This is a genomic window from Actinoallomurus sp. NPDC050550 (assembly GCF_040655075.1).
Taxonomy (GTDB): domain Bacteria; phylum Actinomycetota; class Actinomycetes; order Streptosporangiales; family Streptosporangiaceae; genus Actinoallomurus.
In genome coordinates, this window is record NZ_JBFAJC010000021.1 from 57,213 (window position 1) to 113,527 (window position 56,315).

Genomic DNA, 56,315 nt, shown 5'->3' on the forward strand with positions numbered 1-56,315 from the left:
CCGCGCGAAGTTGCCCTGGTAGGCCCCGTAGATGTCCGCACCCTCGATGGTGATCATCGTCTCGTCGTTGTGCCGCAGGGCCGGCTCGGTGTAGTTCGGGCTACCGGTGATCACGACCTTGCGGGTGCGCCCGGCGTACGTGCCGTCGATCAGCACGTACTTGGAATGGGCGAAGGCGTCGACCTCGTCGCCGTCCCCGTCGAAGTACAGGTAGTGGCTGTTCAGCAGTTGCGGTCCGCCGTCCTGCGCGAGGATCTCGTGCGCCCGCGCGCTGAGGTTCGTGTAGATGACGCGGACGTCGCAGCCCTGGTGGGAGAGCGACCACAGCCGCTCGGCGACGGCCGTACGGCTGAGGTTGAAGGTCGTGACGCGCACCGCGGTGCCCCGGGCGCAGCCGACGTGACCCAAGAGCTCGTACAGGGTGTCGGTCTTCGGCGAGTCGCCCGCACGCGGGAACGTGTACGCCGTGACGCGCCCGCTATGGGCGACCCGGTAGTGGTCCCGCTCGTGACGCCGGGCCGCCAGCGCGGCGAAGTAGCGCCCGTACGCCCGGTAGAGCCGTGCGTCGCTGATCGTGAAGGCGTTGTTCCAGGCGTTCACGCGGTTGCGCGTCGTCAGGTTGGCCGAGGACTGCACCACGACGTCGCGCGCCCGGCCGGTGCGGGAGAACAGGAAGAACTTGTTGTGCATGATCGTGTCGCCGATGCACCCGCCGCGGCAGGCCACCACCCACGATGAGTTCTTGCGGCTGGTGCCCAGGGCGCGTTCGACGCTTCGGTAGGCGTCGTTGTCGCGGGTGCTCGCGTCGACGACGAGCTGCACGCGCGCCCCGCGCTTCTTGGCGTCGATCAGGGTCTGGGCGAACGCTTTGGACGTGAACATGAACACCGCGATCTGGATCAGCGCCCCGCGGGGAGCGCCGGCCGTCAGCTGGTTGACGTGGTGCGCGATGGCGTTCTGCTCCTCCGCCGATCCGGAGGGGACGTTGAACACCGCGGACGGCCGCATCGCGGCCATCGGAACGGTCCCCGCCGGAACGCCGGACATCGCGGCCATCGGAACGGCCCCGTGCGTACCGGATCGATCCGGTACGGCCCGGGCCGGCGGGGAGATGCTTCCGAGGGCGACCGCACCGACGGCGGCCATGGCGGCGATGGGGCGTCCACGCATGTTCGGTTCTCTCTTCGTCGCTGGGGGGCCGACCACCTGACTTCCGGCACACGCCCAGATCTCAGCTGATTTACGATCACGCACTGTAGCGCCTTGGTCACACAAGTCACATGGATTACCGAAGAAAAGCCACGGATGCGGTCCTGTGCGTCAACTGCCGCTGGCCGCACGGCCAAGATCGATCTACTTTCAAGGAAGGAACCTCTGCACGGGGAAGGTCCAATGCCGGATCGGCGTCCTCTGTCCCGACACGACTTCCTCCATCCCTCCCGTTCCGTCACTCCGCTCTCCTCCCGTCCCGCCGGTCCGCGCGACGCCGCCGAACCGCTCGCCCGGCGGTGAAGGTCGTCGAGGTACGGGGCCTGGTGAAGGTGTACGAAGGCCCCGGCAAGCGGCACGTGCGCGCGCTCGACGGCGTCGACCTGGCGACCGGACGGGGCGAGTGCGTCGTCCTGCTCGGCCCGCCCGGCTCCGGTAAGACGACCCTGCTGCGCGCCATCGCCGGTCTCGAGGCCCCGACCGCGGGCGAGGTCCACCTCGGCGGTCACCTCATGAACGGCCTGCCGCCGCGGATCCGCCGGGTCGGCCTGGTGGCCGCCTCGCACGCCCTGTACCCCCACAAGTCCGTGCGCGGCAACATCGAGTTCCCCCTCAAGGCCGAGCGCGTGCCGCGCGGCACGCGCGAGCGCAAGGCCCGCTGGGCCGCCGACCTGCTCGGCATCGCGCACCTGCTGGACCGCCGCCCCGGCCGGCTGTCCGGAGACGAACGCCGCCGGGTGGCCCTGGCCCGCGCCGTGGCCCGGGAACCGGCCGTACTGCTGCTCGACGAGCCGCTGTCCGGTGTGGACGCGCGGTCGCACACCGCCGCCCGCGACGAACTGCGGGCGCTACAGCGGCGTCTCGGCACCACGATGATCTGCGTGACGCACGACCAGGCCGAGGCGATGGGCCTCGGCGACCGCGTCGCCGTGCTGGACGCCGGGCGGTTCCGCCAGGTCGGCACGCCTCAGGACCTGTACGACGAGCCGGTCGACACGTTCGTCGCGACGCTCATCGGCACGCCACCGATGAACCTGGTGCCGCGCGGCGACCGGCTCATCGGCTTCCGGCCCGAGCACCTGCTGCCCGCCGAGGAGGTCCCCCCGGATCGGCGGGTCACCATGCCGCTGCGCGTCGACCGGATCGAGTACCTGTCGGGCGACCGCCACGTGTACGGCACGGTGACGCGGATCGGCCCGGAGACCCGGGTGATCGCACGGCTGCCCGCCACCGTCACCACGCCCCTCGCCGACGGGCAGACCCGGGAGTTCGCCGTGCCCGGTGACCGGGTGCGCTTCTTCGACGCCGAGTACGGGAACCGGACGGCGCCCGTACGGATCGGCGGGTGAGGGGCATGGCCGCCGAAGCCGCACCGGGAGCTCGCCGGGGCGACCTGGCGGACCGGCAGGGTCTGATGACCTGGGTGTTCCTGCTGCCGTCGGTCGCGTACCTCGGGGCGCTCGTCGTCGTGCCGCTCGTCCTCGCGGTGGTGCTGGCGTTCTCCGCGGCGACCGCCGACCGCCCCGCGTACCGCCTCACCGGCGCGCGGTGGTTCACGACCGTGCTGTCCGAGGGCGTGTTCTGGCGGGCGCTGGGCGACACGCTGCTGGTCACCGGCGCCTCGACGATCCTGGTCGTGCTCGGCGGTCAGATCCTGGCCCACGTCCTGCTGGCCCGGTTCCGCGGCCGATGGCTCGTCCGGCTGCTCGTACTGCTGCCGTGGACGACGCCGGCGGCGCTGTCGGCGACCTCCGGGCGGTGGCTGCTCGACTCGGCCGGTTCCCCGGCCGGGTGGCTCCTGCGCGCCGTCGGGATCCCGCCCGGCGCCTCCTGGCATGAACGGCCCGTCGTGGCGATGGGCGCGGTCGTCGCGGTGCAGGCCTGGCGGCTGACGCCGCTCGCCGCGGTCGTCATGGCGGCCGGGCTGGCGGCGATCCCCCGCGACGTCCGGGACGCCGCGCGCGTCGACGGGGCGGGCGCGGTGCGGCGGGCGTTCGACGTGACGATCCCCCTCACCCTGCCGTCCATCGCGGTCGCCGCGCTCCTCACCGCCACACTGGCGTGTGCCGACGTCACCGTCGTGAACGTGCTGACGCACGGCGGCCCGGGATACGCGACCCAGACGCTCGCCACCCTGTCCTACGCCCGCGGAGTCGAAGGCGGCGCACTCGGGCGGGGAGCGGCGATCGCCGTCCTGCTCCTGCCACTGCCACTGGCCGGAGCGGCGAGCCTGCTCCGCGTCGTACGACACCAGAGTGTGGATCGGTGAGCGTCACCGGCGGAGCGGCCACCCGCGTCGTCCGAGACCGGAGGGCGGACCGGTGAGCGTCACCAGCGTGTCGGCCACCCGCGTCGTCCGAGACCGGAGGGCGGACGGATGAGCGTCTCGGGCGGAGCGGCCGCCCGCGTCGTACGACGCTGGGGGGCGGATCGATGAGCGTCACCGAGGGGCTGGCCGCGCGGACGGCGGCGCGGGAACTGGCCCGGCAGCGGCGACGATACAGCGTGCGCCATGTGCTGGCGCGGTCGGCGCTCTACGCGACGGCGGTCGGCGCCGCGCTCCTGTGTGCGGTGCCGTTCCTGTGGAGCGCGGTCACCGCCGTCCGGCGGTCGTCCCCGGATGAGGCGGGTGTCGTGGCGCATGTACGCCTCCTGCTGCGATCCACCCCCTTCCCGGCGTTCGTGGGGAACACACTGGTCGTCGGCGTGCTCGTCACGGTGTTCACGCTGCTGGTCGCGCTCCCGGCGGCGTACGCGCTGACCCGTCCGCGGTGGGGCGGCGCCGTCGGCCGGACGATCGCCGTCCTGGTGCCGGCACCGGCCGTGGTCCTCGTTCTGCCGTTCTCCTGGGCCGCGCACGAACTCGGCCTCGGGCCTTCTCTCGGGGCGCTCGTGCTCGTCCAGCCGACGCTCACCATCCCGGTGGCGGTGCTGCTGTTCGGCGGTTTCCTCCGGGCGGTCCCCGCCGGCATCGAGGACCAGGCACTCGTGGACGGGCACGGCCGCGTCGCCGCGTTCCTGCGGGTCGTGCTTCCCCAGCTCGCACCCGCGATCGCCGCGGTCGCGGTCCTGGCGTTCACTCTGTCGGCCGGGGACTTCGTCTACGCGCGGGCGCTGGCCCCGGTGGACCCGACGGTGGCCACCGGGATCCCCGCCCGGCTCGGTTCCGGGGAGCCGTGGGCGGTGACGCAGACCGGCGTCCTCCTGGTGGCGGTCCCCTTGGCCGCCGCGGTCGATCTCGTCCTGGGGAGGATCATCGCGGCCGCGGCGGGCACGGCTGGTAGGACTATGGCGTAACCGTCGAACCGAGCGAGGAGATTGCCATGGCGGGTCGGCCACCACTGCCCCATGAGTTCCTGCCCGAGGTCCCGTCCTTCACGGTGACCAGCGACGACGTGGCGCACGGCGAGCAGATGTCGAACGCGCACGTCTTCAACGACTGGGGATTCACCGGCGAGAACCTCTCCCCGCACCTGAGCTGGGCGGGGTTCCCTCCGGAGACCAAGAGCTTCGCCGTCACCTGCTACGACCCGGACGCCCCGACCGGCAGCGGGTTCTGGCATTGGGTCCTGTACGACCTGCCCGCGTCGGTGACCGAGCTGCCGACCGGGGCGGGCGGCGGTGACTTCAAGGGGTTGCCCGAGGGCGCCAAGCACGGCCGCAACGACTACGGGAACAAGGAGTTCGGCGGGGCCGCCCCGCCGCCGGGCACGCCGCACCGGTACGTCTTCACCGTGCACGCGCTCGACGTCGAGGAGCTGGGCGTGCCCGAGGACGCGTCGCCCGCCGTCGTCGGCTTCAACATCACCGCCCACACCCTGGCCCGCGCCCAGGTCGCCCCCGAATACGGCCACTGACGGCAGTGGGCCGGCCCCGCTCGTACAGAGCGGTGCCGGCCCGCCGGGTCCGTTCTGGACGTCTACTTTCGGGACCCCGACGGCAGCCTCATCGAGGTCTCGGCGTACCGACCTCCCGGGCGGACGCGTTCGTGGGGCCGCACCACGGGTACGGCCCCACGGTTCGCCCGGGGACGGCTATGGCATCCGGCCGGTCACAGGGACGGGCCGGTGGCGACGACGTCGTGTGCGGTGACGTCCCCGCCCGGGACGATGCCCTCGAATGGGAACCGGTCGCCGAAGGCCGGTCGAAGATCGGTCAGCCAGACGGCCTCCGGGTCGTACTTGGCGAAGAACGGCCGGTTGACGAACTCCGGGTCGCGGCACTGGATGAAGTGCAGGACGAACAGCTTCTCCCCGCCGATCTCGGCGACGCCGTCGACGCACACCTTGCCGGGCGTCGCGGACATCGACGGGCCGCGTACGGTGCGGCAGAGCCCCGAGACGTTCTTGTAGGCGTCGCGGAAGATCTCGTATGCCCGGGCGAGCGGTACGGCGAAGTAGTCCTGCGGTCCGGTGTCACGTTCCACGAACATGTAGTAGGGGATCATGCCCATCCGCAGCTGTCGCCGCCACATGGCCTCCCATGTCAGGGGCATGTCGTTGATCGTGCGGATGAGCGGCGCCTGCGTACGGATGACGGCGCCGGTGTTGATGATGCGCCGGGTCGCCTCCGACACGAGATCGGACTCGAGTTCGCGCGGGTGGGTGAAGTGCGCCATGAACGCGAGGTTCTTGCCCGCGTCGACGACCTTCTCGAACAGGCGGAGCGTGTCGTCCGCGTCGGGGTCGGTGACCCAGCGCTGCGGCCAGTACGCCAGGGCCTTGCTGCCGATCCGGATCGACTCGAGCTGCTCCAGCTCCAGCAGCGGCTCGATGTAGCGGCGGAGCACGGGCTCGCCCATGATCATCGGGTCGCCGCCGGTCATCAGGACGCTGGTGACCTCCGGGTGGGCGAGCAGGTAGCGCTTGAGCTGCTCGACGTCGTCGCCCGCCATCTTCAGGTCGGGCTCGCCGACGAACTGCGCCCACCGGAAGCAGTAGGTGCAGTACGCGTGGCACGTCTGCCCCTGCTTCGGGAAGAACAGCACCGTCTCGGGGTACTTGTGCTGTACCCCGGGCACCGGCTCCTCTTTGAGGGTCGGGATGTTGAGCTGCAGCTGACCCGCCGGGTGCGGGTTGAGCTTCATGCGCACCTCGTGGGCGGCGGCGTCCACCTCGGCTTTAGGTGCTCCCCGGCGCAGCAGGTCGGAGATGCGGGCGACATCCTCCGCGGGGAGCATGTCCTCCTGCGGGAAGACGAGCCGGTACATCGGGTCCTCCGGAGCGGCGGACCAGTCGATCAGCTCGTCGACGACGTAGCTGTTGGTACGGAACGGCAGGACCGTCGCGACCGCCTGGATCGCCAGGCGTTGCTCGGCGGTCAACCCTGCACGAGCGGTGAGCTCGCCGAGGTGCTTTGCCGTAAAGGCGCGGAACCTGCGGCCGGTGGTGTTCACCGCGGCCGGCGCCGCGTCGTTGACCAAGGTCACGTTGACGTTACTCCTCCGAGTCGACGGGAAACGCGCGCGCGACGCCTGTCGCATCGGGTCTCATCGGGACCCGCCGCAGGCGTCCGCTGTCGGGGTTCGCCCTCCTTCACGGTCAGGCCGCGACGCCATCACGCCGCAGCTCGCCACGCTCCCCACCCCTATTGAACCGTTAAGCCCCGTTTCTTACCTATTCGGTACCCGCACTTGGGCTTTTCGATACTCAACAGCCGGCATCGCTGAACGATCAACGTCTGAGCAGCCGCGGAAGTGCCAGAGCGACACGCGGAGCCCAGTTCGTGATCTTGCCCGAGCGCTGCGCCATACTGCCGGGGACGGATCCCACCTGCGACAGCGGTCACCGTGGCCAGCGGTGTCCCTGCCGCCCCACGAGGAGAGGTCGTGGGCAGACACCGCAAGCGCCGCGCATCACCCCGGCTGAGCCGCAGGATCGCGCTGCTCTCAGCCGGTCTGCTCATCCCCGGCACGGGCGGTGCCGTGCTCGCCGCGACCGCCCACCTCGACCAGCACGCCGCTCCCTCGGCCCGGTCCCGTCCCGACTCCCGGTCCGGCGCGGCGATGACGGAGCTCCCCGGCCCGCGCACCCAGGCCACCGCCGCCCGGCCCGCGCCCGCCGCGCCGTCGGCCACCGCGTCGCCGGAGGCGACCGCCTCGCCCGCACCCGCCGCCAAGCTCACGTTCGCCCCGTACGCCGACGTGCTCAGCTGGCCCCCGCTGGACTTCGCCAGGACCGCGGCGCGGACCGGCGTACGGGACTACACCGTCGGCTTCGTCGCGGCCGGCGACGGATGCACCGCGACGTGGGGCGGCACCACGCCGATCGCCGACCCCGTCGTCCACAGGCGACTCTCGAAGATCCCTGGTGAGACCATCGTCTCCTTCGGCGGCCCGCACGCCACCGATCTCGCCCACGGCTGCCCCGACGTCGACGACCTGACCGCGCGGTACCGCTCCGTGCTGGCCGCCACGGACACGCGGCAGATCGATTTCTTCCTGACCGACGCGGCCCTGGCCGACGCCGCGTCGGCCGGGCGCCGCGCCCAGGCGCTCGCCCGGCTCCAGCACGACGACCCGGGCCTCCGCGTGTCCTTCACGCTCCCGCTGCACCGCTCCGGCCTCACGGACACCGCGCTGGCCGCGCTGCGCGGCGCCGCGGCGGCCGGGGCCGACGTCTCGATCGTCGACCTCCTCCCGGCGGGCGGCACCGGACCCGCCCTGATCTCCGCCGCGACCGCCGCCCACGGCCAGCTGCAGCGGCTCTACCACCAGGACGCCGCCACGACGTGGCGCCGGATGGGCATCGCGCCCGTGATCGGCGTGGCGGACACCGGCGTCGGGTTCCAGTCCGCCGACGCCCAGCAGGTCCGCGCCTGGGCGGCCGCCCGCGGGCTGGGCCGCCTGTCGATGTGGTCGATCACCCGGGACATCCCCTGCACCCTGGACACCACGGCCAAGAACGACACCTGCAGCGGGCTGGACGAGGATGCCGGCGTGTTCTCCAGAATCTTCCAGGGATCGTAAGAACACGGCACTACGCGGCTTAAGTCCGCCGCAGGGTAGTCCCCAGCAGCCGGTACCGGATACCTATGCTGGAAGTCGAGCGGGGGATCCGAAGAAGGTGAGAGTGAGCTCGTCCGAGCGTTCACGTGACCAGGGGACGGTGCCGGCGTTCGTGCCGCCCCTCGCTGCCGTCGCGGGCGTCGTCTACAGCTCCTGGATCCTGCAGTTCCTCCTCAACCCGCACCTGGACGCCGTCAACGGGTACGTCAGCGAGCTGTCCGCCAGCGATCAGCCCTACCACGGGCTCTTCTCCGGCGGTGACTTCCTCGCGGGCGCCTTGTCGATCACGGTCGCGGCCGTCGTGCTGCGCCGGCTCCGGCCGCGCGGCTGGGCGCTCGCCGGGTGGCTCGCCCTGCTGCTGTTCGGGATCTTCTCGATCGGCGACTCCCTGTTCGCGATGGACTGCGCGCCCAACTCCGACCCGACCTGCGCGCTGCGCGAGCGGGCCGAGAAGGTCTCCTTCGCCCATGAGTTCCACTCGGTGACGAGCACGCTGGTCGTCACGAGCGGAATCATCAGCCTCATCGCCCTCACCATCGCCGCCCGCCGGTACGGCCGCTGGCCGGTGCTCGCCCGCTGGAGCTGGCCGGTCATGGTCGTGGAGACCACGACCGCGCTGGCCACGCTGCCCCTGATGTACTTCGGCCTGACGCTGGGCGTCATGGAGCGAATCCAGGTGACCGTGATCTCGGTGTGGCTGTTCGTCATCGCCGTCGAGCTCTACACCGGGCGGCGCCGCGCCCGCGCCCGCGCCCGCAGGCGGATCGTCACCCGCCCCATCCGGCGGACCGGAGACACGGCCGTACGGGAGAAGGCCACCAACCCGTGAACGGCCGCCTGCCCGGCGAGATCGTCACCGTCGGCGGAGACCGCCTGCACGTCGTCTCGGACGGAACCGGATCCCGTCCCCTGCTGCTGAGCGCCGGGCTCGGCGGCGCCTGGTTCGACTGGATCCCGGTCGTCCGGCTGCTCCGCGGCGAGCGCCGCACGATCGCCTTTGACCGCCCGGGCCTCGGCGGCAGCCCTCCTGTACGGCGCACCGGCACGCTCCGCGCGGAGGCCGACCGGCTCGCCGCGCTGGCCCGGTGGGCGGGCGCGCCCGTGACCGTGGTCGCGCACTCGTTCGCCGGGTTCCACGCCGAGGCGTTCGCGCGGCTCCACCCGGACCTGGTCGCCGGCATGGTCCTCGTCGACCCGAGCGCGGAGCCCGGGACGCCGAGGTTCGCCGACCCGCTGACCCGCCTCGCACCCCTCGCCCGCCTCGCCGGTACGGTCGCCGGCGTGAGTGGTTTCGCCCGGCTGGCCGGGCCCACCGTCCACGGTGTGGCGATGCGGATGATGAGCGCGCGCGGGAACGTCGCGCCACCGGAGTTCGTCCGCGCCGTCTGCACCCGTGGGCACGTCCTGGGGACCTTCCTCGCCGAGGACACCACGTACCGCCGGATGGCCGCCGACCTGCTCATCCTGCGGCGGCACCGGGCGTTCCCCGACATCCCCCTGTGCGTGATCACCGCGCTCGGCGACGTGCGCGGCACCGGCGAGAAGTGGCGGCGGGCGCACGCCGCCCTGGCCGGGCTCAGCCCACGAGGGCGGCAGGTCGTCCTCCCCGACGTCGGGCACCTGGTGCAGGTCGACCGGCCCGACGTCGTCGCCCAGGCGGTGCGCGACCTGTGAAACCGCTCGTGCTCGTCCTGATCGCGCTGCTCGCGCTGTTCGCGGGCTCGTGCGGCAATCCGGTGCGCAAGGTGTCGGAGAGCTCGCTGCTCAACGCCACCGCCACGGGCACGGCCGACGAACTGCGCGGCATCGGGTACACCGTCCGCTCGCGCATGAACTGCCGGACCCTGTCGGCGGACACTCTGTCGGTCGTCCGGGTGCGGTGCGTCGGCCGTACGGACCGCGGCGAGCCCGTCCGGGTGGACGCCGTCGCCTACCAGGCCGACTCCGCTCACCCACGCCAGGACTACGTGATCACCGTGAGCGGCCGTGAGGTCGTCCGCCGGCCGTGCCTCGGCCAGGGCTGTCAGGATCCCGAATGACGGGCCGAGCCGAAAGACGCGCCGACGCGCCCGCCGAGAGGCGGAACGAGACCCGGTCCGACGGGCCGGCCGGGAGGAAGGCCGACGAACAGGCGGGGAGGCAGACGGACGGGCGGCCGGTCGACGGGCGGGCCGAGGGACGGGTGGACGCCCGCGCCGAGGGTCCGCGGATCGCGGTGGACGCGATGGGCGGCGACCACGGACCGGAGGAGATCGTGGCCGGTGCCGTCGCCGCGGTCCGCGAACACGGCGTCCGGCTCGTGCTCGTGGGGCAGGCCCGCCGCGTCCGGGATCTGCTGCGCGAGCACGACGCGCTGGGCGAGGTCCCGATCGCGCACGCCGAGGACGCCCTGGCCATGGACGAGGGGGCGCTGGCCGGGTGGCGGCGGCCCCGCTCGTCCGTGGCGGTCGCCTGCCACCTGATCCGCCGGGGCCACGCCGCCGCGCTCGTGTCGGCCGGGTCCACCGGCGGGGTCGTCGCGACCTCCCGGCTGCGCCTGCGCGGACAGCCCGGCGTCATGCGCCCGGCGCTCGCGGTGGTGCTGCCCACCCGCCCGCGCCCCACGGTGCTCCTGGACGCCGGCGCCACGGCCGACGCCAAACCGGAGATGCTCGTCCAGTTCGCCACGCTCGGCACCGCGTACGCGCGGATCAGGCTCGGCGTCGAGTCCCCGCGCGTGGGGCTGCTGACGATCGGTGAGGAGGCGGGCAAGGGCAACAAGCTGACCCGGCGCGCGCACGAACTGCTGTCCGGGGACGTGCCGGGCGTCCACTTCACCGGGAACGTCGAAGGCACCGACCTGCTGACCGGCGCGGTGGACGTCGTGGTCACCGACGGGTTCACCGGGAACATCGCGCTCAAGACCGTCGAGGGCGCCGTACGGCTGGCGGTCAGCGAGATGCGCACGGCGATCGGCTCCGGCCGGCTCTCGCGCGTGGCCGCGCTGCTGCAGCGCCGGCAGTTGCGCGGGCTACGCGACCGACTGGACCCGGAAACGACCGGCGGCGGCGTGCTCCTCGGCCTGAACGGCACCGTCGTCATCGCGCACGGCGCCTCGCGGGCCACCGGCGTCGCCGCCGCGTGCGTCCTCGCCCGCGACCTGGCGGCCGGCCGGATCGTCGAGCAGATCGGGGAGGGCCTGGCCGCCGCCCGCCCGCACCGGTTCCCCCGCCGCGGCCACGGCGAACCCGACACCGAGGAGCCCTGAGACGCGTGTTTCGCCACAGTCGTTCTGTCATGCCTTCCTAGAACGAGGTTCTGGAGGGTAAGCAGGACCCATGGATCGCCCCTTTGACATCGTGCTGTTCGGCGCCACCGGGTTCACCGGGGCGCTCACCGCCGAGTACCTCGCCGCGCACGCGACCGGGACGTGGGCCATTGCCGGGCGGAACCCCGCGAAGCTCCGGGCGCTGAGTGACCGGCTCGGGCTCGACCTGCCGCTGCTGCGGGCCGACGTGTCCGACGCCTCCTCCCTGCGGGAGATCGCCTCGTCCGCCCGGGTGGTGATCAGCACTGTCGGCCCGTACGTCACGTACGGTGAACCGCTCGTGGCCGCCTGCGCCGAGGCCGGCACGGACTACGTCGACCTCACCGGGGAGCCGGAGTTCGTCGACCTGATGTACCTCAGGTACCACGCGCGGGCCGCCGAGACCGGGGCGCGGATCGTGCACGCCTGCGGGTTCGACTCGGTGCCGCACGACCTCGGCGTCTACTTCACCGTCCAGCGGCTGCCCGAGGGCGTCCCGTTGCGGGTGCGCGGCTACGTCCAGGCGAGCGGCGTGCCCTCCAGCGGCACGGTCCACTCCGCGATCACGGCGGCGGCGCACTTCCGTACAGCGGCGAAGATCCACCGTGAACGGCGGCAGGCGGAGCCTCCCCTGACGGATCGCCGGGTCCGCGCCGTTCAGGGCCGGCCGCACCGGAACGCCGGACTCGGCGCCTGGGCGCTGCCGCTGCCGACCATCGACCCCGACGTCGTACGGCGCTCGGCGGCGGCCCTGGACCGCTACGGTCCCGACTTCGCCTACGGCCACTTCGGGGCGGTGCGGCACCTGGCGTCCGCCGCCGGTCTGGCCGCCGGAGCGGCGGGCGTCGCGGCGGTCGCCCAGGTCGGCCCCGTACGCGACCGGCTGCTCGAGCGGTTCACGCCCGGGGACGGTCCCTCGCCCGAGAGGCGCGCCAAGAGCTGGTTCAGCGTGCACTTCGCCGGCGAGGGCGGCGGTCGGAAGGTCGTCACGAAGGTGTCCGGCGGGGATCCCGGCTATGAGGAGACCGCGAAGATGCTCGCCGAGTCGGCACTGTGCCTGGCCTTCGACGACCTGCCCGAGACGGCGGGCCAGGTCACCACGGCCCAGGCGATGGGCGACGCGCTCCTCGCCCGGCTCCAGAAGGCCGGCCTGGAGTTCACAGTGGTCGGCTCGACCGGGTGACACGAAGGTAATTCGGATGGGGCTGTGGCCGGTCGCCGATAGGCTTTAAGGACCGTGCAGCCTGAGCTGCCGAAGCCGTACTCACCAAGGATCTTGATGTCCGACCCGCAGCACGTTCTCGCCGCCCGCGTCCAGGCCGCTCTCGGAGCGGCGTTCGGAGAGCCCGACGCCGACCCGGTGATCCGCCCGTCGCAGTTCGCCGACTTCCAGGCGAACGTCGCGCTCCCGCTCGCCAAGAAGCTGGGCCGAAAGCCGCGCGACATCGCGACCGAGATCGTGGCGCACCTCGACGTGTCCGACGTCTGCGAGAAGGTCGAGATCAGCGGGCCGGGGTTCATCAACCTCACGCTCAGCGCCGACTGGATCGCCGGGCGGGCCCTGGCGATGTACGGCGACGAGCGGCTGGCCGTCGAGAAGACCGGCGCGCCGCAGACGACGATCGTGGAGTACTCCTCGCCGAACATCGCCAAGGAGATGCACGTCGGTCACCTGCGGACCACGATCGTCGGCGACGCGATCGCGCGGGTGCTGGAGTTCGCCGGGCACCAGGTGATCCGGGACAACCACGTCGGCGACTGGGGCACCCCGTACGGCATGCTGATCGAGCTTCTGCTCGACGTCGGTGAGGGTTCAGCGGAGGCCAAGCTCCTCGAGACGGACCCGAACGCCTTCTACCAGGCGGCCCGGGAGCGGTTCGGCTCCGAGCCGGAGTTCGCCCAGCGGTCGCGGGAGCGGGTCGTGAAGCTCCAGGCCCACGATCCGGACACCATCCGGCACTGGGAGCGGCTGGTCGAGCTGTCGAAGATCTACCTCCACAAGGTCTACGGCCGGCTCGGCGTCACGCTGACCGACGACGACATCCGGGGCGAGAGCTTCTACGACGACATGCTCGGCGACATCGCCGAGGAGCTGAAGGCCAAGGGCCTGGGAGTGATCAGCGACGGTGCGCTGTGCGTGTTCCCGCCCGGGTTCACCGGCCGGGACGGCGACCCGCTGCCGGTGATCATTCGCAAGAGCGACGGCGGCTACAACTACTCCACCTCCGACCTGGCCACGATCCGGTACCGCGTCGACAAGATCAACGTCGACCGGATGATCTACGTGGTGGGCAGCCAGCAGGCGCTGCACTTCCAGATGGTGTTCGCGGTGGCCCGGATGGCGGGCTGGCTGCCTGACGAGGTGAGCGCCGAGCACGCCCAGATCGGCAGTGTGCTGGGCCCGGACGGGAAGATCTTCCGGACCCGGAGCGGCAAGTCGGTCAAGCTGACCGAGCTGCTGGACGAGGCCGTCGAGCGGGCCGGCGTTGCGTTCGACGAGGTCCCGCACGACGAGCCGTTCGACGAGGAGACCCGGCGGCAGGTCGTCGAGGCGGTCGGCATGGGCGCGGTGAAGTACGCCGACCTGTCGACGGCACGGGGCAGCGAGTACGTCTTCGACTTCGACCGGATGATCTCCTTCCGGGGCAACACCGGCCCGTACCTCCAGTACGCCACGGCGCGGATCCGGTCGATCTTCCGCAAGGGCGGTGTGGCCCCCGAGGAGGCGACCGGGCCGATCGCGCTCGGCCACGAGGCCGAGCGGGCGCTCGCCCTGCACCTGCTGGGCTTCGGCGCCGCCGTCCACCAGACCGGCGAGACCGCCGAGCCGCACCGGCTCTGCGCCTACCTCTTCGAGCTGGCCTCGGCCTACACCACGTTCTACGAGAACTGCCCGGTGCTGAAGGCCCCCGACGAGGCCACGAAGGCGTCCCGGCTGGCCCTGTGCGCGCTGACCCTGCGCACGCTGGTCAGGGGCCTGGAGCTGCTCGGCGTGGCCACGCCGGAGCGCATGTAGTCCCAAGCCCTGTTCGATCACGCTCGCAGCGCGGGAGCGGGTGCCCAACGCACCCGCTCCCGCGCGTTTTCTGCGGAACGCGCGGAGGGCCCCGTACGTCGCATATCCGGCGGATGCAGGGCCGGAGTCTGATCAAGGAGGCGGCGTGAGCGATTGGGCCGACTATCGGCAGGACCGTCAGATCCGCGGCCTGCAAGAAGAGGTCAACGCGGCCTACCAGTACGCGGACCACAGGTCGCGGACGCTGCAGTCGAAGCTGTCGCAGGTCCAGGGCACGCTCGAGCGGCGGATCGACCGGCTCGCCCGGTCGTTCGACGCCTTCGTCGAGCTGTCGGACCTACGTATGGAGCTCGCGGCGTTCGACCGGGAGTCCACCGTCCGCGCCGAGACCCGGCGGCTGCTGCGGGCGATCACCGACCCGCCCCACCTGGACCTGGCGGACTGCCCCGGCTACTGGCTCGGACCGGCCGCCGAGGCACTGCACGCCCTGCTCCGCGGCGACGAGGTGGCCGCCGAGTCGCACGCCGCCGAGGCGACCCGCCGCGACGAGGAGCGGACGACGCTGTTCCTGACGTTGGCCCTCGCGGTGGCGGGCCGAAACGCGCTGGTCACGCCCTGGCTGGCACGGGCCCTGCCGCCCCTCGAAACGACGGTCACCCGCGTGCGGCGGCTGCTGTGGACGGCCTGTGCCGAGGGCGTCTTCGGCGAGACGGGACGGTCCCACATCGAGCAACGGCTGGCCGAGTTCGTCGACGCTCTCCCGGCCAAGGCGGCCGACGCGGAGGGTGCGCGCTGGCGCGAGAAGATCGCCTCTGAGGGGAGCGGCCGGGCGGAGACCTCCTGGCTGCCGAGGGTCCTGCAGTCCGAGACCGCGCTGACCGAGCCGCCCGCGTACGCCGCCCGCCTCGCCCGCCTGCGGACCCGCCTCGAAGAGGCCCTTCCCGCGGCCGAGCCCCCCGCCGAGACGGCGGACGCCGTTCCGGAGGATCTCGGCGCGCTGCTGACCGGGCTCGTCGACGAGGGCAGCCCCGACGAGGCGCCCCTGCTCACTCGGGCCCGCGAGCTGCGGCAGATCATCGAGAACGGCACGGCGACGCCTCCGAAGGCGTGGGACGCCCCGGGAGGGGAGACCCTCGAGTCGCTGCGCGGCGACATGTTCGAGAAGAGCACGTCGGCCCGGCGCCTGCTCGCCCTGCGCGCCGGGCGCCGCTGGATCGCCGCGGCAGCCGAGGATCTGGCGGAGAAGGCGTCCCGCCGGGCCCCGGAGCGCCTGAAGGTCCGGGTCGGCGGCTACTACCTGTCGATCGGACCCGACGGGCCGGACTCGACGGCGGAGATGGAGGCCGGGGTCGACGCCGAGTACGCCACCAACCCCCTCGCCGAGCGGGCCGGTCTGATCCTGGCCGGTGTCGGCGTCGTCCTCCTGGCCGTCACGATCCCCCTCGGGCTCGGTGCCCTCCCGGTCCTGCCCGGGGTGGTGACCGTCGGCGGGGCGGTCCTCTGGCTGGTGCAGCGGCACGCCCGCCGGGTGGCCGCCGAGGCCGCGGTCCGGGAGAAGGCCCGGATCATCCGCGAGGCCGGACAGATCGCCGAGGCAATCCGGGAACATCGCCCCCGGTATGAGACTCTCGCCACGTCCGCCGCGAAAGACCGGGACGCGGTTCTTACCATCGTGGACTAGGGGTATGCCTTCCTCCGAGAAAGGTGGGACGAACACCCCCGGAGGCTTTGCATGGGCAGGGACGTGGCGGCGATCGCCATCACCAAGGAGGACCGGCGGCGTTACCGGGAGAAGGTCCGACGCTGTCTGGAAGCCCTGTCGGCGATGCTGCGCGACTCGCGGTTCGAGGACGACCGGGCCTCCATCGGCATGGAGGTCGAGCTCAACCTCGTCGACGAGACCGGCCGGCCCGCGATGCGCAACGCGGCCGTGCTCGAGTCCATCGCCGATCCCGGCGCCTGGGCGACCGAGCTCGCGCAGTTCAACATCGAGATCAACATGCCGCCCACCTCGCTGACCGGCAAGTCGCTCGCGATGCTCGAACAGAGAATCCGCGACAATCTCAACCACGCCGACGGGCGGGCGCGCGAGGTGGGCGCCCGGCTGGCGATGATCGGCATCCTCCCGACGCTGCGGGAGTCCGACGTCGGTGAGGCGGCCCTGTCGGCGAACCCGCGCTACAAACTCCTCAACGAGCAGGTCCTCGCGGCCCGCGGCGAGAGCCTCCACCTGGAGATCGACGGGGTCGAGCAGCTCAGCACGTCCGCCGACTGCATCGTGCCCGAGGCGGCCTGCACGAGCGTCCAGTTCCACCTGCAGGTCGGTCCGGACGACTTCGCGGCGTCCTGGAACGCCGCCCAGGCCATCGCCGGGATCCAGGTGGCGCTCGGCGCGAACTCACCGTTCCTGTTCGGCCGGGAGCTGTGGCGGGAGACCCGGCTCCCGCTGTTCGAGCAGGCGACCGACACGCGGTCCGAAGAGCTCAAGGTCCAGGGCGTACGGCCCCGCGTCTGGTTCGGCGAACGCTGGATCGACTCGGCCTTCGACCTGTTCGAGGAGAACGCACGCTACTTCTCCGCGCTGCTGCCGATGTGCGAGGACGAGGATCCGCAGGAGGCGCTGGCCCGCGGCGAGATCCCCCAGCTGGCCGAACTCTCGCTGCACAACGGCACGATCTACCGCTGGAACCGCCCGGTGTACGCCGCCGTCGACGGCCGCCCGCACCTGCGCGTGGAGAACCGCATCCTGCCCGCCGGCCCGACCGTCGCCGACACCATGGCCAACGCGGCCTTCTACTACGGCCTCGTACGGGCCCTGGCGGAGGAGGAGCACCCGGTCTGGGAGCGGATGCCGTTCGCCGCGGCCGCCGACAACGCCCGCCGGGGCGCGCGGTACGGCCTCGCCGCCCGAGTCTTCTGGCCCGGGGTCGGCGAGGTGCCGGTCACCGAACTCGTCCTGCGGCACCTGCTCCCGCAGGCCGTCACCGGCCTCGACCGGTGGGGCGTCGACACGATCGTCCGCGACCGGCTGCTCGGCATCGTCGAACGGCGATGCAAGACCGGCCGGAACGGCTCGACGTGGCAGACGGAGACCGTCCGCGCGGTCGACGCCGACCGAGAGGAGGCGCTGCGGCTCATGACGTGCCGCTACATCGACCGCATGCACACCAACGCCCCGGTGCACACCTGGCCCGTGAGAACCTACTGAAGGTAGCCCTCGACCTCGCCCTCCGGCCTGGACTCGGCGGCCTCGGGGTCCTCCCCGGCGTCGCGCCGCGCCCGACGCTGGCGCAGGAGGTCCCAGCACTGGTCGAGCTGCACTTCGAGTGAGCGCAGCCGCTGGTGCTCCTCCGTTGCGGTCAGGTCCCCCTTCTGCAGCCGTTCACGGAGCGTGTGCTCCTCGTCCACAAGCTCGTTGATATGACCGAGAATCTCGTTGTCCTGCATCCCTGGATCACCTCTCGACGACAGTTTGTCAGTTCCGCGTCGCGAGCGGCATTCAGGTGGGGCCTGGGCACACCGGGCTCGATCCCGCCCGGCAGCGATGATCGTCGGTTGTCCATGGGTCTCTCACGTCGGGCCGGCGGCGGCGTCCGGCCCGGCACGCGCCGGAGCCGTCACCGCCTCGGCGAGGGCTCCGGCCGCTCTTGGGTACGTCCGGTGGATCTACGTCCGGCTGCGCGGCGCCCAGAGCACGCCCCAGCCGTCACAGCGGATTGCGGTTCCCGACGAGCCCGTTGAGGAACCCGCCCGCCCGCTCGGGGCCTGGTCCGCCGACGGTAGCGGTCTCCGGTGGCGGCGCCGGCGCCTTGGCGGCGGCCTTCGCGGTGCTCTTCGGTTTCGCCCTCGTCGTGGTCCTGGCCTTCGCGGTCGTCGTCTTCTTCGCGGTGACCTTCTTCGCCGTCGTGCTCTTGGCCGCCGGCTTCCTCGCCGTGGTGGTCTTGGCGGTCGTGGCCTTCCTGGTCGTACTCCGAGGCTGCGCCGCGGCCGGCATCTTCATCGCCGACATCGACTTCGCGGCCGTGGTGAGCGACTCGGCGGCGGTCATCATGGCCTTGGTGGCGGTGTTCATCGCCTTCAGGGCGGTGTTCATCGCCTGGGCCGAGTTGGTGGCCTTGCTCGCCGCCGCCGTCATCTTCGACGCCGCCGACGAGACCTTGGTGGCCGCTGACGACACTTTCGTCGCGGCGGCGGCCGGAGTGACCGAACTCTTGGACGTGGTCTTCTTCGCCGTCGTGCTCTTGGCGGACGGCTTCTTGGCGGCGGCGGTCTTCTTCGCGCCGGTCTTCGCTGTGCGGCTCGTGCTCGCCGTGGAACGGCGGGCGGTCGACCGCGTCGTGGTCTTCGTGGGCACTGATCCATCCCCCCGTGTTGATCAGTTACGGAGGGATGCATTCCACAATTGACGACGATCTACACACCGCCTGGACACCGGACGGCCTTTGTTTCCCCAAATGTGGACAGTCGTGGAAAGCCGGGAGGCGTCCGCCATACCGGCGGACGCCTCCCACGGATCAGCGACCGTACTTAACGATCACGTCGGCCGACACCACGCATGGCCCGCTCTGAGGACACAGGCGCCGCGCGTCTAAACAGGCATGTCAACGACCAACCCCGCACCCGAGGCCGCGTCCGCCAAGCGCTTGTCGTACGTAATGAAGGAGGTGAGGCGTGTCCTGAGCCGTAGTGCGGTGGCGAGGTGGATCGCATCCAGGCTTCGAACGGTAACGGGCCTGATCGTCTGAGCGAGGATGCGGATACTCGGGTCGAGGTCGACCAACTCCACGAGGTCGAGCACCGGATGGAGGCGCACCACCGCCTCAGGCGCATACCGTGCCAGCGCCCGGAACGACTCGATCTCCAGCAAAGCAGAGCTGATCCAACCGACGTCGGCCCGCTCATCAAGCCAGTTACGAAGCGCCTGGGACTCGGCCTCGGCGTGGACGAGCTTCACGACCGCTGCGGAATCGAGATAGATCATCAGCGCTCTTCATCGCGGGCGGCGGAAAGCTCCTCGGCGATGTTGATACCGTCCGGTTCGCCTAGGGGCATCCGGAGGACGGCGCGACGCATCTCCGTCGCACGCTCCCGGCGCATGGCGGCGTCGAGCACCGCCTGACGAATCGCCGCCGAGCGCGAACTGCCGTCATGGGTGAGGACTTCGAGAGCGTGCTCGGTCTCCGAGTCGGTGCGGATGGTTATGGTATCGGCCATGCAGTCAGCGTAAGACAGATTGTCTTACGGTGCAATCTCCCGGACCGAGCAAGTGCTTGGTATAAGGAAGCATGGGACTGCTGGACGGGCTTCGGGTGCTGGATCTGACGATGTGGCGGCCGGGGCCGTACGCCACGCAGCTGCTGGCCCAGCTCGGTGCGGAGGTGCTGAAGGTCGAACCGCCCGGCGGCGAGCCGATGCGGGCGTTCCTCGGCCACTTCGACCTGCTCAATCGACACAAGCGCAGCGTTGTCATCGACCTCAAGGCCGACGCCGCGCGGTGCCTGGAGCTGGCCGCGGAGGCGGACGTCTTCGTCGAGGGCTACCGGCCCGGCGTCGCCGATCGGCTCGGCGTGGGCTATGAGGCGGTACGCGCGGTGAACCCGCGCGTCGTCTACTGCTCGATCTCCGGGTACGGCGCGAGCGGCCCGCTCGCCTCGCTGCCGGGGCATGACGTCAACTATCGCGCGTACACGGGCACCGCCCCGCCGGACGACGGCGGGCACGAGTTCCCCGTCGCGGACATGGCCGCGGCGACGATGGCCGCCTTCTCGATCCTGGCTGCGTGTCACAAGGGTCGGGGCGAGCGCATCGATCTCGGCATGGCCGACGTTCTGGCGAACTGGATGGGCACCCTCCCGGTGCCCGGTGGTTCCGGGTCCGGGCGGGCGGGCAGGCCGGTGCCGGGATACGGCGTCTACCCGGCCCGGGACGGCGGGAGGATCGGCCTCGGGGTCGTGTCGGAGGATCGGCTGTGGGCGGCCACCTGCCAGGCCCTGGGGCTCGACCACCACGCCGGCCTGAGCTTCCCCGAGCGACTGGCCCGGGCGGAGGAGCTCGACCGGGACCTCGCCGAGCGGATCGCCGCGCTGCCCCGGGACACCGCGATCACCCGGCTGACGGCCGCCGGCGCGCCGGTCGCGCCCGTCCTGTCCCCGGCCGAGACGCGGGCCGTCGACCACTTTCAGCAGCGCGGCGTCCTCGACGGCAGTCCCGTACGGACGCTGCACGATCCGCCGCTGCCGCCCGGCCGGGCACCGGACCTCGACAACGCCGACGGCTGGTCGCGTACGGATCCGGGCCGGCACGACACCACGCCCGGCCGCTCGTACGGGCGTTCGCCGGAGGAATAAACAGTCCGTTTTGTCCCGGCTGGATGGCATCCTTGGGGCGTGCAGAATCAGCAGGGGGTCAGCGCCGTTCTGGCCGGGCGGGCCGATGAGCTCGCCTTCCTCGGCAGGGCCCTGCGTGAAGTGCCGGCCGCCCTGCTCGTCGGCGGCGAGGCGGGCGTCGGCAAGAGCCGGCTCATCCGGGAGTTCCTGGACGCGCGCCCCGGCGTGCGGACGTTCGTCGGCGGCTGCCTCCAGATCAGCGCCGAGGGCCTGCCGTTCGCTCCGTTCAGCGCCGTGCTGCGCCGGATGGTCCGGGAGATCGGCGTGGAGGGCATCGCCGCGCTGCTGCCCGGCGGGACACCGGCCGGGCTGGCCCGGCTGCTCCCGGAGTTCGGCGAGCCGGACACCGAGACCGGCACGGCGGAGGCGCGCACCCGCCTGTTCGACCATGTGCTGCTGCTCTTCGAACGGCTGACCGCGGACGAGCAGGCCGTCCTGGTCATCGAGGACGTGCACTGGGCGGAACGGTCCACCCGCGACCTGCTCAGCTACCTGATCCGCAACATCCCGTCCGGGCTCCTGGTGATCGTCACCTACCGGTCCGACGAACTGCACCGCGACCATCCGCTCCGCCCGCTGCTCGCCGAGCTGAACCGCGCCGACTGGGTCCGGCGGCTCGACCTGGACCGCCTGCCCCGCCGTGCCGTCGCCGAGCAGGCCCGCGACATCCTCGGCCGCGACCTCGACCAGCGAACCCTCGACGCCGTGTACGAGAGGAGCGAGGGCAACCCGCTGTTCGTCGAGGCCCTGCTGGACTGCAACGACCAGATCAACGGCGAACTGCCCGAGTCGCTGCGCGACCTCATCCTCGGCAGCGTACGGAAGCTGCCGGAGGAGACCCAGGACATCCTGCGCGTCACCAGCGCGGGCGGCGACCGCGTCGAGCACGCACTGCTCGCCGCGGTGACGGGCCTGGACGACGGCGCGCTGTCCCGGGTGCTGCGGCCCGCCGTGGCCGCGAACGTCCTGGTCGTGGACGGTGAGGCGTACGGTTTCCGGCACGCGCTGATGCGCGAGGCCGTCCACGGCGACCTGCTGCCCGGCGAGCACACCCGCACCCACACGCGGTTCGCCGAGGCGCTGGAGAAGAATCCGTCGCTGGTCCCGATGGGCCGCGCGGCTGCCGAACTCGCCCACCACTGGTACTCCGCGCACGACGCCACCTGGGCGCTGTTCAGCGCCTGGAAGGCCGCGCAGGTCGCCAAGGAGGCGACCGCGTACACCGAGTGCCTGCGCATGCTCGACCGCGTCCTCGAGCTGTGGGACAAGGTGCCGGACGCGGCGGAGCGGCTCGGGGTCGATCACACCGGGGTCCTGGAGATGGCGGTCGACGCCTCCGACCTGGCGGGCGAGACCGAACGCGGCGTCGCCTTCGCGAAGGTGGCGCTGAAGGAGATCGACGATCCGATCCGGGCCGCCGGCGTCCTGGAGCACCGCGGCCGGCTCAGGATCCGCCTCGGCCATCCGAAGGCGCTCGACGACCTGCGGGAGGCGGCGCGGCTGGTGCCCGCCGACCCGCCCAGCGTGGTGCGGGCACGGGTGCTGTCGACCCTCGCCCAGCATCTCTACCTGCTGCCGACCGGCTTGGAGGAGGGGCGGGCGCTCGCCGTCGACGCCCTCACCACCGCCCGCGCGGTCGGCGACGCGACGGTCGAGGCGCACGCGCTGACGACGATCGCCGGCTGTGACTTCTCCGAAGACGACGGCGAACGCCACCTCGCCGAGCTGGCCAAGGCCGAGGCGGTGTACCTGCGGGGTGGGTCGGACGACTCGGCGATGCTGCGCATCGCCACGAACGAGTCCCACGTACTCGAGGGTCTCGGCGAGCACGAGCGCGCCGTCGAGGTCGCGCGGCGCGGCGTCGCGTTCGCCGGCAAGAGCGGCGTCGCCCGTACCTCCGGGGCGTTTCTGAGCATCAACCTGGCCGAACCGCTGGTGTCGCTGGGCCGCTGGGACGAGGCCCTCGAAGTGACCGAACACGCCCTGGAGCTGTCTCCGCCGCCCCTGACCCGGGTCTCGCTGCAGTACATCATCGGCGTGATCGCGGTGGCGCGCGGCGACCTCGACGCCGCCGCCCGCGCCGTGAGCACCCTGGACGCGGTGCTCGCCCCGACCTTCTCCCGCACCCAGGAGCTGTTCCCCGCCGAGGGACTGCGGATCGATCTACGGGTCGCCGAGGGCGACCTGTCCGGAGCCCTCGACGCCGTCGAACACGTGCTGGCGGATCTGCAGCCGTCGGTCAGCGCACGCTACGGCCTGCCGTTGCTGTGCGCCGCCGCGCGGGCGTGCGCGGAGGCGGGCGGCGAGCACGCCGCCAGGCTGCTGACCCGGATCCGGGCGGCCACCGAGAAGGCCCCCGAGGGTGGCCGGGTCCAGCAGGCGTACGCGCTGCTCTTCGAGGCCGAGGTGGCCCGCGCCGAAGGCGTGCTCGACCGGGAGACGTGGGCGGCCGCCGCGGACGCGTTCGAGGCTCTCAAGCAGCCCTATCCCCTGGCGTACACGCTGCTGCGGACCGCCGAGGCCAACGACCCGCACGACACCGGGGCCCGGGACGACACGGCCGCGCGGCTGCGGCAGGCCGCCGAGATCGCCGAGGGCCTCGGCGCCCGGCCGCTCCTCGAACGGATCGAGGCGCACGCCCGGCGGTCCAGAATCGCCCTCGGCGGACGGACCGGCACGTCCACGCTCGGGCTGACCCCGCGCGAACTGGAGGTGCTCCGGCTCGTCGCGGAGGGCCGCAGCAACCGTGAGATCGCCGGCCGGCTGTTCATCTCCGCGAAGACGGCCAGCGTCCACGTGTCCAACATCCTGGCGAAACTGCAGGTCGGCAGCCGCGGCGAGGCCGCGGCCGCCGCCCACCGGCTCGGCCTCGTCTAGGGCGTGTCCGGTGGATCTTGTTCGCGCAGCCGGACGGAGATCCACCGGACGCGCCCTAAGACCCTACGCAGGGCTTAGCCTCGGGAAGCGCCTGGTAGGCGGGCCGGGAAGCCTCGGATAGGACATTCACCCGATGTGCCGGATCCCGTCTTAGACCGAGTCTTAATGGTGTCAGCCACTCACACAGGAGGACACCATGCACCCCGACATCTCGTATGCGCTGATCACCGAGCGTACGCGGGAGTGGCGGGAGACGGCGCGGGAACACCGGCTCCTTCACCTCCCCCGCGGGCGGCGCCTGTCCCTTCGGACACCGCGGCCGCGCGCCACTTCGGCCTGAGACCCCGACATGCGTGGCATTCTGGACGGCGTGCGCGCACGTGAGGTGAGCCCCGCGTTCGTGGGCCGACAAGCGGAGCTCTCCGTCCTGGCCGACGCCCTGCGACGGGCGACGGCCGGGACGCCCGGCGCCGTACTGATCGGCGGCGAAGCGGGCGGCGGCAAGACCCGGCTGGTCGGGGAGTTCGCCGACCGGATCGCCGGTGAGGCACTGATCCTCACCGGCGCCTGCCTGCAGCTCAGCACCGTCGGCTTTCCGTACGCCCCGTTCACCGCCGCGCTCCGCCAACTCGTCCGCGAGGTGGGCGCGGCGGAGATCGCCGCGCTGATGCCGCACGACGGCGCACGCGACCTGGCCCGGCTGCTTCCCGAGTTCGGCGAACCGGCAGCCGACCCGGATCCGGACAGCGCCCGGGTACGGCTGTTCGAGCAGATGCTCGTCCTCTTGGAACGGCTCGCCGAACGCCGCCCCCTGGCACTGATCATCGAGGACGCCCACTGGGCCGACCGGTCCACCCGCGACCTGCTGATCTTCCTGCTGCGCAGCCTGCGAAACTCCGCCGTCCTACTGATCATCACCTTCCGCTCCGACGAACTGCACCGGTCCCATCCCATGCGCCCCGTGATCGCGGAGCTGGAGCGCATCGAGGGCGTGGTCCGGCTCGACCTCCCCCGGTTGACGCGCACGGAGACCGCCGGCCAGCTCGCCGGCATCCTCGGCGGCGAACCCGACCCGAGGGTCGTCGACGCGGTGTACGAGCGCAGCTCCGGCATCCCGCTGCTCGTCGAGGCGACCGCCGACTCTCCCAACTGCGGGATGCCGGAGTCGCTCCGCGACCTCGTCCTCACGGGCATGCGTCTGCTGCCCGAGGAGGCACAGGATCTGCTGCATCTGGCCGCCGTCGCCGGCGTACGGTTCGGGCACGCGCTGCTCGCCGCCGTCTCCGGGCTCGACGACGCGGCGATGTCGTCCCTGCTGCGCCCCGCCGTGGACGGGAACATCCTGGTCATCGACGACCAGGCGTACGCCTTCCGGCACGCGCTCATCTGGGAGGCGATCCATGACGAACTGCTTCCCGGCGAGCACTCCCGCTTCCACCAGCGGTACGCCGAGGCGCTGGAGGCCGACCCGTCGCTGAGCGCCGGCGGGCGCTTCGCCGTCGAGGTCGCCATGCACTGGCACGGCGCACACGATCACGAGCGCGCCCTGCAGGCCGCCTGGCAGGCGGCCCGCGAATCGGAGGCCGCGTTCGCGTACGCCGAGCAGTTGCAGATGCTCGAGCGGGTACTCGAGCTGTGGGATCGGGTGCCGGACGCGGCGACCCGGATCGGCGTGGACCACGTCGGCGTGCTCCGGCGCGCCGCCCAAGCGGCCGGCGCCTCCGGCGAACCCGACCGCGGCCTCGCGTTCGTCCGTGCCGCCCTCGCCGAGGTCGACGAGGAGCACGACCCCGAGCAGGTCGCGCTGATCCTCCGGCGACGGGCACGGCTGAAGTTCGACCGGGGGCAGGCGGGCGCCCTCGACGACCTTCGGCGAGCCGTGCGCCTGCTGCCGGAGGACTCGCCGGAGCGGGCTGCGGTGCTGGCCCCCATGGGCCGCATCCTGGTCCTGTTGGGCGATGACGACGAGGCACGGCCGGTCATCGAGGAGTCCCTCGCGCTCGCCGACCGCGTCGGTGACGACTGTGCCGCGGCCGACGCGCTGAACAACCTCGCGATCGCGGAGGCGATCCACGGCCGCTTCGCCGAGGCGCTGGCCGCGCTGGAGCAGGCCGCTGCGCGGGCGGCTCGCGCGCACGACGACGACAACCAGCTCCGCTCGCACGTCAACACCGTCGACGTCCTCTTCATCATGGGAGAGTACGAGGCTGCCATCGCCGCAGGGCGGCAGACGCTGACGCTGGCCGAATCGCTCGGCCAGGCCCGTACGAAGGGGGTCGTCGCGGCCCACAACACGTCCGACGCGCAAGTCGCGCTCGGCCGCTGGGACGAGGCGCTGGAGACCATCGAGCTCGCCGAGAAAGTGTCCCCCAGCCTGGGACGGCTCTCTCAGCTGCTCCTGTGCCGCGCCGCGATCGCCATCGCCCGCGGCCACGGCGACGCGGCGGCCACGGCGATGGAGACACTCACCGCGCTCTCCGCCGCGGACGACCCCTATCCGCAGCAGCTCCTCCCCATCGCGCGGCTGAGCATCGAGTGGCGTCTCGCCGAGGGCGATGGCCCGGGCGCCGTCGCGGCCACCGTACGCGCCGTCACGGACCACGACATGGGCCGGGAGGCCCGGTACATCTGGCCGATCCTGGTCACGGGCATGCGGGCCTGCGTCATGGAAGGTGACCGGGCGCTCGCCGACCGGCTCCGGGCGATCGCCGCCGCGAAGCCGGCGTACGGCCCGGTGATGGCGGCCTGGCGCGCGACGTTCGACGCGGAGTCCGCCCGGGCCGACGGCGCCGCGGACCGTACGGCATGGGAGGCCGCGGCGACCGCGTGGGGCGAGCTCGGCTCCCCATACCCCCAGGCCCACGCACTGCTCCGGACCGCCGAGGCCGCCATCGCCGACGGAGACCGCGACGCCGCGACCCGGATGCTCTGCGACGCCGCCGACATCGCCGACCGGCTCAAGGCACGGCCGCTCCGCGCGGACATCGACCAGGTCGCCCGCCGCGCCCGGCTCCGCCTGGACCGCGGGCCCGGCGGTCAGGCACCGCTCGGGCTGACGCCCCGCGAGCAGGAGGTGCTGCGCCTGCTGGCGGAGGGGCTCAGCAACCGGGAGATCGCCGCGAAACTGTTCATCTCCGCCAAGACCGCCAGCGTCCACGTCTCCAACATCCTCACGAAACTGGACGCCTCAAGCCGCACCGAGGCCGCCGCCACCGCCCACCGCCTCCGCCTCACCGGCTGAGACGAGGCGCGGCCCGCCGGGTGATAAGAGAAACCCCTGGTCATCGACCAGGGGTTTCTCTTATCCAGCAGGTCAGCTCTTGACGACGGCGACTTCGATGCACGCGCCCTGTTGTTCAGAGCGCTGGGACTTGCGCCAGTCGAGGACACGCAAAACATCGGGCTGGGTCATGAGCACCGTCTCTCGTCCAATGGGTCATGAACCGGCCATTCGGCCGATCAGCGCGATCGTATCTTCAGTCGACAAGGCGTCAGCATTCAGACGGCGGAACACACGCCGGTACTGGGTGACACCCTCACTCTCGATCAGAAGCTCACCGCCGATGGTCTCGATATAGACCGCGTCCGGATCCTGGCCTGGGAAGCTGATGATTGTGAACCGGCCTCCCGTAGCCGGATGCGGGCCAGCGTCAAACGGGATCACTTGCAGGGTGATGTTCGGTCTAGCCGCCATCTCCACCAGGTGTTTCAACTGCGCACGCATCACCTCTGAGCCGCCGACCGTACGATGCAGCGCAGCCTCGTCGATCACCGCGAACAGCCGGACCGGATCGTCTCCCTCGAGGATGCGCTGCCGTTCAGCACGGATCTTTACTCGCCTTTCGATCTCATCGATGTCGAGTTCAGCAGGCCCCGCCTGGTTCAGTGCGCGCGCGTAGTCCTCCGTCTGTAGGAGACCCGGGATGACGGCCAGCTCAAACGTCAGCAGTTCCTCGGCGTCGCCCTCGAACGCGATGTAGGTCGAATAAGCCTCTGACAGCATCTTCCGGTACGGGTGCCACCAGTCCTTCTGACCACCCTCCCGCGCGAGCTCCATGAGGTACGCGCGGAGCCGTTCATCCGCCACACCGTACCGATCAAGCAGGTCGCGGACATCGCGCCAGCGCGGCCGGTTCCATTCGCCGCGTTCGATCCAGTGAACCTTGTCGATCGAGCAGCCGAGCGCCTCGGCGGCCTCGGGCACGGTGACGCCGGCGGCTTCACGAAGCTCCTTCAACCGCTTCGACAGCTCGCGTCGACGCAGGGTGGGGCTGGTCCGAGGCATGAGGCCGATCGTAGGGGACGGCTTTATGGGCGTCAGGGAAGTAGACATTAGAAGCATATCGTTCAGATTGTATTCTTCAACTTGAAGAAACTTAGCGGCAGGTTCATGCTGGGGAATCACTTCAACCGGCCCCGGGCCCCTCCGGCTCGGCACTAACTACAGGGAGTGATCGCCCTGTGACACCCGATCCGGCGGTCATCACCGACGCCATATCCCCCGCCGCGTCGCCCCGGCCCTCATGGCTCGCACTGCGCGCCCGACCCGAATGCGTCGCCAAGGCCCGTTCGTTCGCCTCTACCGCCGTCTTCGGCTACCCGTTCGACGCCTACGAGATCGGCCTGATCGCCAGCGAGGTCGTCACCAACGCGATCCGGGCCGCGAACGCACTTCGCACCTGGCCGGACGACCTCTGGCCGATCGGTATCGAGATGACCGTCACCGCCCGATGGGTGCACCTTGCAGTCACCGACCCTGACCACCGGCCCATGCCAGCAAGCAACGAAGGCGGGCAACTCGCCGAAAACGGCCGTGGCCTTTCCATCGTCGACCACCTCGCCGCCGCACGATGGGTGAGTTACGTGGAGCGCGGCAAGACGGTGCATGTCGTCATCGCCGCACCCGGCGTCGAGCTGACGACCGCCGAACTCGCCGAGCTCAAGCGCTCAGCATGAGCGCGACGGCCACGCAGAGCTCCGCCTGAACAGAGGAAAGCTCGCCTTGGTGTTCAGCACCTGCCTGGGCGTCCCCGTTCCAGTCCGTCCCGCCACGAGGGAAAATTGCCTCGTGGCGGGACGGCTCGGAACGCACTACCGGCTCAGATCGGCTCGGGCAGGTCGCCGAGGTGCACGGTTACGCGTTCGCGCAGCAGCAGGTAGTCCTGCCAGCGGCGGGGCAGCGGGCCTGGAGGGCGCTCGACGACGCGGGCCGCGCTGACGGTCTGGCCCTGCTGGAACTGCTCGCGGGTCAGGTCGAGCTCGATGCCGCTGGGCAGCCGATTCCACCAGTGGTAACCGTGCTGGACTCCGTCGAGGTACACCTCGCCGACCATGAGGTCGCCGCCGAAGACGTCGTTGACGATCAGAGACGTGACGTCGCAGTGGCCTCGAGCCGGGTTGTCAGGCCGCCAGTCGTCCAGGTCGTCGGGCGAACAGGTGTCGGCGGCCCAGCTCATGCGCAGAGCCTTGTCGAGTTCCAGCAGATTCCAGGGAGTCATCCCCGCAGCGTCGCAACACCCACTGACAGAGCGCCCGTCAGCCGTCCTGGCGGGTCCGTTGCAGGGTGAAGGTGTCGACCGGGGTGGTCTGGCCGTACAGACCGGTGACGGCGTAGTAGGTCACGGCCATCGTCGTACGGCCGCCTGGCCGGGTGCCCGGGTCGACGGAGAAGGCGACGAAGCCGTACGGGTTCACGCGGTCGCGGACCGCCGACCACGGTGCCGGTTCCGTGACGTAGACCGGGGTCTTCTTGCCGTTGGCGCCGGCCGGGCCCACGCCGGTGATCACATTGCACTGGGGCTTGTCGAAGAGCACGTCCGTCGACGGGATCGAGGTACCGCCGCCACCGATGATCATGTGGACGGTTCCCTTGCCGGTGTCGACGACGTCGGTACGGGTCTCCGCCGGGTCGGGTGTCATGGTGTCGTTGGAGTCGTGGCCGCGGATCGGGTGGGACCGCTCGTAGTGGTGTTCGTGACCGCAGACGACGACGTCGACGCCGTACTTGTCGAACAGCGGTAGCCATTCCTGACGGATGCCGAGATCGGCGCCGTTGCCGGGATGGTCGGCGGTGGAGATGGCGACCTGGTGCATCACGACGACGATCCAGTCGATGTCCTTGTTCGCGCGGGTGCGCGCGAGTTCGGCCTCCAGCCAGCGCCGCTGGGCACCGCCGGAGTAGCCGCGGACGTAGGAGTTGCCGGCGTCCTGGTACACGATGTCGTCGTTGGCCAGGCTCACCACGCGGACGGACCCGACGGTGAACGCGTACCAGAGCCCGTTGGTCTCCGCGTCGCCGCCGTTGCCGGGCAACGCGAAGTAGGTCTGGTAGGCGGCGAATCCGATCGGCCCGTTGCCGAGTTCGTTCTCGTGGTTGCCGGCTGCGGGCATCCAGGGCCGGAACCGCGCGGACCGGGTCGTCATGTCGAACCAGTCCGACCAGGTACGGAGGCGGTCGGTGGCCAGGTTCGCGTAGCAGAGGTCACCGTTCATGAGGTGGAAGAGCGGCGCGACGCGTTCGACGGCGGTGGTCACGTCGCCCGCGTACGGCGAGCCGAGGTTGTCGTTGAGATATATCTGCTTCTCGGTGATCTTCGGCGGTTTCGGGCCGTTCAGCTTCCCGACGGTGGGGGTGCCCTGGTCGCCGAAGCTGGTGAAGGTGAACGGCGCCCTGCCGCGGGGACCGGTCCGGAACGACCCGGGCTCCGGGGTCGCCCCGTCGTGAACCGCGGCGTACACGTAGTCGGTGTCGGGGCGCAGCCGGCTCAGGCTCGCGTGATGCGCGTAGATGGTCTGCCCGGACTGGCCGTCCTTGTAGAACGACGTCTCGGCCGCCACCTCACGGCCGAAGCCATCGGCCGGTGTGCCGAGCAGAACCTTCGGCCGCCGGACGGGCACCGATGTCTGCCAGGACACGACGACCTCTCTGGCGGCGTCCTCGCCGAACTGCAGGTGCAGGCCGCTGACAGGCGGCATGCCCGACCCTGCGGGCCGGCTCCACAGCATCGGTGAGGCGGCCGCCGGCCGGACGCCCGTGACGGCGACGAGGCCCGCCGCCGCGCCGGTACCCGCCGCTCCCAGTAGGCCACGTCGGCTCACCCCACCCGGGAGGCCCCTGGCCGTGCTCTGCTCGCCGTTGTCCGCGGTGTGCCCGCCGCCCGTCGATGTCGTCGTCATGGGGACAACTCTTCAGATCGGCGCGGTCCGCCCGGTACCGGCGGACGGCGAACAGTGCGCCACTGACCGCTACTGGCGCGACGACCTGGCGGTTAACCCGGACAACCATTTCGGCGGTCGGCTCAGGTCTCCTCCGGCCAGGGGAGATGGCGTACGACGGAGTCGTTCAGCCGCTCGAGGTAGGCCGCCAGGTGCTCCAGGTCCGCTCCCGACCAGTCCGACAGCGCTTCACCGAGGAGCTCCGCTCGCCGCGCGCCGGCCAACCGTAGATGGCGATGTCCGTCCTCGGTCAGCGCGACCCGGCGGATCCGCCGATCCAGGTCGTCGCGGACCCGGGCCACCAGGCCGTCCGCCGCCAGCCGGTCGACGACGCGCACCGCGCGTGCGCGATCGACCAGGAGCATGGCGGCGACATCGGACACGCTGGGCGGCGGCGGAGAACTGACCTCGATGAACCGCAGGACGCGGTACCCGGTCGGAGACACAGCATCGGGCAGTCCACCCAGGAAGCGGTCCCGGATCACCGGGCCGTACAGCCCGAAGCGGCCATGTCGCAGAACCTGCACCGCGGAGTCCAGCCTGCGCACGAGCTCCGCTCGCTCATCCATGACGCCAGTGTCCTCGACCGCGAGGTTGCATCCGGTACCTGGGTACAGGCTTACCGTCGACGCATGGAGATGAACCAGGAGACGCCGGTCGCCGATCCGGGCTGGGTGCCGCAGGCGTGCACGCTGCCGACGGCCGAGCAGCCGCTGCGGGTGGCCGAGTTCGATGAGCTGTTCGCCGAGGTGGTGACCGGGCTGGAGGAGGTCGGGCCGGCCCGGATCCGGATGCGGTTGCGCCCTGAGACGTCGGTCGCCGCCCGCACCGCCGAGCTCGCGGTACGGGAGACCGCGTGCTGCTCGTTCTTCACCTTCACGCTGACCGCCACCGGCGCCGGTCTCGCCCTGGACATCACCGTCGGCGACGAGCATGCCGGGGTGCTGCGGGCGCTGGCGGCCCGTGCGCGAAGCCACCTGGCGGGGAGCCGGGCATGACCGACGCGGTCGGGATGCGCAGCGGGCAGCTCGCGGCGGCCGCCGGAGTCAACCCGCAGACGCTGCGGTACTACGAGCGGCGCGGGCTGCTGCCCGAGCCGCGGCGCACGGCCGGCGGGCACCGGCTGTACCCGCCGCAGGCGGTCACGCTGCTGCATGTGATCAAGGCTGCGCAGCGACTGGGATTCACCCTGGAGGAGGTCGCCGAACTGCTCCAGGCCCGTGGCCACCGCCGCCACGCAGCCGGGCTGTCCGAACGGGCGCGCGCCAAGCTCGCCGAGGTGGAGGCCAGGATCGCCGACCTCACCGTCATCGCCGACACCCTACGGACGGCACTCGCCGCCGGGTGCGACGACCTGATCACCTGCGCCGGCGAACCGCGCTGCCCGCTGCCACTGCCGTGATCGCCGATTGCGGCCGCCGTTCGTGGCCCCGAAGTCTCGATGGCCGCGAATGGTGTATAGGGTGACAGACGTCACATTCGCGGCCATACCGCTCATGCAGCGACGGGGGGATCCGCACATGGCCAAGATCCTGTTTGTGGTGACCGGAGCGAGTTACTGGACGCTCAGGGACGGCACCCGGCATCCGACCGGCTACTGGGCGGAGGAGTTCACCGCCCCGTACAGCGCGCTCACCGAGGCCGGCCACGAGATCGTGGTCGCCACCCCCGGTGGCGTGGTGCCGCACGTCGACGTCATGAGCCTGCGGCCCTCGATGGCCGGTGGTGAGCAGGTCGCTTTGGAAGAGGAGCAGATCCTGCGATCCGCCGAGGAGTTGCGGCGGCCGATCGAGCTGGCGGACGTCCGCTTGGAAGACTTCGACGCGGTCTACTACCCCGGGGGCCATGGCCCCATGGAAGACCTGTGGAGCGACGCCGACTCGGGCCGGCTGCTGACCGCGGCTCTCGCCTCGGGCAAGCCCCTGGCCATCGTCTGCCACGCGCCGGCCGCGATGCTGGCCACCCGGCGGAAGGGAGTTTCACCCTTCGCCGGCTACCAGGTCACCGCCTACACCAACGACGAAGAGGAAGCGGTCGGACTGGCTTCCAAGGCCAGGTGGCTGCTCGAGGACGAGCTGGTCGGCATGGGCGTCGACTTCACCCGCGGCGGGATCTGGAAGCCATACACGGTCGTGGACCGCAACCTGTACACCGGACAGAACCCGGCCTCCGCCGCGCCTCTGGCGCGGGAACTGCTCAAGGTCCTCAATTAGCGCGATGTCCCCGCCCCTCAGGGACACCTCCGGCCCTGAGGAGCGAGGACGGCGCAGGGCGTCGGGATCCGGCCGCCGCCGTACGGCGTCGGGTCACTCCGGGACGCGGGCGACGCAGAAGACGGTCTGGCCGAACGGCGGGCGGACGAACCGCTCGATGAGGCGGGTGGTCGGCACGACCGTACGGTCGTAGATCTTGACGAGCTTCGGGTCGGGGTAGCCGGCGCCACCCCGGCGAACCGCGGCCCACCAGGCGATGCCGCCGAGGAAGTTGATCGGCTTGAGCATGTCGATGCCGAGCCCGGCGCCGGTGACCGTCGCGGCCAGGGTCTTCGGCGTGTAGCGGGTCACGTGGCCGACCTTGCGGTCGAAGTCGCCGTACAGCTGCATGTAGCCGGGCACCCAGATGACGATGCGGCCGCCGGGCTCGACCACCGCGGCCAGGTCCTTCAGCGCCTGCACGTCGTCCTTGATGTGCTCCAGGACGTTCATCATGACGACGGTGTCGACCTTGCGCTTGATCTTGATCTCGGCGGGCAGCGCGAGGTCGAGCACCTCGACGTCGTCGTTGCCCTGGTAGCGCTTGTTCAGCTGCTCGACGCAGTAGGGGTCGTTGTCGCTCACGACGAGGTAGTCGAGGCGGCCCGCGAACTGCTCGGAGAAGTGGCCGAGGCCGGAGCCGACCTCCAGCAGCGACTTACCGACGTGCGGAGCCACCGTGTCGTACTCGTACTGGCGGTAGTTCTTCGCCTCATCGCCGCCGAGGTGGTTCTCCAGCTGCCCCTCTCCGGCGGCGGGCTGATCATCACCTTCGAAGGTCTCGGTCGCCGGCTTGCCGCTGCCGAGCAGGCCGAGGAGGGAGCGTGCGATGGAATTCTTCTGCTCTGCTGGCATGCGATCACTCGCTGAAAGTCGACGACAGGCCCAGGTGGGTGAGAAGTCTATCCACAGCCGGTGCTCATGCGGCCACCGTGCACGAACGCGCGTGCGTGGAGTCGTGCCCCGCCCCGGGACCATGGTGGCCGGAAGGCCAAACCCTTCGACAGCCGTGGCCATGAGCACATCGAGGTCGGACCATGGCCCGGGGCGGGAATCTGTGGGGGGCCGCCGCCCATGCCACATAGGTTCACGATAATCCGGATTGACCGCAAGATGGCTGTTTTCAGATGGTGAGTGCTCGGCTGATCCGGGCGGCGGCGGCCCGGAGACGCGGGGCGCAGGCCTCGATCTTCGCCAGTCTCGCCGGGCTGCAGGAGACCGCGAGGGCCCCGACCGTCTTTCCGGACGCGTCGGTCACCGGGACGGCGGCGCACCCGGTGCCGAGGAGGTACTCCTCTCTGTCGACGGCGAGCGGGGAGCCCAGCCGGCGCTCGAGCTCGCCGCGATGGGTGATCGTGTGGGGCGTCAGGTCGATCAGCGGATGCCGGGCGAGATGGTCCCGCCGGGCCCGCGTGTCGAGCTGGGCCAGCACGCACTTGCCGATCGCGGTGGCGTGCGCCGTCTGGGCCAGGCCGATCGACAGGTCGACCCGGGGCGTCCGCGGGCCGTCCGCGATGTCGACGACGCGGAACTCCCCCTCCTCGTAGAGGCTGAGGTACGCCGCCACGCCGAGCTCGTCACGGAGGGAGGTCAACTCTTCCCGGATCCGTACGAGGCGGTCCTGAGTGCGCCGGTCTTCCTGGAGCGAGTCGACCCGGTCGCCGAGGAGGTATGCCCCGTCGCTCGTCCGTACGACGTATCCCTCATGAACGAGTGTGCGCAGCAGGTGATACGTCGTGGCCAGCGGCAGGCCGGCCTGACGGGCGAGCTGTTTCGCCGGTGCGCCGCCGGGGTGCGACGCCACCGCCTCCAGGAGATGCAGCGCGCGCTGCACGGAGACGATGAGGGTTGGCCTCCGTGTCTCATTCATCACGGACAGCGAACCCCGGCTCGCGTGCCAGGGTCAAGCGCTTTGTGCAATCTGCCCGCCTTGGACCGCTCCTGGCCATCTCCCACGGTTCTCCCAGACTCCTCCACCGGGTTCTTCAAGACCTTCTCCTTCACTGGATGAGGGGCAACCTGAGAGGAGGCCGAAGTTGAACAAGAAGATCATTGGCGGTGTCTCCGCGTTCGCCATCGCGGTCGTCGGTACGGGCGTCTACCTGGCCGTTCCCGCGTCGGCGGGCGCGTCCGGACACCCCGGTGTCAAGGCGGCCGACGGCGCGAAGGGGCATCCGATGCGCGGCGTCCGCGGTTTCCGTGGCATCCGTGGCGTCCACGGGCAGGCGACCGTCCGTACGAAGAAGGGGTTCGCCCAGGTCGACTGGCAGCGGGGGCGGCTGACCGCGACGAGCGGCGGGACGCTCAGCGTCCGCAGTGCCGACGGCGTGACCTGGCAGTGGAAGACCGACGACAAGACCCGGGTCCGCAAGGACAAGGCCAAGTCCACCGTGTCGCAGCTGGCCACGGGAGACTTCGTCTTCGTCGCGGGCCTGGACGCCGGCGGCGCCCGTACGGCGAAACGGGTCGTCGTCCCGAACAAGGTGCCGGCCCAGGAGACCGCGTCGCCGACTCCCTCCCACAGCTGACCGGCCGCCCCGCCCGGGGCCGGTTGGTCGCCCTCACGGGCCCCGGGTCGGGAACGGCGCGATGATGGAGCCGATGGACAACCCACGAGTGCTCGTCGTCGACGACGAGCCGAACATCCGGGACCTGGTGGAGGTCGCCCTGCGCTTCCACGGATTCGCCGTCGTGACGGCGGCCACGGGAGCCGAGGCGCTGCGTCGCGTGCACGACGACCGCCCGGGACTCATCGTGCTCGACATCATGCTGCCCGACCTGGACGGCTTCGAGGTCTGCCGCCGCCTGCGGGGCGACGGCGACGAGACGCCGATCATCTTCCTGACGGCCCGCGACACGCCTTCGGACACGGTGACGGGGCTGACGCTCGGCGGCGACGACTACGTGACCAAGCCGTTCGCGGTGGACGCGCTCATCGCCCGCGTACGCGCGGTACTGCGCCGCGCCCGGCCGCGCGGCTCCGCCGACGAGGTGCTCCGCGTGGGCGACCTCGAGGTCGACATCTCCCACTGGACGGTACGCCGGGCCGGCGCCGAGATCGAGCTGTCACCGACGGAGTTCCGGCTGCTCACGTTCTTCATGCGCAACCCGGGCCGGGTGCTGACCCGGGCGCAGCTACTGGAGAACGTCTGGGGCTGGGACCACTCGGCGGGCTCGCCGGTCGTGGAGACCTACATCAGCTACCTGCGCCGCAAGCTCGGGCCCGACCTGATCCACACGCAGCGGGGCGTCGGATACGCCCTGCGGCCCCCGGCATGAGATCGCTCAACTCGCGGCTCGTCGCCGGGCTGCTCGCCGTCACGGCGGTGGGGCTGATGCTCATGGGCCTGGCCAGCGCGGTCGCACTGCGGACGTACCTGCTGCACCGCGTGAACAACCAGCTGGAGGCGGTACGGCGGAGCCCCAAGCTGGCCGTGACCGTGGACAACGGCGTCTCCGGCCGCTACGTCGTGCTCCACGTGACCCCGACGGGCCGGGTCTGGGCGGCGGGGAACGGTTATCCCGACCCGAACCGTGCGCTGGAGCGCGCCCGGCTGCTGGGCCAGGGCCGGCTGGTCGCCGAGGGGCGGCGAGGCAGGCCGTTCCGGTTCGGGGGGATGCGCGCGATCGCCCGCGCGGGGCCGCGCGGGGGCGCCACCGTCATCGTGGACCCGCTCACCGACGTCCACGCGACCGTGGCGGGTCTCGTCGTCGCCGAGTCGGCCACGGGGCTGGTCATCCTCGGTCTGGTCGCGCTGCTCGGCCGCGGACTGGTCCGGCGGGGGCTCGCGCCGTTGTCCCGGATGGCGGCCACGGCTCACGGCATCGCGGGCGGCGGCGATCTGCGCGCCCGGATGGAGGAGTCGCCGTCGGAGGTGGGCCGGCTGGCCGGCGCGATCAACGTCATGCTCGGCCGGATCGAGCAGGCGTTCCTCGCACGGCTGCGCTCGGAGGCGAAGGTGCGGGAGTTCGCCGCCGAGGCCTCGCATGAGCTGCGCACGCCGCTGACGACCATCCGGGGCTACTCCGACCTGTACGAGCAGGGCGCGGTCAGCGCCGAGGAGGCGATGCGGCGGATCTCCGGGGAGGCGGTGCGCATGGGCCGTCTCGTCGACGAGTTGCTGGAGCTCGCACGCCTGGACAAGGGTTCGGCGCTGTCCCCGGAGCCGGTCGACCTGGCGTCGCTGGCGCGGGAGGCGGCGGCGGACGCGACGGCCGTTGAGCCGGACCGGCCGGTGCGGCTGGAGGTGCCGGACTCGCTGGTCGCCGTGGCCGACGAGGCGCGAATCCGCCAGGTCCTGGCGAACCTGCTGGCCAACGTGCGGGCGCACACCCCACCCCGCACCCCGGCGACCGTACGGCTGGCGCGGACGCACTCCGCGGTCGTCCTCGAGGTCGCCGACGAAGGGCCGGGGATGACCCCGGAGGAGGCCGCGCGGGCCTTCGACCGGTTCCACCACGCCCAGGGCAGCGACGGCAGCGGCCTGGGGCTGGCGATCGTCGCGGCGATCGCGGCGGCGCACGGCGGGCAGGCCGCGCTGCGTTCGACGCCGGGCGTGGGCACGGTCGTCCGCGTCGAACTCCCACGCGTCGCCCCGAATAGCGGAGCTACTGGCGGGTAAAACCAAGGAGTAACTTCCTACGGAGGTGAATCCTCATGGCGCACGTGGACGAACGCACCGCCCGCCGCGTCGCCGAAGAGGCACGCGAAACGGCGTGGCGGCTGCCGAGCTTCGGCAAGCAGCTCTTTCTCGGCGACTTCCGGCTCGACCTCATCCACCCCCACCCCCGGGTGGACGAGGAGGAGCGGGGCAAGGGCGAGGAGTTCCTGGCGCGGCTCCGGGAGTTCTGCGAGACGAAGGTGGACGCCCGGATCATCGAGCGTGAGGCCCGCATCCCCGACGACGTGATCAAAGGGCTGAAGGCCCTCGGCGCCTTCGGGATGAAGATCCCTGAGCAGTACGGCGGCCTGGGCCTGAGCCAGGTCTACTACAACAAGGCGCTCATGCTCGCCGGGTCCGCGCACTCCGCGATCGGCGCGATGCTGTCGGCCCACCAGTCCATCGGCGTTCCCCAGCCGGTCAAGCTCTTCGGCACCGACCAGCAGAAGCGGACGTTCCTGCCACGCTGCGTCAACGAGATCAGCGCGTTCCTGCTCACCGAGCCCGACGTCGGCTCCGACCCGGCCCGGCTGCGCACCACCGCCGTCCCGGACGGAGACGACTACGTCATCGACGGCGTCAAGCTGTGGACCACCAACGGCGTCGTCGCGGACCTGCTCGTCGTCATGGCGCGGGTGCCGAAGTCCGAGGGCCACCGGGGCGGCATCACGGCGTTCGTCGTCGACGCGACCACCGAGGGGATCACCGTCGAGAACCGCAACGCCTTCATGGGCCTGCGCGGCATCGAGAACGGCGTCACCCGCCTCCACCAGGTCCGTGTGCCCGCCGCGAACCGCATCGGCGAGGAGGGCCAGGGCCTGAAGATCGCGCTGACCACGCTCAACACCGGGCGCTTGTCGCTGCCGGCCATGTGCGCGGGGGCGGCCAAGTGGTGCACGAAGATCGCCCGTGAGTGGTCGAAGGAGCGCGTCCAGTGGGGCCGCCCGGTCGGCGAGCACGAGGCCGTCGCCACCAAGATCTCCTTCATCGCCGCGACGGCGTACGCGCTGGAGGCGATGGTCGACCTGTCCAGCACCCTCGCCGACAACGAGCGCAACGACATCCGCATCGAGGCGGCGCTGGCCAAGCTGTGGACCTCGGAGATGGCCTGCCGCGTCGCCGACGAGTTGGTGCAGATCCGCGGCGGGCGCGGCTACGAGACCGCCGAGTCCCTGGCCGCGCGCGGCGAGCGGGGCGTACCCGCCGAGCAGCTCCTGCGCGACCTGCGCATCAACCGCATCTTCGAGGGCTCCTCGGAGATCATGCGGCTCCTCATCGCCCGTGAGGCGGTCGACACGCACCTGTCGGTGGCCGGCGACATCATCGACCCCGACGCCGACATGAAGGCGAAGGCCAAGGCGGTCGGCCGCGCGGGCGGCTTCTACTCCACCTGGTTCCCCACGCTTCTCGCCGGCGCGGGACAGCGCCCCGGATCGTACGCCGAGTTCGGCCCGCTGGCTCGGCACCTGCGCTACGTCGAACGCTCCGCGCGAAAGCTGGCCCGCTCGGTGTTCTACGCCGCGGGGCGCTGGCAGGGTGGCCTCGAACGCAAGCAGGGCTTCCTCGGCCGCATGGTCGACATCGGCGCCGAGCTCTTCGCGATGAGCGCCGTCTGCGTCCGGGCGAGGGCCGACGACCGGCCCGAGGCGTACGAGCTGGCGGACGCGTTCTGCGAACAGGCGCGGGTGCGGATCGGCGAGCTGTTCGACCGGCTCTGGCACAACACCGACGCCCTCGACGGGAAGGTCGCCAGGCAGGTGCTGGACGGCCGCCACACCTGGCTGGAGGAGGGCGTGCTCGACCCGTCGATCCCCGGCCCGTGGATCGCCGAGGCCGAGCCCGGCCCGACCGAACGCGAGAACGTCCACCGCACCGTCGCCTGACGAACGACGAGATCCCCGGGGGCCACCGCGCGTAGAGTGCGGCGGCCACCGGGGATCGATCATGTCGGGCGGCGGGAAAGGCCTCCGGGCCTTCGTCGGAGTACCGGTGACAGCTCCCGCTCACCGGAAGGTGCCCACTATGGACGTCAGAACGTGAAGGGCGCGCGGATCGCCGAGCCGACCGCACACATGCCCGACGCCTTCGCCGCGCTCTACGACGAGCATTTCCCCGCCATCCACAACTACGTCGCGAGCCGCCTGGGCCGGGACGTCGCCGACGACATCGCCGCCGACACGTTCCTTATCGCCCTGCGGAAACGCGGCGGGTACGACCCGGCGAAGGGCGCCGTACGGCCCTGGTTGTTCGGCATCGCGACGCGGCTCGTCGCGCAGCACCGGCGGCAGGAGATGCGCCGGTACCGCGCCCTGGCCAAGCTCGGCCCCGAAGAGGTCGCCGACAGCCACGAGAACCGCGTCATCAACTGGGTCCGCGCCGAGGGCCTGCAGCCGCGCCTGGCCAAGGCGCTCGCCGCGCTACCGCGGGGGCAGCGCGACGTCCTGCTGCTCAGTGCCGTCTCCGGGCTCTCCCACGAGGAGATCTCCGAGGCGCTCGAAATCTCGTACGGAACGGTCGGCTCGCGGCTGAGCCGGGCCCGCCAGAAGGTGCGCTCCGTGCTCGGGGAGGACAACGATGGATGACCAGCGCATGATCCGGACCTTCCTGGCGGAGGCTCCGCCGTCGGCGGAGGTGATCGCCGAGGGGCGGCGGCGCGTCCTCGCCCAGGCGAAGCCCCGCTCACAGCCTCGGGGCACGGCCTTCCGGCTGGGGCTGGGCGGGCTGGGCGTGACGGCGACGGCCGCCGCGACCGCGGTCGCCCTCACGATGAGCGGCGGCTCCCCCGCCTCCCGGACCACACCGACGACGGAGCTCACCGCGCAGCAGGTGCTGCTCGCCGCCGCGCAGAAGGCCGCGTCCGAACCGGTCGGGCGCTACTGGCACTCCCACGTGATCACCGGCCAGGCGTACCACGTCGCGACGGGCGACTACGTGATCACCGGCGTCCGGCACGAGATCGACCAGTGGATCGCCCGGACGGATCGGGACGACGATGTCTTCCGCAGCCGGTTCGCCGGGGCGATCCCGCAGACGCCCGCCGACCGGGCCGCCTGGCAGCGCGCGGGCTCGCCGACGACCTGGCGCGTGCTCTCCAACGGCCAGTACATCGCGCAGACCGCGACCCCGGACAAGTGGGATCTCGTACGAACGACGCCGTCGGAGCGGAAGAGCTACGAGACGATGGTGGCCCAGGCAAGGAAGAAGTGCGCCGCCAAGCCGCGGACGTGCCCGCCGAACCCGGACCTGCCCCAGGCCGAGCGCGAAGCGCTCGCGGACGACCCGTCGGCGCTGCGGGCGCGCCTGCTCAGCCCCGGCGGCGTAGGAGAGCCGGGCGGCGTGCTCGGCAACGCCTTGCACTTCCTGGCGGAACCCGGCTCGCCGAAACTGCGCGCCGCCGTCTTCCGGGTGCTCGCCGGCATGCCGGGCATCCGCAACAAGGGTTTGACCAAGGACGTGCGCGGACGGACCGCCACGGCGCTGGCGACGCGGAGCTCCGACGGGCGGGGCACGTTCGACGTCGAGCTGCTGCTGCGGCCCGGCACGTATCAGGTGCTCGGCACGGAGACCGTGCTCGTGTCCGGTCGAGGCGCCGAGACCCAGGGCATGAAGCCGGGGACCGTCTTCACGCAGGAGCTGTTCCTGGAGATGGGCTGGGCGAACACCGCCCTCCGCTGACCGAGCCCCGATCCCCGGCGGTCGGCATCGCGGTTCTCGCGGCGGCGACCGCCGGGGATCAGCGCTTCAGGAATCCCGTTAGCTCCTCGAAGGATCCAGGAAGCCCGTCAGCTCCTTGAGGACGGCCTCGGGGCGCTCCTCGGCGAGGAAGTGGCCGCAGTCCTCGATCATCCGGCCCGTGACGTTGTCGGCGTAGTCGCGCCAGACCGCGACGACGTCGATCGTCCGCAGGAAGCTGTGCTCGGCCCACAGGGCCAGCATCGGCATCGGGATCCGCCGGCCGGCGTCGGCCTCGTCGTGCTCGGCGTCCTCCTGGAACGCCCGGTAGTCGTCGAACCCGGCGCGCAGCGCGCCCGGCCGCGAGAACGCCCGGACGTACTCCGCGATGTCCTCCTCCGGGAGCGGCACGTGCGACCAGCCGTCGATGAGGTACCGCACGTACGCCCCGGGGTTCGCCCCGGCGAGCAGTTCGGGCAGGTCGGGCTGCAGGTGGAAGAGCCAGTGCCAGGTGCGGCGAGCCAGATCCGCGTCCATCCGCCGCCACATCTCGCGCGTCGGGATGATGTCCATGACGACGAGCCGCTCGATGTCCCCGGGGTGGTCGAGCGCCCAGCGGTGCGCCACGCGGGCGCCCCGGTCGTGGCCGATGACCGTGGCCGACTCGTGCCCGAGGGCGCGGATGAGCCGATGCAGGTCCTCGGCGCGGGTGCGCTTGTCATGGCCGTCTGTCGGCAGGTCGCTACGCCCGTAGCCGCGCAGGTCGGGAACCACGACCGTGTACGCCTCGCTGAGCGGCCCGACGAGGTGCCGCCAGCAGTGCCCGGTCTGCGGCCAGCCGTGCAGCAGGACGAGAAGCGGTCCGTCACCCGTCCGCCGGTAGTGCAGGCGGATGCCGTTCACCGTCGCAATCGTCATCTCTAACCCCCTTATACGGTTATGGCGATTCTAACCATATGATGCGGTTATGGGGGATTGGCTCTGGTACGGCGGACGGCCGAGCGTCGACCTGGTCAACACGGTCCGCGATCGCAAACTCGGCGGGCGTGAGACGCTGCGCACCCCGGCCGACCTCGAGGCGTGGCTGCGTACGGCGGACCTGCCCGGCGTTCCCGGCGAGGACGACCTGCGGGCCGCCCGCCGCCTGCGCGAGGCGATCGACCTCCTGGCTTTCCCCACCGCGAGCCCAGCGGACCGCGGCGCCGTCGCGGAGGCCGGCGACGGCCTTCCCCGCACCGCCCGGGAGGCGGCCGACGTGATCAACGCGGCGGTCGCGGCGGCGCCGCCGGTCCCCCGCCTGGCGCTGGACACCGCGGAACGTCCCGTCGCCGCGCCGCGCGATGAGTCGACGGCGGCGGCACTGGCCGTGCTGGCGGTCGACGCCGTCGAACTGCTCACCGGCGACGACCTGCTGCGGGTATGCGCCGCGCACGACTGCGGGATCCGCTTCGTCGACGGCTCTCCGGCCCGCAGCCGGCAGTGGTGCTCGATGCGCCGGTGCGGCAACCGCACCAAGGCACGACGGCACTACGACCGCACCCGGACCTGAGATCGCACGGATCCGCGACGGAGTGTCACCGCCGACCGCCATAATCGCAGGATGATCGACAGCGAGGACCGCGACCTGCTGCGGAGCTTCATCCGTGAAGCCCTGGCGACCGGCGACGACGATTTCGACACCATCGTCGAGGAGTGCGTCGAGTACCTCGACACCGCGCCCGACTCCGACGCGGTCGCCGAGGCGGCCACCGAGATCGCCAAGGAAGAGTTCGCGGCCTACCTCGCCGACCAGGAGACCTGGCCGGACGTCCTCGACTCCGACCGGCTGCTCCGGGCGTTCCAGGACCTCGAGGCCGCCGGCATCGTGGCACGGGCGGACTTCACCTGCTGCCAGAACTGCGGCGTCACCGAGATCGGCGACGAGGTGCCCGAGGGCGCCGAGATGCGCGGCTACACCTTCTGCCACCGCCAGGACATCGAGGCCGCCGTCGAGGGACACGGGCTCTACCTGTCGTACGGCGGCTTCGATGGAGACGTCGCCACCGCGACGCGGATCGGCGAGGAGGTCGTCGCGACGCTGGACCGGCACGGCCTGGCTTCCACGTGGAACGGCGATCACACCAAGCGGATCGACGTCCCCATCACCTGGCGACGACGGCGCTTCGGCGAGCTCGCCGCCTGGCCCGGAGGCCCCGAGCCGGAGACCGCCGGCCCCCTCAAGGTGACCTACTGCGACTACGCCCGGAGGCGGGCGCAGGACGACGCGGTCCCGATGTCGCTCGCGGAGTCCCGCGGCGTACTGCTCGATCTGAGGCCCCGCAAGGGCAACTTCGCCACGTTCGAGGGCCGGTCCGGCGCGATCGTGCAGATGATGTGGGAGGACGGGCCCCGGCTGTGGCTGGAGAGCCCGGACTCCACCGCGCAGTGCTCGCGGGGCCGCCACGTGACGCCGTCCGAGGCGGACGAGCTGATCGGCGTCCTCGCTGAGGAGGACCGGGTGGACCTGGCCCGGCTCGGCGATCTGGAGGTCAGGCCCTGGCCGGTCCAGTGAGCCGTCAGATCGGAGGGATCCGCTCGCGTCGCATCCGTGGGACCACCGGGCGTTTCTCCAGCTGAAAGACGCGGTCCCAGGCCGCGTCGAGCTGCGCCTCCAACTCCCGGATGCGCTTCTCCAGGCCGATGACGTGCCGGATGCCGATCAGCGTGACGCCCTCATCGGCGAGCTCGATGACGCGCCGGATCCGGCCGATCTCGTACGCCGAATAACGACGATGGCCGCCGGGGGTACGCCGGGGGCACACGACGCCGTACCGATCGAGACGATGCAGGAACCTCCGGCGCGTCTCCAGCATCGCGGCGGCCTGCCCGACGGAGTACAGCGGCCGGTGTTCTTCTTCAGTGAGGACCATGACGCGCCCATGGTGGAGCATGGAGGGCCCGCCGCACGGACGGCACACGCCCACGTTGTGGGCTTCTTTACGAACAGGGCCCAGGTGCCGGGACCTTCCGTGCCGGCGAATCACGCGGCCGGGCGGGGGCGTTCCCGCCCGGCGTGCCACCGACGTTCACCTGCCGCGGCGCCTTCGGTCGATCATCGACGCGCATCCGTGAACGAGTGAGACGGCCGCCTGCGGAGGCCGCTCCGTCGACTACGCGGCTCCGGGATTCGGACCAGGTTTCGCCTTCTCGTTCTCCCACTCTATCCCGATCTTTATGTGGGCTTGGGCCGATGATGTGGCGACAACAATGGCTGCGCCTGACGTTACCGTAAGACCCACCTCCATCGATACCTTGCTCGGCGGATTAGCGAGGGCCGCGGTCTCCTTATCGATCTCATTGGCAACTGCCCGCACGATATGCAAGCCGTTCTCCAGAGCCGCCTCCGCGCGAGTGCTGATACCTTCCCGGACCCGACTTGCAGGCACCGGCCCATCATAGTCACCGGAATCGTTGACCGCGAATGGAATTGTAATCCCATCCGAGATTCGAACTTCCACATATTTTTGCGACATATATTCCTCTAGCAATCCGTTAGCCGACCGGGCAAACTCGCCCCCGCCAAGCACTGGCCGGCGCGTTGGCCAGGTCACGATCAAGCGAATTGGGATACCAGGTGCGACATATTTCCCGCAGCCACTGCCAGGGATCGGTGGAGTCTATGACATAACCCTCGTCCTCGGTCCCCCCGTCGAGACGCGCGGGCAGCGAGTCGGGTACGACGTCGACTTTCGAGTCATTGATTCCGAACCAACCAGGCACACCGAGGAGCCGGTTCCGATCCCAAAGCTTCATCTGAACAGGGTGACCCGTACTTTCATCGGCTACAGCGAGCTCCAGTTTATTCGGGTCTTCCCGGAATCTGACGTTCGTTACCTGCGTACCTTGTGGCGTGTACAAACGCCCCACTCTTCGGTGCGATCCCAGATTCCAGATATCGACGTAGTTGGACTGTAGCAGCGCCAGGAAGTGCCCGCTATCGTCAACTGCCGGCGGAATATCCCAGGACGCAAGGTGACCGCCGACGGAGAATTCGGATCCGGGGACGGTAGCGCCATCAGAAATACGCACACGCCGCACCTGGTCACCATCGTGAGCGATGAGTTCATTCGAGCGAGGGCGAAATATGATGAATCCCTGCGACTCTGATTCATGCTTTGCAGGAACTGTAATAGGACCCGTCAATCTGCGGAAATCCCGAGTATCCCAGATGCTCACCTTGGCATCGGTCTCGTCCCAGTGCGCCACCAGCAAACGACTTCCCGCGAAATCAACGGTGGTCGGCGCCTCCATGTCGATTCGCCCCAGCGGCAGCAAGCCCGGGAGTCTCCATAGCTGAATCGGTGTCGAGTCGCCGCTGACGAGGGCGAGCAATCGACCATTCGGATCGACCTTCAAGTGCAACTCCTCGACAGCCTTCGACCCGACCACGCTAGTGCCCGTGCCGGTGCGGCGCCGAGTCTTGACGTCCCATGCTTCTATATGACGGTCAGCGAAAAGCAGAATCAGGCAGGTTCCCACAAGCTCAGCGCGGGAGGCATCACTCAAGGCCGACTGGAGTGGGTCTGGGCGCGCCACACGCACCAGAAGCATGGAGTCCTCGCCCGCAAAAAGGATGCGTTGCGATCCGGACGGTTCAGGGGTGATCCTCACGGGGGAGAATCCGTCTGGCGTGGAAAATGACAGAAACCGTTCACCGGATTTCCCCGCCGCGGTGCTGACCAGTTGAAGTGCTGAGCTTGTAGCGGCGGCATACTCACCGTCCGTACTGAATGTGGCGCTCACGTGATTGCAGTCCACCACTCCGCGCGCCCTATAGCTGCCGTAGACATGCCCACTGATCAGACCACTCAGTCGCATAACCGGCGACCCATCGGATCTCTTACAGGAAATCATCCGCGGTTCTTTGGCATCAGCGTTCAGTAGTTCTATCCCATTAGGGACATCAAAGGATTTGACTCCTCGCCGATCAACCAACATGGGCTTGGCGTCACGCCAAGCCAGCACGGCACCGGACGAGAGGACCTTCGACGCAACGATCGCACCCGGCGGCAACTGTCCGCTCGAATTGAGTTCGCTTGGAAATTGGATTTCGCGTCGTGCTGCGCCTGCGCGAGCCGTATCCACCAAGCGCAACGCACGGTCTCCACTGTTGCCGTACCCGACCCAACGACCGGTCGCATCCGTGATCAAAATATCGCCGCCGAATGGAAGTTTCCGCACGGGGCGACCGCTATGCGCGTCCCAGACCGTGCTCGGGCCATTCGCGTATGAGGTAATGAGCTGAGAATTACCCAACCAGGCGATGGAGGTATGTGCACCATGAGGCGCGGGGATGTCTACCTTTACCGGGCGCGAGCGCGTCAAGTCCCACGCTTCCAGCCGGCCGTCGGAGGCCTGCAAGACCACACCAGACGCATCGGAGTTGATGGGTTCAGCCGCGAGGTAACGGTAACTGCCCGGAAGAATCGCATCTGCGAACCGGAGCCGATCCGCCCACCTGTACAACTGGGAGCGGGTCGTGAGGTCGTCGTGGGTCCGAAAGCCTCGAATGGCGAGCGACAGGGACTGCAGCGGCCGAGTATCTCCCAACTGATCAGACCTGGCACGCAAAGCCTGAGCCGCATCAATGGCATTCTGGTCGGACTGTTGACCACGATATTTCACGACTACGGCGAATATGGATGCACCGAGTGCTGCGACGAGTACGACCGCGAGATATCGATATGCCCATCGAATCGTGTTGAAGGTCACACTGGCTCGGATGAACGCGTGCTGATGCTGCGTCATCTCGTCCCGGTGCGCGCGACCTTGGATGCGCGCATCGCGCAAAGCAGCGCCCCGCAGGAGCCTGGCATTCCCCGGTTGCAGATGCCATCGCTGCACCTGTCGGTCCAATTCGTCCTGCCAGGACCGGAAATCCCTATCCTCTGCAACCCATTCATGCAACCTGGGCCAATGGCGCACTAGGGCTTCATGCGCGAGCTCGGCTGTAACCCGATCATCCGTCAACGTGCCGAGCGTCACCAACCTGCTTTCGGCCAACTCCCGGGCCAGCTCCGCAGCGGTCTCGAGTTGCTCCAGCGAGACCATTCGCCGCACGAATCGATCGGGGTCGACCGGGCTGACCATCTGGCACAACAGCCAACGTAGCCGCGCCGCACGGGCATCGTCGACGAGGTAACGCTGGCATATCTGCTCGGCGTAAAGAGCCAACGCCCCTACGACTCCGCCCAGTTCGCGATATACGGCGTGGGTGAGCCGCCCTCGTTCCTGCCGCTCCCACAGCAAGGTCAGAGTAAACTCGATCAAAGGTAGTGGGTTTCGCTCTTCGCCAACGTCCCGGAGAAGCGTATCGACCAACCCACGTTCATATACCGGCATCCCGGGCGCCGCGAGCGGACCTTCGATCATGGTCCGCAACTCCGGGCCGCTGGGTGCGGTGAGAACCTCGATATTGCCGGCGATTCGGTGGCCGACTCGCGGGCTGGAGAGGATCCCGTCCAACGATTCCGAACTGATCGTCACAAGCACGTCGACTCGCGGCTCGCGCCGATGGGAGCGCTGCGCATCGAGAAGTGCGGTCAGAAGCATCTCGGAATCGTTCGGATATTGGGCCAGCGCCTCATCGAACTGGTCGACGACGATCACCAAGCGGCGTAGGTCACGCGTGATTAGAATGCGATTTAGCGCATCGTCGAGGCTTCCCTTTTGTAGTTGATCGGCCAGCTCTTCCATTTTGGTCAGCGTTCTCTCATCGGGATGCAGCTGATCGAGGAGAGCTCCCGCAAGGGCACGCCATGGGCTACTGCCGGCGGCCGGCCGGAACACCACCGCCCCAGCGCCTGCACTGATAAGAACAGGAAGGATCCCCGCGAGGACCAACGATGACTTGCCGCATCCCGACGGACCGGAAATCAATCGAAATCCGTCGCGGTCCAGTTTATCGGCCACACCTCTGATGCGCTCATCTCGGCCGAAGAAGTAATCCGCGTCCATCTGCCGAAAGGGCTGCAGGCTCCGAAACGGGCTCGGCTGGGCGGCGATGTCACCCAACTGCTGCCAAGAATCATGGAGCGCGTCCCCGGACAAGGCGTATGCGATGCGACGCTCCGGCCTATTTTCAACGTCTATTATCATACCAATGACCGCACGCGAATCGAGGTCGACCAGGGGGCTGCCACTGAATCCGCGCTGCATCGGCACGCCGTAATCTCGATCGTCCTCGATCTGAAGTACGCCATCGGCGATCGGCCCGCGTACGACGCCTTCGGACCAGACGCCTCTATCCCGGTTTTCGGTCACACCGAAAGCACGTACCTGATGTCCGGTTACGTCATCTGCAGTGACCACCCGGAGTGCCTTGGATCCGTCAGGAACGGACTCAACAGACAAACCAGCAATATCGACCTCATCGTCGGCGAGATGCACGACGGTTGCGACCCGCTCCTCCCCCGGCGCCACCAGGGGGAAGTCGATCGTCACCTCGTCTCCCAAACGCACGGGCGCCCCGCCCGTAGCCGCACCGACCACGTGTGCGCACGTCAGGACACGCCCCGGGCCTACGAGGAAGCCGATTCCGACCGGCGCGGCATCCTTGGCCGAGGAGGACTTGGCGAAGAGACGGACGATGGCCTGGTCAACCAGTTCGCCCACAGTCCCCCGTCCCCCAACGAGCAAGATCGCCGCTGCCCCGATAAGGCAGATTACCGCTTTTATCGGCGAAGCCGACATCAACGGTCGAAGCGCCGACCCTACGAATGCGACGAGTCGAGGACCTCACGTCACATGGCCGGTTTTCACACCGTCGGCATGACCCTGGAAGAGCGCATGAACAAGCGCGGAGCGGTCGAATTGATAAGCGGCGACGGCACACGGCCACGGCCACCCGCCGCAGGTCGCGGGTGGCGAATCCGCCGTGCCGCGTCGCCGAGCACACGACTCAATGAGCGTAGGGCGGGGTGCCGCACCCCGCCCTACCGGTGGATGGCCGCCCGAGCGGCGTGAGTCAGAGGCGCTCGATGATGGTGGCGTTGGCCTGGCCGCCGCCCTCGCACATCGTCTGCAGGCCGTAGCGGCCGCCGGTGCGCTCCAGCTCGTGCAGGAGCTTGGTCATCAGGATGCTGCCCGTCGCGCCGAGCGGGTGGCCGAGGGCGATCGCGCCGCCGTTCGGGTTGGTCTTCTCCAGCGAGGCGCCCGTCTCGCGGGCCCAGGCGAGCGGGACCGGCGCGAACGCCTCGTTGACCTCGAACACGTCGATGTCGTCGATCGACAGCCCGCCCTTCCGCAGGGCCTTCTCGGTGGCCGGGATCGGCCCGGTCAGCATGTACACCGGGTCGGAGCCCTCGACGACGAGCGTGTGGATGCGCGCCCGCGGGGTCAGCCCGTGCTCGCGGACGGCCTCCTCCGAGGCGATCAGCAGCGCGCCGGCGCCGACGGAGATCTGCGAGGCGATGGCCGCGGTCAGCTCCCAACCCTCGCGCAGCGGCTGCAGACCCGCCATCTTCTCCAGCGAGGTGTCCGGGCGGGCGCCCTCGTCCTTGGTCACGCCGGCGATCGGCGCGGTCTCCCGGTCGAAGTGACCGTTCTCGATGGCGTGGACCGCGCGCCGGTGGCTCTCCAGGGCGAACGCCTCGAGGTCACCGCGCTTGAAACCCCACTTCTCGCACATCAGCTGCGCGCCGCGGAACTGGGAGATCTCCTGGTCGCCGTACCGCGCGGACCAGCCCTCGCCGTACGGGAACGGCATGCCCTTCTCGAGGGCCATGGCGACGCTGGAGCCCATGGGGACCATGCCCATGTTCTCCACGCCGGAGGCGACGACGAGGTCCTGGGTGCCGGAAAGGACGCCCTGAGCGGCGAAGTGGATCGCCTGCTGGGACGATCCGCACTGGCGGTCGATGGTGACGCCGGGCACCCGCTCGGGCAGCCCGGCGGACAGCCACGCCGTACGGGCGATGTCGAGCGACTGCGGGCCGACCTGCATGACGCAGCCCATGATGACGTCGTCGACCGCCTCGGGGTCGACGCCTGTGCGCTCGACCAGTTCCTTGAGCACGTGCGCGCCCAGGTCGGCCGGGTGCACGGCGGCCAGCGCGCCCTTCTTGGTGCCTACGGGGGTACGGACCGCTCCGACGATGTACGCCTCGGCCACGACGCCTCCAAGTCTCTTCTCGGGGTTCCGTCCCAATCAGAACCGAACCAAATTCGGTCAGTACGAGGTTACCTCGCTCCGGCGACTCGTCCATATGACGGAGCTCTCAGGAATCTAGGGTTGGACGCATGGAACACCCCCGTTGGGACGCCTGCGAGCTCACCGTGGGACAGGTGGCCGCGCGCAGCGGCGTCGCCGTCTCGGCACTGCACTTCTACGAGGCCAAGGGCCTGATCCGCAGCCGTCGCACGGCGGGCAACCAGCGCCGCTACGCCCGGGACGTCCTGCGGCGCGTGGCGTTCATCCGGGTCTCGCAGCGCGTCGGCATCCCGCTGAAACAGATCCGGGAGGCTCTCGGCCGGCTTCCGGAGGAACGCACCCCCACCCGCAAGGACTGGGAGCTGCTGTCCGCCACGTGGCGGACCGAGCTCGACGCGCGCATCGAGCAGTTGCAGCGCCTGCGTGACGACCTGACCGACTGCATCGGCTGCGGCTGTCTGTCGCTGAGCCGGTGCCGCCTGTCCAACCCGTTCGACCAGCTGGGCGAGGAGGGCTCCGGCCCCCGGCGCCTGCTCGCCGAGAAGGCCTCTGCCGGGCGTTCCGGGGAGCCGGCGGCGGCCCGGTCCGGGGCCTCCTCGGATACGGACGCCTGCGACGGCGATCAGTGCGGCTGACCAGGGCCACCCGTCGCTGAGCCGGGCGGCGGCGCCTGCCGCTCGTACGCCGTGACGACGGCCTCGACCAGCCCCGGGAAGCGGGCCTCGAGGTCGTCCCGCCGCAGTGTCGTCCAGCGGCGGTTGCCGTCCTCCCGCTGACGGATGACGCCCGCCTCGCGGAGCACGCGGAAGTGGTGCGTGAGCGTCGAAGGCGCGACGTCCACGGGGAACGTGCCGCACGCCCGTTCCGGGTCGGCGCGCAGCGTCTGAACGATCGTCATTCGCGTGGGATCCGACAGCGCGTGCAGGACGTCCAGCACGTCCAGCTCGTCGGCCTCCGGGTGAGTCAGCACACGGCGTTGCGATCGGGGCATCGGGACGACCTCTCTTTCGACAACCATCGTACAACCGTGGTACGACTTTCGTCGTACGACGAACATCGAAACTCGAACGAGGAGACGTCATGCGTGCTCTCGTCATGACCGCGCCGTCACAGGGCCCCGACCGTACGGAGGTCCGGGACGTGGAGGCGCCGTGCCCCGGCACCGGGGAGGTGACCATCGACGTCGCCCACGCGGGGATCAACTTCATCGACGTCATGGCCCGCCGCGGCGACGCCGGCTACGCGTCCTGGCCCTTCGCACCGGGCAAGGAGGTGGCCGGGACCGTACGGGAGGTCGGCGCGGGCGTCACGGGCCTGACCTCCGGGCAGCGGGTGGCCGCGTTCCTGCCGGGAGCCGGCGGGCTGGCGGAGGTCGCCCTCGCACCGGCCGCGCTCACCGTCCCGGTCCCCGACGAAGTGCCGTCGGCCGTCGCGGCGGCGGCCCCGCTGATGCTCGCGACCGCCCTGCTGCTGCTCACGGACGCCGCCCGGTTCAGCCCCGGCGAGACCGTGCTGGTGCACTCGGCCAGCGGAGGCGTCGGCGGCGCGGTGGCGCAGCTCGTCCCGGTGTTGGGCGGCGGACGGCTCGTCGGCACCGTGGGCCGCGCCGACAAGATCCCCACGGCCCTGAAGAGCGGCTACGACGCCGCCGTCCCCCGCGATGGCGACCTTGCCGAGGCAGTGCGCGCGGCCGCCGACGGCGGCGTCGACGTCATCCTGGACCCGCTCGGCACCGCCCTGCTGGACGCCGACGTGGAGGTGATCAATCCAGGCGGACGCGTCGTGCTGTTCGGCAACGCGGGCGGCGGGCAGGCCGCCGCGCTCCCCGGCCTCGACCGGCTGCGCGCGGGGAACATCGCCATCAGCGGGTTCAGCATCAGCGCCCTGGCGGTCACGGCGCCCGAACGCGTGGCGGTGGCGCTGCGCCGCGTCCTCGACCTCATCGCCGAAGGGCGGCTGGACGTCCCGGTCACCGAGCTCGGTTCGCTGTCCGAGGTCCCCGCCGCCCACCAGCTGCTCGCCGACGGGCGCGGCACCGGCAAGTACGTGGCACGCATCGGCCCGGCGGAATCCTGACAGGAGATGTCAGCCGGGACGGGCGATCATCGGTACGGCCGCCGACCGCGGCCGATCGACCACACTCGCCGAGGACGCCGTGCACCCCCACAACGACGCCCGGATCCGGCGGGCCGAGCGCCTGCTGATCCCCGCCACCTTCATCACCTCGCTGGGCAACAACATCCAGCTGATCGCCGCTGCGCTGCTGCTCGTCCGGGCCGAGCGGACGATGCTGGCGGTCGGCTGGCTGTTCATCGCGGTCGCCGCTCCCCAGGCGGTGCTGTCCCCCTTCTTCGGCCGCCTCGCCGACCGGTTCGACCGCCGTACGCTCTGGGTCTGCTGCGATCTGGCCGGTGCGCTCGCCGCTCTGGCCCTGCCGGTCGGGCTGGCGGCCGGTGCGCCGACGAACGCCGTCGTCTACGCCGCCAACCTGGCGCTGGCAGTGGTCGCCACCCTGTTCGTGCCGGTCAGCGCGGGCCTGATCAAGGAGCGGGTCCGGCCCACCGAGCTGCGCCGGTTCAACGCGAACTACGAGATCGCGATGCAGGCCGGCATGCTGCTGTCGGCGTCGGTCGGCGGCTTCGCCGTCCAGTGGTTCGGGGCCGTACCGCTCTTCGCGTTCAACGCCGGGACGTTCGTCGCGTCGGCGCTGTGCGTGTTCGCGGTCGGCCGCCGGCCCGCGCACCCGGCCCCCGCGCCGGTGACCGGCCCGCACGACGCGCCCGCCGGGGCGGACCGGCGCGTGGCCACCGGCTGGCTCATCCTCCTGTACGCGCAGGGCAGTGTCGTCGTGACGGTCTTCAACGCGCTCCTGCCCGTCCTCGTCGTCGGCGAGCTGCACCGCGGCAGTGCGATCCTCGGCCTGGTCGACGCCCTGGGCGGTACCGGCTTCCTGCTCGCGGCGGCGGCGTATCGCCTGGTCGGTCGCAGGTTCCGCGACCTGCGCATCGCCCTGACCGGGTTCCTGCTGTGCAACGGCATGCTGGTCCTGCAGCCGCGGTACGGCGTCGCCGGGCTGATGCCGTTGGTGCTCGTCGGCGCGTGCGGGTTCGGGCAGGCGCGCATCGCGTCGCGGGCACTGCTGCTCGCCTCGGCCCCTGAGCACCGGATCGGGCGGGTCTTCGGCGTCGCCAACGCCTGCGCCCTCGCCGGCACCGTCGGCGTCATGCTCGTCGTGGCGACGATCACCGACCACTCGGACACCCGGTACGGCTTCGCGACACTCGCGGCCATCAGCCTTCTCGCCGCCGCCCTCCCCGCCGTCGCCCTCGCCCGAGGATCCCGTCGGGCGCGCACACCGGAGCCGGCGACCGTGGCCGGCGACGGTCCCGACCCCGGTTCGGGCGATCTGCAGCGAGCGGTTGTCTCGTGAAGCCGACCATGGCCGCTTGGCAGGCGAGGGCCGGTGGACGCGAAGGATCAGATCGATTGCCTCTTCGGCCGCTCGCCGGCGGACCGCAGGTCGGCCTGGGTATCCCCGATGTCGGTGATGAGGCTCGCCAGATCGTCGGAGTCGATGCCGGCCGCCTTCTGCGCCTCTTCCAGGGCGGCCAGGAACAGACGCTGCCTATCGCCGAAGTGACCGTGCACGTTCTGGTCGCCGACGCCGGCCGCGGCGGCGATGGTGTGGTCAGTGGGAGGCCGGTCCGGGGATACGGACGCCGGCGGAGCGGAGCTTGGTCTCGAGAAGCGCGACCAGCCGGGCCGTGGCCGATCCCTGCTCTTCGCCGTGGTGGGCGATCAGCTGGTACCGGGTCGCGGCCTCGGTACGGGCTTGCAGGCCGGTCACGATCTTCAGCTGTGCGGGGTTGGCGAGGCAGTGGTCGGCGAAGGCGGTGGCGAGCTCGTCGATGCGCGGATCGTCCGGTTCCCAGGCCGCGGCTTCGACGCCACGCTTGAACAAGGCGACGAACCGTGGGTCGTCGAGGGCGTGCTCGATATGGGTGAGGTAGTCGTCGAAGCCTTCGGGGACCAGGGCCTTGGCCAGCACCCAGCCCTCCCTGGTGGCCGCCACCTCGTCTGTGGGGAAGCCGAGGCCGGGCATCCGCTCCAGCAGCGCCACAGCCCGGTCGGGCAGCAGCGCCCGGTCGCCATCGGCGAGCCGGTGCAGTGTGTCACGCCGCGCGATCAACTCCTCGATCCGTTCGGTGAGTTGCCGCTCGACGTCGGCGAGCGCGGCGGCGAACCGCGCGGCGTCGGCGTCGAGCAGGGGCCCGATCTCGGCCAGCGGCACCCCGGCGGCGGCCAGCGTCCGGGCCTGCACCAGTCGCAGCAACTCGGCCGATCCGTACCGCCGGTAACCGGAGCTGTCGCGTTCCGGCTCCTCGACCAGGCCGAGCTTGTGGTAGTGCCGCACCGTCTTCACCGTGACGCCGACGAATGCCGCCGCCTGCCCGATCGTGACTCCGTTCCTCACCTGCTCAGCCTGCCCGATCGTGACTCATCTGCTCAGCCTGCCTTGTGCTCGAGCTCGGCGGCTACGCAAGCCACGGCCGAGCATCTGGACGGGCCACGCCGAGCTCGCCCGGCTCGGCGTGGCCCCGGTTCGCGTTCTCCCTGATGTACGACCGGAGGGAATCGACCCCCAAGGCGTACGGGCCACAGGTGTCAGTCCGTCGACTGAGCCGGATCGACCTGTCCGCCGCAGAACACCTCGTTGACGAGCCGTTGCTGGGCGCTCTGGAAAGCTGTTGCGATGGACAGGTCGGCGTCGTCCACACAGTTCAGCGCGGCGGTCAGGGTCTTGCTGCCGTCGGGGGTGCTGTACATCAGCGTCGCGTAGCCGGCCATGCCGCCGTTGTGGGTGATGACGGTGCCACCGTTCGGGCCCATGTCCTGCACGAACACCCCCAGGCCGTAGCCCATCTTCGGGATGCCCGTCGGATGCGGCGTGCACATCTCGGCCAGCAGCTCGGCCGGCAGGAGCCTGCCGCTCATCAGCGCGGAGATGAACGTGGCCAGATCCTCGGTGGTCGAGATCATGTCACCACCGGTGGAGACCCACGAGGGGTTGTGGCGAGTGATGTCGATCGTCTTGGTCTGGCCGGCGTCCTCGTACCGGTAGTAGGCGTGGGCGTGCGGCGCGGGGATCTCCGCCGAGGCGTCCGGCGCCACCGTGCCCGACAGGCCGAGCGGCCCCAGGATCAGCCGCCGCATCTCCTCGGCGAGTGAGCGGCCGGTGACCTTCTCGATCAGCAGCCGGGCCAGCACGTAGTTGGTGTTGGAATAGCTCCAGCCCGTCCCCGGCTCGAACCGCGCCGGCTTGGACAACGCCGGCCGTACCAGCTCCTCCGGCCGGTAGGCCCTGAACCGGTTGTCCACCCACTCTTTGCCCGTGATGCCGTAGGGGTTGGGGATCCCCGGCACGACCGTCCCGTCGTCGTGGACCTCGCCGCTGAAGTTGAACACCCCGCTGGTGTGCTGCAACAGCATCCGCACCGTGATCCGCTCGTCCAGCCCGAACTCGGGCAGGTAGCCGGCCGCCGGC

53 protein-coding genes (2 of these 53 cut by a window edge) are annotated in these 56,315 nt (G+C 70.6%); 32 read left to right on the forward strand and 21 right to left on the reverse strand.

What is annotated here, in order from left to right; translation table 11 throughout:
* A protein-coding gene (locus AB0I04_RS27305; protein ID WP_360890117.1) for a phosphatidylserine/phosphatidylglycerophosphate/cardiolipin synthase family protein crosses the window boundary here: on the reverse strand, positions 1–1,170 show its 5' portion. It extends 84 nt beyond the left edge of the window; only the first 1,170 of its 1,254 coding nucleotides appear in the window; it begins with the start codon at positions 1,168–1,170; its stop codon lies beyond the left edge, outside the window.
* Positions 1,171–1,508: 338 nt separating this feature from the next.
* On the opposite strand from AB0I04_RS27305, the gene AB0I04_RS27310 reads away from it, so the two are divergent.
* The 4 genes from AB0I04_RS27310 (at position 1,509) to AB0I04_RS27325 (ending at position 5,066) form a co-directional block, all read left to right on the forward strand.
* The gene (locus tag AB0I04_RS27310; RefSeq protein ID WP_360890120.1) at positions 1,509–2,558 is read left to right on the forward strand and encodes an ABC transporter ATP-binding protein; all 1,050 of its coding nucleotides are present in this window, start codon (positions 1,509–1,511) and stop codon (positions 2,556–2,558) included.
* A gap of 5 nt (positions 2,559–2,563) precedes the next feature.
* Entirely contained in the window at positions 2,564–3,478 is a 915-nt protein-coding gene (locus AB0I04_RS27315; RefSeq protein WP_360890123.1) for a sugar ABC transporter permease, read from the forward strand.
* 164 nt (positions 3,479–3,642) lie between these two features.
* Positions 3,643–4,506 carry an ABC transporter permease subunit gene (locus AB0I04_RS27320; protein WP_360890126.1) on the forward strand — a complete coding sequence of 288 codons (864 nt, stop codon included), beginning with the start codon at positions 3,643–3,645 and terminating at the stop codon, positions 4,504–4,506.
* 26 nt (positions 4,507–4,532) lie between these two features.
* On the forward strand, positions 4,533–5,066 hold the full coding sequence (locus tag AB0I04_RS27325; RefSeq protein ID WP_360890129.1) for a YbhB/YbcL family Raf kinase inhibitor-like protein: 534 nt from the start codon (positions 4,533–4,535) through the stop codon (positions 5,064–5,066).
* A 194-nt stretch (positions 5,067–5,260) separates the two neighbouring features.
* Here the strand turns inward: AB0I04_RS27325 and AB0I04_RS27330 are convergent, their stop codons facing one another.
* Positions 5,261–6,637 (reverse strand): lysine 2,3-aminomutase, encoded by a 1,377-nt coding sequence (locus AB0I04_RS27330; RefSeq protein WP_360890131.1) that lies wholly within the window; start codon positions 6,635–6,637, stop codon positions 5,261–5,263.
* A gap of 399 nt (positions 6,638–7,036) precedes the next feature.
* On the opposite strand from AB0I04_RS27330, the gene AB0I04_RS27335 reads away from it, so the two are divergent.
* From AB0I04_RS27335 to AB0I04_RS27375, 9 genes are all read left to right on the forward strand, one after another.
* A complete protein-coding gene (locus tag AB0I04_RS27335; RefSeq protein WP_360890134.1) occupies positions 7,037–8,176 on the forward strand; it encodes a hypothetical protein in 1,140 nt (379 codons plus the stop codon).
* A 103-nt stretch (positions 8,177–8,279) separates the two neighbouring features.
* Complete coding sequence (locus AB0I04_RS27340; protein WP_360890137.1) at positions 8,280–9,044, forward strand: DUF998 domain-containing protein; 765 nt, start codon at positions 8,280–8,282, stop codon at positions 9,042–9,044.
* Positions 9,041–9,889, forward strand: a complete 849-nt coding sequence (locus AB0I04_RS27345; RefSeq protein ID WP_360890140.1) for an alpha/beta hydrolase — start codon at positions 9,041–9,043, stop codon at positions 9,887–9,889. The genes AB0I04_RS27340 and AB0I04_RS27345 overlap by 4 nt, the downstream gene beginning before the upstream one ends.
* The gene (locus AB0I04_RS27350; RefSeq protein ID WP_360890143.1) at positions 9,886–10,254 is read left to right on the forward strand and encodes a hypothetical protein; all 369 of its coding nucleotides are present in this window, start codon (positions 9,886–9,888) and stop codon (positions 10,252–10,254) included. Before AB0I04_RS27345 ends, AB0I04_RS27350 begins: the two co-directional genes overlap by 4 nt.
* Before the next feature lie 185 nt (positions 10,255–10,439).
* A complete protein-coding gene (gene plsX / locus AB0I04_RS27355) occupies positions 10,440–11,462 on the forward strand; it encodes a phosphate acyltransferase PlsX (RefSeq protein WP_360890413.1) in 1,023 nt (340 codons plus the stop codon).
* Positions 11,463–11,532: 70 nt separating this feature from the next.
* The gene (locus tag AB0I04_RS27360; RefSeq protein ID WP_360890146.1) at positions 11,533–12,684 is read left to right on the forward strand and encodes a saccharopine dehydrogenase NADP-binding domain-containing protein; all 1,152 of its coding nucleotides are present in this window, start codon (positions 11,533–11,535) and stop codon (positions 12,682–12,684) included.
* Between the two features lie 96 nt (positions 12,685–12,780).
* Entirely contained in the window at positions 12,781–14,517 is a 1,737-nt protein-coding gene (argS, locus tag AB0I04_RS27365) for an arginine--tRNA ligase (RefSeq protein WP_360890149.1), read from the forward strand.
* A gap of 145 nt (positions 14,518–14,662) precedes the next feature.
* Positions 14,663–16,198, forward strand: coding sequence for a hypothetical protein (locus AB0I04_RS27370; protein ID WP_360890152.1), 1,536 nt, complete (start codon positions 14,663–14,665; stop codon positions 16,196–16,198).
* A 51-nt stretch (positions 16,199–16,249) separates the two neighbouring features.
* A complete protein-coding gene (locus AB0I04_RS27375; protein ID WP_360890155.1) occupies positions 16,250–17,725 on the forward strand; it encodes a glutamate--cysteine ligase in 1,476 nt (491 codons plus the stop codon).
* Here AB0I04_RS27375 and AB0I04_RS27380 read toward each other — a convergent pair.
* Positions 17,719–17,964 (reverse strand): DUF2630 family protein, encoded by a 246-nt coding sequence (locus AB0I04_RS27380; RefSeq protein ID WP_360890158.1) that lies wholly within the window; start codon positions 17,962–17,964, stop codon positions 17,719–17,721. The two genes, AB0I04_RS27375 and AB0I04_RS27380, sit on opposite strands and share 7 nt — an antisense overlap.
* 440 nt (positions 17,965–18,404) lie before the next feature.
* Between AB0I04_RS27380 and AB0I04_RS27385 the strand changes: the two genes are divergently transcribed.
* Entirely contained in the window at positions 18,405–18,923 is a 519-nt protein-coding gene (locus AB0I04_RS27385) for a hypothetical protein (RefSeq protein WP_360890161.1), read from the forward strand.
* A gap of 182 nt (positions 18,924–19,105) precedes the next feature.
* Here the strand turns inward: AB0I04_RS27385 and AB0I04_RS27390 are convergent, their stop codons facing one another.
* Together AB0I04_RS27390 and AB0I04_RS27395 are read right to left on the reverse strand one after the other, a co-directional pair.
* On the reverse strand, positions 19,106–19,498 hold the full coding sequence (locus tag AB0I04_RS27390) for a type II toxin-antitoxin system VapC family toxin (protein WP_360890164.1): 393 nt from the start codon (positions 19,496–19,498) through the stop codon (positions 19,106–19,108).
* Positions 19,498–19,731, reverse strand: a complete 234-nt coding sequence (locus tag AB0I04_RS27395) for a hypothetical protein (RefSeq protein ID WP_360890167.1) — start codon at positions 19,729–19,731, stop codon at positions 19,498–19,500. The genes AB0I04_RS27390 and AB0I04_RS27395 overlap by 1 nt, the downstream gene beginning before the upstream one ends.
* A gap of 71 nt (positions 19,732–19,802) precedes the next feature.
* On the opposite strand from AB0I04_RS27395, the gene AB0I04_RS27400 reads away from it, so the two are divergent.
* The 3 genes from AB0I04_RS27400 (at position 19,803) to AB0I04_RS27410 (ending at position 27,021) form a co-directional block, all read left to right on the forward strand.
* Complete coding sequence (locus tag AB0I04_RS27400) at positions 19,803–20,864, forward strand: CoA transferase (RefSeq protein WP_360890170.1); 1,062 nt, start codon at positions 19,803–19,805, stop codon at positions 20,862–20,864.
* 39 nt (positions 20,865–20,903) lie between these two features.
* A complete protein-coding gene (locus AB0I04_RS27405) occupies positions 20,904–23,780 on the forward strand; it encodes an AAA family ATPase (protein ID WP_360890173.1) in 2,877 nt (958 codons plus the stop codon).
* 370 nt (positions 23,781–24,150) lie between these two features.
* Positions 24,151–27,021, forward strand: coding sequence for an AAA family ATPase (locus AB0I04_RS27410; RefSeq protein ID WP_360890176.1), 2,871 nt, complete (start codon positions 24,151–24,153; stop codon positions 27,019–27,021).
* Positions 27,022–27,093: 72 nt separating this feature from the next.
* Here AB0I04_RS27410 and AB0I04_RS27415 read toward each other — a convergent pair whose 3' ends face one another.
* Together AB0I04_RS27415 and AB0I04_RS27420 are read right to left on the reverse strand one after the other, a co-directional pair.
* Positions 27,094–27,192: a DUF397 domain-containing protein gene (locus tag AB0I04_RS27415; RefSeq protein WP_360890416.1), complete on the reverse strand. Its 99-nt coding sequence runs from the start codon at positions 27,190–27,192 to the stop codon at positions 27,094–27,096.
* Between the two features lie 24 nt (positions 27,193–27,216).
* Positions 27,217–28,065, reverse strand: a complete 849-nt coding sequence (locus AB0I04_RS27420) for a helix-turn-helix transcriptional regulator (RefSeq protein ID WP_360890179.1) — start codon at positions 28,063–28,065, stop codon at positions 27,217–27,219.
* A gap of 176 nt (positions 28,066–28,241) precedes the next feature.
* Between AB0I04_RS27420 and AB0I04_RS27425 the strand changes: the two genes are divergently transcribed.
* Positions 28,242–28,736, forward strand: a complete 495-nt coding sequence (locus AB0I04_RS27425) for an ATP-binding protein (protein ID WP_360890182.1) — start codon at positions 28,242–28,244, stop codon at positions 28,734–28,736.
* 143 nt (positions 28,737–28,879) lie between these two features.
* On the opposite strand, the gene AB0I04_RS27430 is transcribed toward AB0I04_RS27425, so the two are convergent.
* The 3 genes from AB0I04_RS27430 to AB0I04_RS27440 all read right to left on the reverse strand — a co-directional run bounded on the left by AB0I04_RS27430 (position 28,880) and on the right by AB0I04_RS27440 (position 31,564).
* Positions 28,880–29,278, reverse strand: coding sequence for a hypothetical protein (locus AB0I04_RS27430; RefSeq protein ID WP_360890185.1), 399 nt, complete (start codon positions 29,276–29,278; stop codon positions 28,880–28,882).
* A gap of 37 nt (positions 29,279–29,315) precedes the next feature.
* Positions 29,316–30,956: a metallophosphoesterase family protein gene (locus AB0I04_RS27435; protein ID WP_360890188.1), complete on the reverse strand. Its 1,641-nt coding sequence runs from the start codon at positions 30,954–30,956 to the stop codon at positions 29,316–29,318.
* Positions 30,957–31,078: 122 nt separating this feature from the next.
* Positions 31,079–31,564, reverse strand: a complete 486-nt coding sequence (locus AB0I04_RS27440; RefSeq protein WP_360890191.1) for a MarR family winged helix-turn-helix transcriptional regulator — start codon at positions 31,562–31,564, stop codon at positions 31,079–31,081.
* 63 nt (positions 31,565–31,627) lie between these two features.
* On the opposite strand from AB0I04_RS27440, the gene AB0I04_RS27445 reads away from it, so the two are divergent.
* From AB0I04_RS27445 to AB0I04_RS27455, 3 genes are all read left to right on the forward strand, one after another.
* Positions 31,628–31,993 (forward strand): hypothetical protein, encoded by a 366-nt coding sequence (locus AB0I04_RS27445; protein ID WP_360890193.1) that lies wholly within the window; start codon positions 31,628–31,630, stop codon positions 31,991–31,993.
* Complete coding sequence (locus tag AB0I04_RS27450) at positions 31,990–32,397, forward strand: MerR family transcriptional regulator (protein WP_360890196.1); 408 nt, start codon at positions 31,990–31,992, stop codon at positions 32,395–32,397. Before AB0I04_RS27445 ends, AB0I04_RS27450 begins: the two co-directional genes overlap by 4 nt.
* 118 nt (positions 32,398–32,515) lie before the next feature.
* A complete protein-coding gene (locus AB0I04_RS27455) occupies positions 32,516–33,208 on the forward strand; it encodes a type 1 glutamine amidotransferase domain-containing protein (RefSeq protein WP_360890199.1) in 693 nt (230 codons plus the stop codon).
* 93 nt (positions 33,209–33,301) lie between these two features.
* Here the strand turns inward: AB0I04_RS27455 and AB0I04_RS27460 are convergent, their stop codons facing one another.
* Positions 33,302–34,102, reverse strand: coding sequence for a class I SAM-dependent methyltransferase (locus AB0I04_RS27460; RefSeq protein ID WP_360890202.1), 801 nt, complete (start codon positions 34,100–34,102; stop codon positions 33,302–33,304).
* A gap of 268 nt (positions 34,103–34,370) precedes the next feature.
* A complete protein-coding gene (locus tag AB0I04_RS27465; protein WP_360890204.1) occupies positions 34,371–35,117 on the reverse strand; it encodes an IclR family transcriptional regulator in 747 nt (248 codons plus the stop codon).
* 166 nt (positions 35,118–35,283) lie between these two features.
* On the opposite strand from AB0I04_RS27465, the gene AB0I04_RS27470 reads away from it, so the two are divergent.
* The 6 genes from AB0I04_RS27470 to AB0I04_RS27495 all read left to right on the forward strand — a co-directional run bounded on the left by AB0I04_RS27470 (position 35,284) and on the right by AB0I04_RS27495 (position 41,583).
* Positions 35,284–35,775, forward strand: coding sequence for a DUF5666 domain-containing protein (locus tag AB0I04_RS27470; RefSeq protein ID WP_360890207.1), 492 nt, complete (start codon positions 35,284–35,286; stop codon positions 35,773–35,775).
* A 73-nt stretch (positions 35,776–35,848) separates the two neighbouring features.
* The gene (locus AB0I04_RS27475; protein ID WP_360890210.1) at positions 35,849–36,526 is read left to right on the forward strand and encodes a response regulator transcription factor; all 678 of its coding nucleotides are present in this window, start codon (positions 35,849–35,851) and stop codon (positions 36,524–36,526) included.
* On the forward strand, positions 36,523–37,869 hold the full coding sequence (locus AB0I04_RS27480) for a HAMP domain-containing sensor histidine kinase (RefSeq protein ID WP_360890213.1): 1,347 nt from the start codon (positions 36,523–36,525) through the stop codon (positions 37,867–37,869). Before AB0I04_RS27475 ends, AB0I04_RS27480 begins: the two co-directional genes overlap by 4 nt.
* Positions 37,870–37,904: 35 nt before the next feature.
* Complete coding sequence (locus AB0I04_RS27485) at positions 37,905–39,791, forward strand: acyl-CoA dehydrogenase family protein (protein ID WP_360890216.1); 1,887 nt, start codon at positions 37,905–37,907, stop codon at positions 39,789–39,791.
* 153 nt (positions 39,792–39,944) lie between these two features.
* Positions 39,945–40,490, forward strand: a complete 546-nt coding sequence (locus AB0I04_RS27490; protein WP_360890219.1) for an RNA polymerase sigma factor — start codon at positions 39,945–39,947, stop codon at positions 40,488–40,490.
* Complete coding sequence (locus AB0I04_RS27495) at positions 40,483–41,583, forward strand: hypothetical protein (protein WP_360890222.1); 1,101 nt, start codon at positions 40,483–40,485, stop codon at positions 41,581–41,583. Before AB0I04_RS27490 ends, AB0I04_RS27495 begins: the two co-directional genes overlap by 8 nt.
* A gap of 78 nt (positions 41,584–41,661) precedes the next feature.
* Here the strand turns inward: AB0I04_RS27495 and AB0I04_RS27500 are convergent, their stop codons facing one another.
* The gene (locus AB0I04_RS27500) at positions 41,662–42,498 is read right to left on the reverse strand and encodes an alpha/beta hydrolase (RefSeq protein WP_360890225.1); all 837 of its coding nucleotides are present in this window, start codon (positions 42,496–42,498) and stop codon (positions 41,662–41,664) included.
* A 49-nt stretch (positions 42,499–42,547) separates the two neighbouring features.
* On the opposite strand from AB0I04_RS27500, the gene AB0I04_RS27505 reads away from it, so the two are divergent.
* Both AB0I04_RS27505 and AB0I04_RS27510 read left to right on the forward strand, forming a co-directional pair.
* On the forward strand, positions 42,548–43,129 hold the full coding sequence (locus AB0I04_RS27505) for a CGNR zinc finger domain-containing protein (RefSeq protein WP_360890228.1): 582 nt from the start codon (positions 42,548–42,550) through the stop codon (positions 43,127–43,129).
* A gap of 51 nt (positions 43,130–43,180) precedes the next feature.
* On the forward strand, positions 43,181–44,131 hold the full coding sequence (locus AB0I04_RS27510) for a hypothetical protein (protein WP_360890231.1): 951 nt from the start codon (positions 43,181–43,183) through the stop codon (positions 44,129–44,131).
* A 4-nt stretch (positions 44,132–44,135) separates the two neighbouring features.
* Here the strand turns inward: AB0I04_RS27510 and AB0I04_RS27515 are convergent, their stop codons facing one another.
* The 4 genes from AB0I04_RS27515 to AB0I04_RS27530 all read right to left on the reverse strand — a co-directional run bounded on the left by AB0I04_RS27515 (position 44,136) and on the right by AB0I04_RS27530 (position 50,731).
* Positions 44,136–44,489, reverse strand: a complete 354-nt coding sequence (locus AB0I04_RS27515; protein ID WP_360890234.1) for a MerR family transcriptional regulator — start codon at positions 44,487–44,489, stop codon at positions 44,136–44,138.
* A gap of 240 nt (positions 44,490–44,729) precedes the next feature.
* The gene (locus AB0I04_RS27520; protein ID WP_360890237.1) at positions 44,730–45,092 is read right to left on the reverse strand and encodes a CU044_2847 family protein; all 363 of its coding nucleotides are present in this window, start codon (positions 45,090–45,092) and stop codon (positions 44,730–44,732) included.
* Between the two features lie 19 nt (positions 45,093–45,111).
* Positions 45,112–49,311, reverse strand: a complete 4,200-nt coding sequence (locus AB0I04_RS27525; RefSeq protein ID WP_360890240.1) for a trypsin-like peptidase domain-containing protein — start codon at positions 49,309–49,311, stop codon at positions 45,112–45,114.
* A gap of 274 nt (positions 49,312–49,585) precedes the next feature.
* Positions 49,586–50,731, reverse strand: a complete 1,146-nt coding sequence (locus AB0I04_RS27530; RefSeq protein WP_360890243.1) for an acetyl-CoA C-acetyltransferase — start codon at positions 50,729–50,731, stop codon at positions 49,586–49,588.
* A 128-nt stretch (positions 50,732–50,859) separates the two neighbouring features.
* Here AB0I04_RS27530 and soxR point away from each other — a divergent pair, with 128 nt between their 5' ends.
* Complete coding sequence (soxR, locus tag AB0I04_RS27535; protein ID WP_360890246.1) at positions 50,860–51,405, forward strand: redox-sensitive transcriptional activator SoxR; 546 nt, start codon at positions 50,860–50,862, stop codon at positions 51,403–51,405.
* On the opposite strand, the gene AB0I04_RS27540 is transcribed toward soxR, so the two are convergent.
* The gene (locus AB0I04_RS27540; protein WP_360890249.1) at positions 51,393–51,788 is read right to left on the reverse strand and encodes a metalloregulator ArsR/SmtB family transcription factor; all 396 of its coding nucleotides are present in this window, start codon (positions 51,786–51,788) and stop codon (positions 51,393–51,395) included. The two genes, soxR and AB0I04_RS27540, sit on opposite strands and share 13 nt — an antisense overlap.
* 62 nt (positions 51,789–51,850) lie before the next feature.
* Here AB0I04_RS27540 and AB0I04_RS27545 point away from each other — a divergent pair, with 62 nt between their 5' ends.
* Both AB0I04_RS27545 and AB0I04_RS27550 read left to right on the forward strand, forming a co-directional pair.
* Positions 51,851–52,846 (forward strand): zinc-binding dehydrogenase, encoded by a 996-nt coding sequence (locus tag AB0I04_RS27545; protein ID WP_360890251.1) that lies wholly within the window; start codon positions 51,851–51,853, stop codon positions 52,844–52,846.
* A gap of 79 nt (positions 52,847–52,925) precedes the next feature.
* Positions 52,926–54,200, forward strand: coding sequence for an MFS transporter (locus AB0I04_RS27550; RefSeq protein WP_360890254.1), 1,275 nt, complete (start codon positions 52,926–52,928; stop codon positions 54,198–54,200).
* 47 nt (positions 54,201–54,247) lie between these two features.
* On the opposite strand, the gene AB0I04_RS27555 is transcribed toward AB0I04_RS27550, so the two are convergent.
* The 3 genes from AB0I04_RS27555 to AB0I04_RS27565 form a co-directional block, all read right to left on the reverse strand.
* Complete coding sequence (locus AB0I04_RS27555) at positions 54,248–54,418, reverse strand: hypothetical protein (protein ID WP_360890257.1); 171 nt, start codon at positions 54,416–54,418, stop codon at positions 54,248–54,250.
* A 40-nt stretch (positions 54,419–54,458) separates the two neighbouring features.
* Positions 54,459–55,244 (reverse strand): MerR family transcriptional regulator, encoded by a 786-nt coding sequence (locus tag AB0I04_RS27560; RefSeq protein ID WP_360890260.1) that lies wholly within the window; start codon positions 55,242–55,244, stop codon positions 54,459–54,461.
* A gap of 191 nt (positions 55,245–55,435) precedes the next feature.
* Positions 55,436–56,315: the 3' portion of a serine hydrolase domain-containing protein gene (locus AB0I04_RS27565; RefSeq protein WP_360890263.1), read on the reverse strand. 680 nt of this gene lie beyond the right edge of the window; only the last 880 of its 1,560 coding nucleotides appear in the window; its start codon lies off the right edge, out of view; it ends in the stop codon at positions 55,436–55,438.

Excerpts from the sequence above, each read along its gene's own strand:
- AB0I04_RS27390 (WP_360890164.1), bottom strand. The coding sequence starts at position 19,498 with ATGATCTATCTCGATTCCGCAGCGGTCGTGAAGCTCGTCCACGCCGAG.
- AB0I04_RS27480 (WP_360890213.1), top strand. The coding sequence starts at position 36,523 with ATGAGATCGCTCAACTCGCGGCTCGTCGCCGGGCTGCTCGCCGTCACG.
- AB0I04_RS27515 (WP_360890234.1), bottom strand. The coding sequence starts at position 44,489 with ATGGTCCTCACTGAAGAAGAACACCGGCCGCTGTACTCCGTCGGGCAG.
- AB0I04_RS27450 (WP_360890196.1), top strand. The coding sequence starts at position 31,990 with ATGACCGACGCGGTCGGGATGCGCAGCGGGCAGCTCGCGGCGGCCGCC.
- AB0I04_RS27320 (WP_360890126.1), top strand. The coding sequence starts at position 3,643 with ATGAGCGTCACCGAGGGGCTGGCCGCGCGGACGGCGGCGCGGGAACTG.
- AB0I04_RS27545 (WP_360890251.1), top strand. The coding sequence starts at position 51,851 with ATGCGTGCTCTCGTCATGACCGCGCCGTCACAGGGCCCCGACCGTACG.
- AB0I04_RS27435 (WP_360890188.1), bottom strand. The coding sequence starts at position 30,956 with ATGACGACGACATCGACGGGCGGCGGGCACACCGCGGACAACGGCGAG.
- AB0I04_RS27465 (WP_360890204.1), bottom strand. The coding sequence starts at position 35,117 with ATGAATGAGACACGGAGGCCAACCCTCATCGTCTCCGTGCAGCGCGCG.
- AB0I04_RS27360 (WP_360890146.1), top strand. The coding sequence starts at position 11,533 with ATGGATCGCCCCTTTGACATCGTGCTGTTCGGCGCCACCGGGTTCACC.
- AB0I04_RS27445 (WP_360890193.1), top strand. The coding sequence starts at position 31,628 with ATGGAGATGAACCAGGAGACGCCGGTCGCCGATCCGGGCTGGGTGCCG.
- AB0I04_RS27505 (WP_360890228.1), top strand. The coding sequence starts at position 42,548 with ATGGGGGATTGGCTCTGGTACGGCGGACGGCCGAGCGTCGACCTGGTC.
- AB0I04_RS27380 (WP_360890158.1), bottom strand. The coding sequence starts at position 17,964 with ATGCAGGACAACGAGATTCTCGGTCATATCAACGAGCTTGTGGACGAG.
- AB0I04_RS27520 (WP_360890237.1), bottom strand. The coding sequence starts at position 45,092 with ATGTCGCAAAAATATGTGGAAGTTCGAATCTCGGATGGGATTACAATT.
- AB0I04_RS27430 (WP_360890185.1), bottom strand. The coding sequence starts at position 29,278 with ATGACTCCCTGGAATCTGCTGGAACTCGACAAGGCTCTGCGCATGAGC.
- AB0I04_RS27495 (WP_360890222.1), top strand. The coding sequence starts at position 40,483 with ATGGATGACCAGCGCATGATCCGGACCTTCCTGGCGGAGGCTCCGCCG.
- argS (WP_360890149.1), top strand. The coding sequence starts at position 12,781 with ATGTCCGACCCGCAGCACGTTCTCGCCGCCCGCGTCCAGGCCGCTCTC.
- AB0I04_RS27455 (WP_360890199.1), top strand. The coding sequence starts at position 32,516 with ATGGCCAAGATCCTGTTTGTGGTGACCGGAGCGAGTTACTGGACGCTC.
- AB0I04_RS27510 (WP_360890231.1), top strand. The coding sequence starts at position 43,181 with ATGATCGACAGCGAGGACCGCGACCTGCTGCGGAGCTTCATCCGTGAA.
- AB0I04_RS27395 (WP_360890167.1), bottom strand. The coding sequence starts at position 19,731 with ATGGCCGATACCATAACCATCCGCACCGACTCGGAGACCGAGCACGCT.
- AB0I04_RS27460 (WP_360890202.1), bottom strand. The coding sequence starts at position 34,102 with ATGCCAGCAGAGCAGAAGAATTCCATCGCACGCTCCCTCCTCGGCCTG.
- soxR (WP_360890246.1), top strand. The coding sequence starts at position 50,860 with ATGGAACACCCCCGTTGGGACGCCTGCGAGCTCACCGTGGGACAGGTG.
- AB0I04_RS27415 (WP_360890416.1), bottom strand. The coding sequence starts at position 27,192 with ATGACCCAGCCCGATGTTTTGCGTGTCCTCGACTGGCGCAAGTCCCAG.
- AB0I04_RS27315 (WP_360890123.1), top strand. The coding sequence starts at position 2,564 with ATGGCCGCCGAAGCCGCACCGGGAGCTCGCCGGGGCGACCTGGCGGAC.
- AB0I04_RS27475 (WP_360890210.1), top strand. The coding sequence starts at position 35,849 with ATGGACAACCCACGAGTGCTCGTCGTCGACGACGAGCCGAACATCCGG.
- AB0I04_RS27540 (WP_360890249.1), bottom strand. The coding sequence starts at position 51,788 with ATGGTTGTCGAAAGAGAGGTCGTCCCGATGCCCCGATCGCAACGCCGT.
- AB0I04_RS27500 (WP_360890225.1), bottom strand. The coding sequence starts at position 42,498 with ATGACGATTGCGACGGTGAACGGCATCCGCCTGCACTACCGGCGGACG.
- AB0I04_RS27440 (WP_360890191.1), bottom strand. The coding sequence starts at position 31,564 with ATGGATGAGCGAGCGGAGCTCGTGCGCAGGCTGGACTCCGCGGTGCAG.
- AB0I04_RS27400 (WP_360890170.1), top strand. The coding sequence starts at position 19,803 with ATGGGACTGCTGGACGGGCTTCGGGTGCTGGATCTGACGATGTGGCGG.
- plsX (WP_360890413.1), top strand. The coding sequence starts at position 10,440 with ATGGGCGGCGACCACGGACCGGAGGAGATCGTGGCCGGTGCCGTCGCC.
- AB0I04_RS27525 (WP_360890240.1), bottom strand. The coding sequence starts at position 49,311 with ATGTCGGCTTCGCCGATAAAAGCGGTAATCTGCCTTATCGGGGCAGCG.
- AB0I04_RS27325 (WP_360890129.1), top strand. The coding sequence starts at position 4,533 with ATGGCGGGTCGGCCACCACTGCCCCATGAGTTCCTGCCCGAGGTCCCG.
- AB0I04_RS27420 (WP_360890179.1), bottom strand. The coding sequence starts at position 28,065 with ATGCCTCGGACCAGCCCCACCCTGCGTCGACGCGAGCTGTCGAAGCGG.
- AB0I04_RS27485 (WP_360890216.1), top strand. The coding sequence starts at position 37,905 with ATGGCGCACGTGGACGAACGCACCGCCCGCCGCGTCGCCGAAGAGGCA.
- AB0I04_RS27375 (WP_360890155.1), top strand. The coding sequence starts at position 16,250 with ATGGGCAGGGACGTGGCGGCGATCGCCATCACCAAGGAGGACCGGCGG.